The organism is Bacillus sp. NSP9.1, assembly GCF_000465465.2.
GTDB lineage: Bacteria > Bacillota > Bacilli > Bacillales > Bacillaceae > Bacillus > Bacillus sonorensis_A.
Window position 1 is genome coordinate 346,030 of record NZ_CP048273.1, and the last position, 57,671, is coordinate 403,700.

Annotated in this window: 55 protein-coding genes (1 of these 55 running past the window's edge); 35 read left to right on the plus strand and 20 right to left on the minus strand. The window is 47.2% G+C overall.

Annotated features, from left to right (window positions below; translation table 11 throughout):
- The first annotated feature begins 44 nt into the window (after positions 1-44).
- From M654_RS01720 to M654_RS01740, 5 genes are all read left to right on the plus strand, one after another.
- Positions 45-1,901 carry a ribonuclease YeeF family protein gene (locus M654_RS01720; protein WP_026589278.1) on the plus strand — a complete coding sequence of 619 codons (1,857 nt, stop codon included), beginning with the start codon at positions 45-47 and terminating at the stop codon, positions 1,899-1,901.
- 20 nt (positions 1,902-1,921) lie between these two features.
- On the plus strand, positions 1,922-2,713 hold the full coding sequence (locus M654_RS01725) for a hypothetical protein (protein WP_026589277.1): 792 nt from the start codon (positions 1,922-1,924) through the stop codon (positions 2,711-2,713).
- A gap of 101 nt (positions 2,714-2,814) precedes the next feature.
- A complete protein-coding gene (locus M654_RS01730) occupies positions 2,815-3,462 on the plus strand; it encodes a hypothetical protein (RefSeq protein ID WP_236251237.1) in 648 nt (215 codons plus the stop codon).
- A gap of 111 nt (positions 3,463-3,573) precedes the next feature.
- Positions 3,574-3,843 (plus strand): excalibur calcium-binding domain-containing protein, encoded by a 270-nt coding sequence (locus M654_RS01735; RefSeq protein WP_026589275.1) that lies wholly within the window; start codon positions 3,574-3,576, stop codon positions 3,841-3,843.
- Between the two features lie 127 nt (positions 3,844-3,970).
- Positions 3,971-4,834 carry a glycerophosphodiester phosphodiesterase gene (locus tag M654_RS01740; RefSeq protein WP_026589274.1) on the plus strand — a complete coding sequence of 288 codons (864 nt, stop codon included), beginning with the start codon at positions 3,971-3,973 and terminating at the stop codon, positions 4,832-4,834.
- Between the two features lie 38 nt (positions 4,835-4,872).
- On the opposite strand, the gene M654_RS01745 is transcribed toward M654_RS01740, so the two are convergent.
- Positions 4,873-6,225: a citrate/malate transporter CimH gene (locus M654_RS01745; protein ID WP_442858857.1), complete on the minus strand. Its 1,353-nt coding sequence runs from the start codon at positions 6,223-6,225 to the stop codon at positions 4,873-4,875.
- Between the two features lie 650 nt (positions 6,226-6,875).
- Here M654_RS01745 and M654_RS01750 point away from each other — a divergent pair.
- A complete protein-coding gene (locus tag M654_RS01750) occupies positions 6,876-9,101 on the plus strand; it encodes a glycosyltransferase (RefSeq protein ID WP_026589272.1) in 2,226 nt (741 codons plus the stop codon).
- Between the two features lie 71 nt (positions 9,102-9,172).
- Here M654_RS01750 and M654_RS01755 read toward each other — a convergent pair whose 3' ends face one another.
- Positions 9,173-9,721 (minus strand): pyridoxamine 5'-phosphate oxidase family protein, encoded by a 549-nt coding sequence (locus M654_RS01755; protein WP_026589271.1) that lies wholly within the window; start codon positions 9,719-9,721, stop codon positions 9,173-9,175.
- A gap of 97 nt (positions 9,722-9,818) precedes the next feature.
- Between M654_RS01755 and pdxR the strand changes: the two genes are divergently transcribed.
- Together pdxR and M654_RS01765 are read left to right on the plus strand one after the other, a co-directional pair.
- Positions 9,819-11,216: a MocR-like pyridoxine biosynthesis transcription factor PdxR gene (gene pdxR, locus M654_RS01760; RefSeq protein WP_077735976.1), complete on the plus strand. Its 1,398-nt coding sequence runs from the start codon at positions 9,819-9,821 to the stop codon at positions 11,214-11,216.
- Positions 11,217-11,313: 97 nt separating this feature from the next.
- On the plus strand, positions 11,314-12,141 hold the full coding sequence (locus M654_RS01765) for a polysaccharide deacetylase family protein (protein WP_051290463.1): 828 nt from the start codon (positions 11,314-11,316) through the stop codon (positions 12,139-12,141).
- Between the two features lie 28 nt (positions 12,142-12,169).
- Here M654_RS01765 and M654_RS01770 read toward each other — a convergent pair whose 3' ends face one another.
- Positions 12,170-12,421 carry a hypothetical protein gene (locus M654_RS01770; protein ID WP_026589268.1) on the minus strand — a complete coding sequence of 84 codons (252 nt, stop codon included), beginning with the start codon at positions 12,419-12,421 and terminating at the stop codon, positions 12,170-12,172.
- A 298-nt stretch (positions 12,422-12,719) separates the two neighbouring features.
- Positions 12,720-12,893 carry a hypothetical protein gene (locus M654_RS23450; RefSeq protein ID WP_179115679.1) on the minus strand — a complete coding sequence of 58 codons (174 nt, stop codon included), beginning with the start codon at positions 12,891-12,893 and terminating at the stop codon, positions 12,720-12,722.
- Positions 12,894-13,290: 397 nt separating this feature from the next.
- On the opposite strand from M654_RS23450, the gene M654_RS01775 reads away from it, so the two are divergent.
- Positions 13,291-14,337: a lactonase family protein gene (locus M654_RS01775; protein ID WP_026589266.1), complete on the plus strand. Its 1,047-nt coding sequence runs from the start codon at positions 13,291-13,293 to the stop codon at positions 14,335-14,337.
- 53 nt (positions 14,338-14,390) lie between these two features.
- Here the strand turns inward: M654_RS01775 and M654_RS01780 are convergent, their stop codons facing one another.
- Entirely contained in the window at positions 14,391-14,747 is a 357-nt protein-coding gene (locus M654_RS01780; RefSeq protein WP_026589265.1) for a helix-turn-helix domain-containing protein, read from the minus strand.
- Positions 14,748-14,960: 213 nt separating this feature from the next.
- Here M654_RS01780 and M654_RS01785 point away from each other — a divergent pair, with 213 nt between their 5' ends.
- The 4 genes from M654_RS01785 to M654_RS01800 all read left to right on the plus strand — a co-directional run bounded on the left by M654_RS01785 (position 14,961) and on the right by M654_RS01800 (position 20,389).
- Positions 14,961-15,950 carry an asparaginase gene (locus tag M654_RS01785; protein WP_026589264.1) on the plus strand — a complete coding sequence of 330 codons (990 nt, stop codon included), beginning with the start codon at positions 14,961-14,963 and terminating at the stop codon, positions 15,948-15,950.
- A 21-nt stretch (positions 15,951-15,971) separates the two neighbouring features.
- Entirely contained in the window at positions 15,972-17,399 is a 1,428-nt protein-coding gene (aspA, locus tag M654_RS01790) for an aspartate ammonia-lyase (protein ID WP_026589263.1), read from the plus strand.
- A gap of 225 nt (positions 17,400-17,624) precedes the next feature.
- Positions 17,625-19,022, plus strand: a complete 1,398-nt coding sequence (gene nhaC / locus M654_RS01795; protein ID WP_026589262.1) for a Na+/H+ antiporter NhaC — start codon at positions 17,625-17,627, stop codon at positions 19,020-19,022.
- Between the two features lie 35 nt (positions 19,023-19,057).
- Complete coding sequence (locus M654_RS01800; protein ID WP_026589261.1) at positions 19,058-20,389, plus strand: NAD-dependent malic enzyme; 1,332 nt, start codon at positions 19,058-19,060, stop codon at positions 20,387-20,389.
- A 21-nt stretch (positions 20,390-20,410) separates the two neighbouring features.
- Here the strand turns inward: M654_RS01800 and M654_RS01805 are convergent, their stop codons facing one another.
- Positions 20,411-20,800: a DUF1259 domain-containing protein gene (locus tag M654_RS01805; RefSeq protein ID WP_026589260.1), complete on the minus strand. Its 390-nt coding sequence runs from the start codon at positions 20,798-20,800 to the stop codon at positions 20,411-20,413.
- Positions 20,801-20,867: 67 nt separating this feature from the next.
- Positions 20,868-21,671: a formate/nitrite transporter family protein gene (locus tag M654_RS01810; RefSeq protein WP_026589259.1), complete on the minus strand. Its 804-nt coding sequence runs from the start codon at positions 21,669-21,671 to the stop codon at positions 20,868-20,870.
- 203 nt (positions 21,672-21,874) lie between these two features.
- Between M654_RS01810 and M654_RS01815 the strand changes: the two genes are divergently transcribed.
- The 7 genes from M654_RS01815 to M654_RS01845 all read left to right on the plus strand — a co-directional run bounded on the left by M654_RS01815 (position 21,875) and on the right by M654_RS01845 (position 31,241).
- Positions 21,875-22,744, plus strand: a complete 870-nt coding sequence (locus M654_RS01815; protein ID WP_026589258.1) for a fructosamine kinase family protein — start codon at positions 21,875-21,877, stop codon at positions 22,742-22,744.
- A gap of 380 nt (positions 22,745-23,124) precedes the next feature.
- The gene (locus M654_RS01820; protein WP_026589257.1) at positions 23,125-24,531 is read left to right on the plus strand and encodes a cytochrome ubiquinol oxidase subunit I; all 1,407 of its coding nucleotides are present in this window, start codon (positions 23,125-23,127) and stop codon (positions 24,529-24,531) included.
- Positions 24,518-25,534 (plus strand): cytochrome d ubiquinol oxidase subunit II, encoded by a 1,017-nt coding sequence (cydB, locus tag M654_RS01825; protein WP_026589256.1) that lies wholly within the window; start codon positions 24,518-24,520, stop codon positions 25,532-25,534. The genes M654_RS01820 and cydB overlap by 14 nt, the downstream gene beginning before the upstream one ends.
- A complete protein-coding gene (cydD, locus tag M654_RS01830) occupies positions 25,534-27,258 on the plus strand; it encodes a thiol reductant ABC exporter subunit CydD (protein WP_026589255.1) in 1,725 nt (574 codons plus the stop codon). The genes cydB and cydD overlap by 1 nt, the downstream gene beginning before the upstream one ends.
- Positions 27,255-29,021, plus strand: a complete 1,767-nt coding sequence (gene cydC / locus M654_RS01835; protein WP_026589254.1) for a thiol reductant ABC exporter subunit CydC — start codon at positions 27,255-27,257, stop codon at positions 29,019-29,021. Before cydD ends, cydC begins: the two co-directional genes overlap by 4 nt.
- A 109-nt stretch (positions 29,022-29,130) precedes the next feature.
- The gene (locus tag M654_RS01840) at positions 29,131-30,345 is read left to right on the plus strand and encodes a DUF418 domain-containing protein (RefSeq protein ID WP_051290442.1); all 1,215 of its coding nucleotides are present in this window, start codon (positions 29,131-29,133) and stop codon (positions 30,343-30,345) included.
- A 53-nt stretch (positions 30,346-30,398) separates the two neighbouring features.
- Entirely contained in the window at positions 30,399-31,241 is an 843-nt protein-coding gene (locus tag M654_RS01845; protein WP_026589253.1) for an NAD(P)H-hydrate dehydratase, read from the plus strand.
- Between the two features lie 44 nt (positions 31,242-31,285).
- On the opposite strand, the gene M654_RS01850 is transcribed toward M654_RS01845, so the two are convergent.
- From M654_RS01850 to katA, 4 genes are all read right to left on the minus strand, one after another.
- The gene (locus M654_RS01850; protein WP_026589252.1) at positions 31,286-32,302 is read right to left on the minus strand and encodes a pectate lyase family protein; all 1,017 of its coding nucleotides are present in this window, start codon (positions 32,300-32,302) and stop codon (positions 31,286-31,288) included.
- A 334-nt stretch (positions 32,303-32,636) separates the two neighbouring features.
- The gene (gene hemH, locus M654_RS01855) at positions 32,637-33,587 is read right to left on the minus strand and encodes a ferrochelatase (protein ID WP_026589251.1); all 951 of its coding nucleotides are present in this window, start codon (positions 33,585-33,587) and stop codon (positions 32,637-32,639) included.
- A gap of 7 nt (positions 33,588-33,594) precedes the next feature.
- Complete coding sequence (locus tag M654_RS01860; RefSeq protein WP_026589250.1) at positions 33,595-34,008, minus strand: Fur family transcriptional regulator; 414 nt, start codon at positions 34,006-34,008, stop codon at positions 33,595-33,597.
- An 85-nt stretch (positions 34,009-34,093) separates the two neighbouring features.
- A complete protein-coding gene (gene katA / locus M654_RS01865; RefSeq protein ID WP_026589249.1) occupies positions 34,094-35,557 on the minus strand; it encodes a catalase KatA in 1,464 nt (487 codons plus the stop codon).
- A 187-nt stretch (positions 35,558-35,744) separates the two neighbouring features.
- Here katA and M654_RS01870 point away from each other — a divergent pair, with 187 nt between their 5' ends.
- On the plus strand, positions 35,745-37,343 hold the full coding sequence (locus M654_RS01870; RefSeq protein ID WP_026589248.1) for a catalase: 1,599 nt from the start codon (positions 35,745-35,747) through the stop codon (positions 37,341-37,343).
- A gap of 41 nt (positions 37,344-37,384) precedes the next feature.
- On the opposite strand, the gene M654_RS01875 is transcribed toward M654_RS01870, so the two are convergent.
- The gene (locus M654_RS01875) at positions 37,385-38,593 is read right to left on the minus strand and encodes an MFS transporter (RefSeq protein ID WP_026589247.1); all 1,209 of its coding nucleotides are present in this window, start codon (positions 38,591-38,593) and stop codon (positions 37,385-37,387) included.
- A 151-nt stretch (positions 38,594-38,744) separates the two neighbouring features.
- Between M654_RS01875 and sigY the strand changes: the two genes are divergently transcribed.
- The 7 genes from sigY (at position 38,745) to M654_RS01910 (ending at position 43,005) form a co-directional block, all read left to right on the plus strand.
- Positions 38,745-39,278, plus strand: a complete 534-nt coding sequence (gene sigY, locus M654_RS01880; protein WP_026589246.1) for an RNA polymerase sigma factor SigY — start codon at positions 38,745-38,747, stop codon at positions 39,276-39,278.
- Entirely contained in the window at positions 39,275-39,598 is a 324-nt protein-coding gene (locus M654_RS01885) for a YxlC family protein (RefSeq protein ID WP_026589245.1), read from the plus strand. The genes sigY and M654_RS01885 overlap by 4 nt, the downstream gene beginning before the upstream one ends.
- On the plus strand, positions 39,599-39,814 hold the full coding sequence (locus tag M654_RS01890) for a hypothetical protein (RefSeq protein ID WP_026589244.1): 216 nt from the start codon (positions 39,599-39,601) through the stop codon (positions 39,812-39,814).
- Positions 39,814-40,023 (plus strand): PLDc N-terminal domain-containing protein, encoded by a 210-nt coding sequence (locus M654_RS01895; RefSeq protein WP_026589243.1) that lies wholly within the window; start codon positions 39,814-39,816, stop codon positions 40,021-40,023. The genes M654_RS01890 and M654_RS01895 overlap by 1 nt, the downstream gene beginning before the upstream one ends.
- On the plus strand, positions 40,023-40,910 hold the full coding sequence (locus tag M654_RS01900; protein WP_026589242.1) for an ABC transporter ATP-binding protein: 888 nt from the start codon (positions 40,023-40,025) through the stop codon (positions 40,908-40,910). Before M654_RS01895 ends, M654_RS01900 begins: the two co-directional genes overlap by 1 nt.
- On the plus strand, positions 40,907-41,683 hold the full coding sequence (locus tag M654_RS01905; protein WP_026589241.1) for an ABC transporter permease: 777 nt from the start codon (positions 40,907-40,909) through the stop codon (positions 41,681-41,683). Before M654_RS01900 ends, M654_RS01905 begins: the two co-directional genes overlap by 4 nt.
- Before the next feature lie 104 nt (positions 41,684-41,787).
- Entirely contained in the window at positions 41,788-43,005 is a 1,218-nt protein-coding gene (locus M654_RS01910; protein ID WP_026589240.1) for a multidrug effflux MFS transporter, read from the plus strand.
- Between the two features lie 44 nt (positions 43,006-43,049).
- Here M654_RS01910 and bslB (M654_RS01915) read toward each other — a convergent pair whose 3' ends face one another.
- Both bslB (M654_RS01915) and bslB (M654_RS01920) read right to left on the minus strand, forming a co-directional pair.
- The gene (bslB, locus tag M654_RS01915) at positions 43,050-43,523 is read right to left on the minus strand and encodes a biofilm surface layer hydrophobin BslB (protein ID WP_026589239.1); all 474 of its coding nucleotides are present in this window, start codon (positions 43,521-43,523) and stop codon (positions 43,050-43,052) included.
- Positions 43,524-43,758: 235 nt separating this feature from the next.
- Positions 43,759-44,364 carry a biofilm surface layer hydrophobin BslB gene (gene bslB / locus M654_RS01920; RefSeq protein ID WP_026589238.1) on the minus strand — a complete coding sequence of 202 codons (606 nt, stop codon included), beginning with the start codon at positions 44,362-44,364 and terminating at the stop codon, positions 43,759-43,761.
- A 286-nt stretch (positions 44,365-44,650) separates the two neighbouring features.
- Here bslB (M654_RS01920) and M654_RS01925 point away from each other — a divergent pair, with 286 nt between their 5' ends.
- From M654_RS01925 to M654_RS01940, 4 genes are all read left to right on the plus strand, one after another.
- The gene (locus M654_RS01925; protein ID WP_026589237.1) at positions 44,651-45,310 is read left to right on the plus strand and encodes a rhamnogalacturonan acetylesterase; all 660 of its coding nucleotides are present in this window, start codon (positions 44,651-44,653) and stop codon (positions 45,308-45,310) included.
- Between the two features lie 114 nt (positions 45,311-45,424).
- A complete protein-coding gene (locus M654_RS01930) occupies positions 45,425-47,140 on the plus strand; it encodes an ABC transporter ATP-binding protein (RefSeq protein WP_026589236.1) in 1,716 nt (571 codons plus the stop codon).
- A 141-nt stretch (positions 47,141-47,281) separates the two neighbouring features.
- Complete coding sequence (locus M654_RS01935) at positions 47,282-47,590, plus strand: PadR family transcriptional regulator (RefSeq protein WP_026589235.1); 309 nt, start codon at positions 47,282-47,284, stop codon at positions 47,588-47,590.
- A 19-nt stretch (positions 47,591-47,609) separates the two neighbouring features.
- On the plus strand, positions 47,610-48,803 hold the full coding sequence (locus M654_RS01940) for a chromate transporter (RefSeq protein ID WP_026589234.1): 1,194 nt from the start codon (positions 47,610-47,612) through the stop codon (positions 48,801-48,803).
- Between the two features lie 38 nt (positions 48,804-48,841).
- On the opposite strand, the gene prpB is transcribed toward M654_RS01940, so the two are convergent.
- The 6 genes from prpB to M654_RS01970 form a co-directional block, all read right to left on the minus strand.
- Positions 48,842-49,759, minus strand: coding sequence for a methylisocitrate lyase (prpB, locus tag M654_RS01945; RefSeq protein ID WP_026589233.1), 918 nt, complete (start codon positions 49,757-49,759; stop codon positions 48,842-48,844).
- Positions 49,760-49,770: 11 nt separating this feature from the next.
- A complete protein-coding gene (locus M654_RS01950) occupies positions 49,771-51,210 on the minus strand; it encodes a bifunctional 2-methylcitrate dehydratase/aconitate hydratase (protein ID WP_026589232.1) in 1,440 nt (479 codons plus the stop codon).
- A gap of 34 nt (positions 51,211-51,244) precedes the next feature.
- The gene (gene mmgD / locus M654_RS01955; RefSeq protein WP_026589231.1) at positions 51,245-52,360 is read right to left on the minus strand and encodes a citrate synthase; all 1,116 of its coding nucleotides are present in this window, start codon (positions 52,358-52,360) and stop codon (positions 51,245-51,247) included.
- A 68-nt stretch (positions 52,361-52,428) separates the two neighbouring features.
- The gene (locus M654_RS01960) at positions 52,429-53,100 is read right to left on the minus strand and encodes a GntR family transcriptional regulator (RefSeq protein ID WP_026589230.1); all 672 of its coding nucleotides are present in this window, start codon (positions 53,098-53,100) and stop codon (positions 52,429-52,431) included.
- Between the two features lie 133 nt (positions 53,101-53,233).
- Positions 53,234-54,079, minus strand: a complete 846-nt coding sequence (locus M654_RS01965; protein ID WP_026589229.1) for an SDR family oxidoreductase — start codon at positions 54,077-54,079, stop codon at positions 53,234-53,236.
- Positions 54,076-55,065 (minus strand): polysaccharide biosynthesis protein, encoded by a 990-nt coding sequence (locus M654_RS01970; RefSeq protein WP_026589228.1) that lies wholly within the window; start codon positions 55,063-55,065, stop codon positions 54,076-54,078. Before M654_RS01970 ends, M654_RS01965 begins: the two co-directional genes overlap by 4 nt.
- A gap of 280 nt (positions 55,066-55,345) precedes the next feature.
- On the opposite strand from M654_RS01970, the gene wecB reads away from it, so the two are divergent.
- The 3 genes from wecB to M654_RS01985 all read left to right on the plus strand — a co-directional run.
- Complete coding sequence (gene wecB, locus M654_RS01975) at positions 55,346-56,437, plus strand: non-hydrolyzing UDP-N-acetylglucosamine 2-epimerase (RefSeq protein ID WP_026589227.1); 1,092 nt, start codon at positions 55,346-55,348, stop codon at positions 56,435-56,437.
- Positions 56,438-56,529: 92 nt separating this feature from the next.
- Complete coding sequence (locus M654_RS01980) at positions 56,530-57,126, plus strand: DNA-3-methyladenine glycosylase (protein ID WP_026589226.1); 597 nt, start codon at positions 56,530-56,532, stop codon at positions 57,124-57,126.
- A gap of 339 nt (positions 57,127-57,465) precedes the next feature.
- Positions 57,466-57,671, plus strand: partial view of a BglG family transcription antiterminator gene (locus M654_RS01985; RefSeq protein WP_026589225.1) — the beginning only. The gene runs 1,741 nt beyond the window's last position; only the first 206 of its 1,947 coding nucleotides appear in the window; its start codon is at positions 57,466-57,468; the stop codon falls past the right edge of the window.

Here is a 57,671-nt window from a genome sequence, read left to right on the forward strand (position 1 = left end):
AGAGGTTTCAAATCGAAAATAATTAAAGAAAGGGCTTAAGGCCGATGAAAATCTACGAAGCAAAAACCTTAATCTCTGCGATGAAAGAACGCTCGCAGCAATACCGGGATTTAAGAGAGCAAATCGCTTCTTTGAAAAAGCAGTTTCATAATGTCGTAAACCTTGGGGATGATTTTCAGGGAGAAGGTGCTGAAGCCATCAAAGATTTTTATCAGGCACAGGCAGATGTTGCAGATGCATGGCTCGGCCTGATCGATAAACAGGTTGCCTTTTTCGACGGCATCGCCGGCGCTGCCGAAGACCTCGACCTTTCTGGGGATACGGTCGTCAAGCTTGACTTTTTAGAAAATGAGCTGGCAAATGCTCACGCCACATCAAAGTCCATCGTTTCCGAACAAAAAAAAGAGCTGAAAAAAATCTTTGCTGAAATCGATGATGTGCTCACACTGGAAACGTTTTCGAGCGAAACCTTTGAATCCCATCTGAACAAAGCGAAAAAAGAACGTGAGGAAACGGTAACAAAAGTAAACGAATTTGATGCAGACTTAAAGTCAGAGTATGCCTTATCAGAAACAGAAGAAAGTTTTGTCCTGGGCTTGTACGGTGCGCTTGTTCATGCGACACAAAAGGGCAAGGAAGCCTCGCCCTTATACTTTAACGCCAATGCCTACCACAATAGCGAAGTCTACGGGCTGAAGGACGAAGTCGAAAAGGGAACATCCGAATACCTTTCAATCAAAAAAGAGCAGGAAGAAGCAAGACGGATCGCGAAAGAGCAAGAGGAGCTGGCAAACAGGCCATGGTATGAAAAAGCCTGGGATACAGTTTGCACCTTTACCGGGGAAGTGACAGGCTATTATGATTATAAAAGAGCGACGGAAGGAATCGATCCCGTTACAGGCGAAAAGCTCAGCGCTGCTCAACGGGTCACAGCCGGAGCTATGGCCGCTGCAGGCTTTATCCCGGTGGTCGGTTGGGCCGGTCGCGCCTTTAAAGGCGGCAAAGCGATCTATAAAACAGCCAAAGGTGTCAATGCTGCTGAACATGCCCTTGACGCTTACAAGTCGGCAAAATCGCTGGACTACTTGAAAAAAGCAGAATACGGGATTTACGGTTTAACAGCGGCGAACGGTTTCGGAGAAGCGGCGACCGGACGGGATATGTTCGGCAACAAATTATCAGACGAACAGCGGAAGCAAAGCCTGTTCAATGCGCTGGCCATTACAGGCGTGGGAGCGGCGGCGCGTTATGCCGACAAACTTCCGGTGAAAAAGCTTCCATACAAGGCCCACAGCAGCAAGTGGATCAATGATAAGCTGAACCGGGCCAAGCAAGCTGTCGACACAGTCAAAAAGAATGTAGGAAAGATCGAAGTCCCGGTCGGCATTCGCGTCGAACAGCTGGCGACACACGCCGGACCAGCGGTGGCCCGCATCGGTGTTGAGAAAAAATCGCTGCAGGATTTGCTGGCATTTTCTGCGAAGGACGGCCCAAGGCGAGCAAAACCGATATGGGATCCGAAACCGGAAGGCATGTCACAGAAAGACTATGTCGCTCATAACGGCAATCACTACAGCAAGGAAAAAAGAAGGGAATTATACGAGAAGCTTAATAAGAACAACAGGGCTTATGTCAAGGAAAAAAGAGTGCCGCAGGACCACGAAACGTTCCTCAGCGGCGAGGAATTTAAACGAACGAAAATCCGTGTAAAGGGCGCTCAAGTATATGAAAAAGACGGTCTGTATTACTACCGTGATACGCTTCATGTAGGAGAAGCCTCCCATATCGAGGTGTTTGACCGCACAGGGAGAAAACATCTGGGGGAAGCGGATCCGATCAGCGGTGTATTGGACCCGAGCAAAGCGGATCCAAACAAATCGATTTCAAAATTCATCAAATAGCGTGCTGAAAGGAAAATACCATGAAATTACTTGAACTTCATCAAACAGAATCTGAAAAAGACATTTATTTTATGGAAGTGCTGTCTGATAAAGTAGTCGTCAATGACGACTACGAAGGCATCACCGTGTTCAACGGCCATTTAAATGTGCTCAAGGAGTTCAATGTAGAGGACATCGTCATTGATGCTTCTTTTAAAAACGCCTCAGGGGAAGAATTGGTTGTTTTCTTCCAGGGTGAACGGCGGCTGTTTTATTTCAATCTGAAAAACATGAATCAGCAAATATGCGATGTGAAAGACGATCTTCCCGTTTTGTCCAAATATTATGTATGGGGCAAGGATGAGATTGTATTTGTCACATATGATGACGAGTTTTACCAATACAGCATCAAGGAAAATACCTTCGCCAAGATTGACGGTGCTGAGGTAAAAGACGCATATGAGACGTTCTATTCTTTTTGGTCGGAAACAAAGGGTTCGCCTGTGGTAGGCTATGACATGGATGAGCCGCACATTATAGCGAATACGAGAAATAACAGATACTATGTTTATCCTTCCAACAGGGACAAAATATTTTTGACATCCAGTTATAAGCCTCATGAAGTCCATTATTCCGGTGAAACGGCAATGTTTGTGCAGGAGAACATCATCGAATTATCGACTCAGACTGAGCGCGTCACATTGCAGCCTGAGAACAATATGACATTTTTAAGAGGAAGGTTTTTGGGACAGGATAAAATCGCTGTTTTAAGCAGCCACAACTCAGACCTCCTCAGCCAAATCAAGATATACCATATAGCAGACCTGACTTGAAGATTTGATCTTCAAGTTTTTTTGTGCTTCGGTTCTAAAACAAAAGCCCCTGCATAGGCTGGTATTTAAGAGGACGGACTAGTCTATTTATGATATGGGAAGTGAGACGATTGACGAGATTCCATTACTTTTTTAAATTGCATCCATTGAAAATCCAAGAGGGCTGGAAGGTTATCGAAAATCATTTATATCAAAAGCCCGTTCGCGACCGCCGTCAAAAATTGCTGCTCCTTGAACAGGAAGAAAGCCGTGAAATCGTACAAGTCGATCATGACGGAGGGAAGCGATATGCCATCAGGCTGATCGACGCCTGCGGAAAGCGGACAGGCGAGATTTCAGATATTCCGTACGACGAGCTGGTCGAACGATTGGAGAAGGTCATTTTGAAAGAGGATGGCGATCAAGGGAATCCAGGCGATTTGCTGAGGCTGCGCATCCCGACCGGCTGGGCGGTTTTGCGCCATGGCTTAACAGATATCAATCCGGATGAATTAGCTTCTGGCAGCAAGCTGTGGCAGTCCCATTTCAAGCAGGATCTGCTCCAGCTAAAATGTCGTGAAAAAAATCTGTTATTAGATGTAGAATGGTTTCCGGAAACCGATCCGGCAGGCCATTATGCGCTTAAACTGATTAAAGATGACGATTGGAAGCATCCAATTGAAGACAAATGGTGCATCCATCCGAAAGAGCTTGCTTATGAAATCGGCTCTGTTTTAAAAAAAACCTGTGAGCTCGAATATAAAACTTGAACCGGCGGGCGCCGGTTTTTTGATTTGAACAAGATGTCATATTTTTCTTGCCGAAAGGAATGAAATGGCATATGATGAAAAAGGTTTCATAAACATGAGGGGGTATATAAAATGAAAAAATGGTTTGCTGTTTTCCTTTCCATCGGTCTCGCCATCGGTTTTTCCTGCAGTACCGGCGACACCGCGGAAGCGAAAACAAAAGTGAAAACATATAAAAATTGCAAGGCGCTGAATAAGGCGTATAAAGGCGGTGTTGCCCGCGCTAAATCGGTAAAAAACAAAGGCGGTAAAACGAAGTACAAGCCTTATGTATCCAAAGCGCTGTATGACGCGAATAAAAGGCTTGACCGCGACAAGGATAAAATCGCCTGTGAACGCTGATTCCCTCAAATGAGGGAGTCTTTTTTGATTTTATGAAAATTCAAGACTGTTGAAACATAATGTTTACAGTCAGAAGCTATACTTTTATAGCGAACGGCAAGTCAACAGAAAAAGGGGAGTGGGTCATATGTCAGCAGGTCTAAAAAAATCGGTGTTGTCTTCATTGATTGGAGCGTCCTTCGGTTTACTGCTGTTTGCGCCAAATGCGGCCGCGGCAGAGCAGGAGGGGAAACCTCACAAAGTGGATGTCATTGCGCACAGGGGGGCTTCCGGATATGCACCTGAAAACACGGTGGCCGCTTTTGATTTAGCGTACAAAATGAAGTCCGATTATATCGAATTGGATGTGCAGATGTCAAAGGACGGGGAGCTTGTCGTCATCCATGATACGACGGTAAACCGCACGACAGACATTGATTCAGAGGAGCCGGTCGCTGTAAAGGATCTGACGCTTGCCGAGCTGCGCAAGCTTGATGCGGGGAGCTATTTCGGACCGCAGTTCACCGGTGAACGCATTCCGACGTTTGAAGAAGTCCTTGACCGGTATAAAGGAAAAATCGGCATGCTCATTGAATTAAAGGAGCCTGCCCTCTATCCGAGCATAGAGGAAAAAATCGCCGCAGCTCTAAAAGAACGGCGCATGGATAAGCCGAAACACGATCAAGTGATCGTTCAATCATTTAACTTCAATTCCGTACGGAAAATGCATGAACTGCTTCCGGCCGTCCCGACAGGTGTTTTGACTTCAAAGGTCACAGACCTGACAAATGAAAAGCTGAAGGACTTTTCCGGGTATGCCGACTATGTCAATGCCAATTTAATCAATGTGGCCGTTGATCCGACCCTTGTTTCACGGATTCATGCGCTCGGCATGAACATTACGCCTTGGACCATCCGTTCCCGCCACGAAGTTCCCCCGCTTATCAAGGCTGGAGTGGATGGAATCGTAACAGATTACCCGGACTATGTTCCGAAAAAAATACGCAGGTAAGAAAAAACAGCCTGCAGTATATCTGCAGGCTTGGTTATTCAATAAAACTGGGCCAATAACAGCAATGTAAGCGTGACGGTGATCGCTCCGCCGATCCTTGTGGATACTTGGGCAAACGGCATCAGCTCAAGGCGCTCAGCAGCACTGAGAATGGCGATGTCGCCGGTGCCTCCCTGGCCGGAATGGCAGGCGTTGATGATGGCGGTTTCGATCGGGTACATGTTGAGCCATTTTCCGGTCAAAAAGCCGACGGCCATCATTGTGACGACAACAGAGACGATCGTGATGATGTTGGCAATGTTGAACGCGGCGATCAGCTTGTCCCAAGGTGTCATGGAGACACCGATGGCAAACAGCAGCGGATAGGTGACAGCAGTTGAAAAAAAGCGTGACACACTGTAGGCTCCGTTTTCTAAATGTGCCGGTGCCAGACGGAACAGTTTAACGGCTACGGCCAATAAAAGCATCATCACAGGAGCAGGGAATCCGAATAAATCATGGGAAAGCATGCCGACCAAATACAGTGAAACAACCAATATCCCGCCGGAAGCAAAATGAGACAGGTTAAACACGCTTTCTTTTTCCTTATCCCGGCTCTCAAGCGGGAGCGTATCATCGGTTTCCGAGCGGTCCACCTTACCATTGCCCGTCCATTCCGGTCTTTTCTTTCCGACAACATTTAAAACGCCTGATAAAATAACAGCACTTAAGCTCCCAAACATAATGGAAGGGATGACCAATGCAAAGGCTTCTCCCTGGGACATCGGCATAATCTCAGAATAGCCGATGGACAGCGGGATCGCCCCTTCGCCGACACCTCCGGCCATGATTGGAATCACAATATAAAGCAATGTGTGCTGAAACCCCAGGCCGAGCAATGTGCCGACCAATAAACCGACTGCCCCCGCAGCGATCGACCCGGCAATCAGCGGGATGAATATTTTAAGAAATGCTTTGATCAAGGTTTCTCTTTTCATTCCTAAAATACTGCCGACAACAATCGCTGCAATGAATAGATAAAGGAAGTTTGAGTTTTCTGTAAATTCAGTTGTTGATTTAATGATATCCTCTGGAATCAAGTGATAATAGACGATCGCCGAAGGTATAAATGTGGCGAGAATCGCGGCCCCGCCAACAGAACGGATGAACGGAATCGACTTGCCGATTTGTGCGAATGTAAAGCCGAAAAACCCCGTAACAGCAATCGCAGTCAAAATGTCGCTTTTAAGGTCATGCATATAAACGAAGGTGACGATCAGAGCGAGTAGCAGTAGATAGACAGGCAGCGGAATGATGCCGATTTTCAGATGCATCGCTTTGGCAAAAAAGTTTTCATCTTTTTCTTTTGGCTGTTGAATCGGAATATGTTGAACTTCTGATTTTGCTTCCATCATTATTTCCCCCATTCTTAAAAAATCCCTTTGCTGTGTTATTTAACTAAATTAAGTATACTAAAAAAGTCAAAATTCAGACAACCATGCAAGAAGACCTACCGGTTCCCTGTTGATTTTAAAGTGTCCGCCTTTGCTTGTCTTGATCATACAAAAGGCAGCTTTTCGGTAGCCGAGAGCTGATTTAAATAGGCTCGGATCCTCAAAACCCTGATTTTGGAAGGTGAATGGACACAAAACGGCTGTTATTCCGTCAAAAATAAATCAAACATTTAGGCGGGAAGACCTTTTCACCTTGAAGAAGACCGTTTCAACAGACGGCTGGCCATCCCCGATTAGCAGAGGCTTCTGCGACCAATGGTTCAGATGCGGCTGAAAACGTAGCAAGGGATGCTGTTGTTTTAATTGAAATGGAATATACATCAAATAAATGAAAAAACAATACGATAGAATCGTTTGTAAAAGGGTCTATAGTTTCATAAAATATTGTGTTATCATCACAAAGAATTAAAAAAATAGTATTTTATAAGGAAATTGAGATTGAAAAGTGGTAATATATTCGAGTGTGAAAAAATTATGGATATGTTGGTAAAAGACCCTGCCTCAACGGGGTTTTTTCTCTGCCATAAAAATTGTCATAGGAGAAAAACATGGAATACATATTACACTACTACCCTCTGGTAATGGTTGTCTTGCTCTTGGTCGGCTTTTTAGGCTGCCTGGCAAGTCCGCGTTTTAAAAAGCCGCTGATTATCATGTGTCTGATCACAAACGCCGTTTATATTGTTTGGCGGTTCGGTTTTACCCTTCCAAGTTCCGGCCCGCTCGATGTGGCCATGGGTGTGATCCTCGTTGCAACCGAATGCATCGGCTTTGTGCAGCTATTGATCTTTTATACGCTCATGTGGAAGGAAAAAAAGCGGGCGCCAGAACCGCTTGATGATCAGGAGCAATGGCCGACCGTTGATATTTTAATTGCGACGTATAACGAAGAGCGGCATGTTTTGAAAAAATCGGTGGCAGGATGTCTGAATCTCGATTATCCTCAAGAGCTTGTCAATATTTATCTTTGCGACGACGGCAAGCGAGCGGATATTCGCAAGCTCGCTGAAGAGTTCGGCGTTCATTATTTGACGAGAAAAAACAATGAGCATGCCAAGGCGGGAAATCTGAATCACGCCATGAGCTGTTCAAATGGCGAACTGATTGTGACAATGGATGCCGATATGGTGCCGCTGCCTGCGTTTTTGCAAAAGACCGTCGGCTATTTTAAAAAGAAAAAGGTCGCTTTTGTACAAACACCCCAAGCCTTCTATAATGAAGATCCATATCAATACAACCTGTTTTCAGGCGCGAATATTCCAAATGAGCAGGACTTTTTCATGAGAAGGCTCCAGGCCGGAAAGGACCGTTTTAATGCTGTTATGTATGTCGGCAGCAACACCGTGTTTCGAAGAACTGCTTTAGAGGAGATCGGCGGTTTTGCAACCGGAGTGATTACGGAAGATATGGCGACGGGAATGCTGTTGCAAACGAAATACAAATCTGTGTTTGTCAAAGAAGTGCTGGCGGTCGGTCTTGCACCCGAAACCTGGACCGATCTTCTGAAACAGCGCGACCGCTGGTGCAGAGGAAATATTCAGTGCGGAAAGAAGTGGAATCCTTTATTTTTAAAAGGCCTCACACCGATGCAGCGGATTCTGTATTTTGACGGCATCCTCTTTTGGTTTTTCGGTGTCTTTAAAATGGTGTATATTTTAGCGCCTTTATTGTTTTTGCTGTTTGGGATTCATAGCTTAAAGACAGATCTCTGGGCGATCACTACGTTTTGGCTGCCGGCGTTTTTGGGGTCTTATCTTTCATTTAAGGTCATTTCCGATAGGCAGCGCAGCATGAGCTGGAGCCATATTTATGATACATCGATGGCGCCGCATATGGCGATGTCGGCTTTGTCCGAATTTATCTTCAAAAAACGGTTTGATTTTAAAGTGACGCCTAAGGGAGTCAATACCGACCGGCGCAAATTTAAATATATGACAGCCTATCCGTGCGCCGTGCTGCTTGGCATGACGTTGGCGGCTCTCGGCAAAACGCTTTACGATTATGTCGTCCTTCATACATTTGACATCAATGTGACATCATACAATTTATTTTGGGTTCTTTATAATATGGCGGGGCTCGTTCTCGCTTTGCTCGTCGCTTTTGACAGGCCGAGGTTCCGCAGCTCTGAGCGTTTCAGCATCAACCAAACGGAATCCTTTTCAACAACCGCTTCAGAGCAAATCCATCAATGTGAATTGAAGGATATCAGCGACACGGGTGCCCGTATCAGCCTGCCTTATTCAGCAGATGCGGATATGTATTATCAAGTGGACGGCCTTATGATTGACGGTGTCGGGAAATTGCCGGTACAGGTGATCTGGACGACGAAGATAGGAAACGAAATCGAAATTGGACTGAGGTTCAAAGAGATGGAGCGCGACCTGTATGTCAAGCTGATCGGCTATATGTTTCAGGCGGAAAATGCGAAAAAAGCCGACCGGGAAAAACGGGCTGACACATTGTCAACGGCTGTGCGCTTTTTGATGAAAACGGAAAAGAGCCCGGAATCATTCAAAAGAAAGTATGTCCGCGAAGCTTTTCAAGGAATGGGGACGCTCCTTTATCCCGCGGCCTCAGAGCAAAATCCGCATCAAATTGTGATCAAGGATATCAGTGTGTCAGGCTGTCAAATCGAAGCCGACGTCCCGCTTGAAATCGACGGGAATGTTTTGATTTCAATTGATGAGAAGCATCCGGAGGAAAGACTGGCGCTCGTTTGCTGGACAAAAAAGAAGCGAAAGCGATATACGGCGGGATTGAAATTTCTCGGGTGAAAAATCAGGCGGGGTTTCTGCCTGACAATTTTAAAAAGACCCTTCAGCATAAGCCTTTAGGGTCTTTTTTGTCATCGATCTTCTTTTACGGTCCGCCCCTGTTCAAATGTCATGTTTTGCTTCAGCGCGTTTTCTTTTGCGGTGATCGTATCCGGCGCGATTTTGAAAACAACGGTTTTGCTGCCTAGAGACGACCGGTACTTTTCTACATGGACTTTTTGCAGCGAAGAACTGTAGTATCCTGGTACATATTTGTCAAGAAGAGTCTGCATGGCAGATGTTGCTTCATCTAAATCAGTGATGATTGACGCTGTGCCAAAAAGTATGACGCTCATATATGCGGTATCTGTTTTTGCGGGAACCGGGTGAACCATTGTTCCATATTGTTCACTGACCGTGAAGCATACGTTTGGATTTTCGTGCAGCATCTCAATCTTTCGCCCTTCTGATGCTCCGTGAAAGTAAATCTGTCCGTTTTTCCAAACGAAGTTCAAAGGGATGACATAGGGTGTCCCTTGAGCGGCCAAGCCGAGGTATCCGGTTTGGGCTTCGCTTAAAAACCGGCCGATTTTTTCTGAATCTGTGCAGGCCCGCTGCTGCTGGCGGATGGAATGGTGCATAGCGGTCACGCTCCTTTTTAGGTGTTATGATATGATTGTAGGTTGTTATTGTCCCTTTAAAAAGAGACAATAGAAGAAAACTTGATGAGGTCAGATGATGATAGAATTAACGCCTTTACTAGACAAAACAGTGAGGACACCGCTTTATATTCAGCTCTATCAATATATTAAAAAGGAGATTGAAGAGGGCGGGATCCCTCCCGGCACGGTTCTGCCGTCTATCCGCTATTTATCCCGGCATTTACATATCAGCAAAAATACCGTTGAGAGCGCCTATCAGCAGCTGACTGCAGAAGGGTATACAGAGAGCAGGCCAAGAAGCGGCATCAAAGTGCTCCCGCTGGAAAAACCGCTTTTTCCGACTCGCCGCTTTACATATCCTGTACGGCAAAAACGCGAGGAAGAACCTTCTGTGCAATATGATTTTCAGTATGGCGATATCGATTTGGACCATTTTCCGCTCAAAACATGGAAGAAGTGTCTGCAAGATGCGATGAACAGTGAGAGTCCGGATTTGTTTCTGTACGGTGATCGTCAAGGCGACAAAGGTCTCCGGGCAGAATTGGCCAAGCATTTATTTCAAGCAAGAGGCGTCCGCTGTTCCTCTGAGCAAATCGTGGTCTGTTCAGGGACGCAGTCCGCGGTCAGCCTGCTTTGTCAGCTGCTCTCCTCCAACGGGCGGATGGTTGCGGTTGAAAATCCCGGGTATGACGGTGTCCGCTCCGTTTTTCTGAACCATGGATACGCCACCCATCCAATCGGGCTTGAAGCGGATGGAATCGATTTGTCGCAGCTCAAGAAGAGCAGGGCGAAGCTCGCCTACATTACGCCATCCCATCAGTTTCCATATGGGATGGTGCTGCCGATTCAAAAACGATTGAGATTGCTGAAGTGGGCTGACCAAAATGATGCCTACATTATTGAAGATGACTATGACAGTGAATTTCGCTATCGGGGTCAGCCTATTCCATCTTTAAAAGCGCTTGATACAAAAGATCATGTCATTTATCTAGGGACATTTTCCAAATGCTTTTTACCGGCGGCCAGATTAAGTTATATCGTTCTGCCGCAGAAGCTGACAGAGCGATTCCGCGAAAGATTAGGCCGCTACAGTCAATCTTCCTCACCGATGATTCAAAAAGCGATGTATTTGTTTATGAAAGAAGGGTTTTTTGAAAGGCACATTCGCAAAATGAAAAAAGTGTACCAGGAGAAGCATCAAACATTGATTTCAGCGATCGAAAAGCATTTCGGCAATGAGGTCAACATCATCGGAGAAAAAGCGGGACTCCATATTTTAATGGAAATCAGACGGGATATAAAGGACCTCATTGGTAAAGCGGAAAAGCATGATGTAAAAGTTTATCCCGTCTCAGACTTTTGGATCGATCCACGTGAGAGCCCCTCTTCCATCGTGATGGCGGGATTTGGAGGACTTTCTGAACAAGACATCGAGGAAGGGATCGAGAGACTCTATCAGGCATGGTTTGCGTGAATGCTCAAAACACCCTGGCGTCCGGCCGATATTAAGAAAGCAAAAAAAGTTAAACCGAAAGCAGGAAAGAAGAGTGAAAAAAACGAAGCTGATCCTCATGTTGTTTATGTTGACGGGAGCGCTTTACGGGTGTTCCAGCCATGAAGCAAAAGGGGAAGAAAAGGCAATATCAAAAGCGGCGCAGCAGGCGCCGGAGCGATCTGAAAAGGATTCTCAGCAAAACCCAGCGTCCATTGATACAGCCGATTGGATCAAAGTAGACGGACCGGCCCGCATTCCGATTCTCATGTATCACAGCATCTCATCGGGAAACAGCCTGCGGGTGCCGGAGACGGAATTTCGCGGACATATGAAATGGCTCAAGGATAACGGCTATTACACGCTGACGCCCGAAGAAGCCTATATTGTCTTAACACAGGATAAAATGCCGAGTGAAAAATGCGTGCTGATTACGTTCGACGACGGCTATACAGATAACTTTGAAAAAGCATACCCGATTCTAAAAGAATATGAGATGAAGGCGACGGTTTTTATGATCGGCAAATCGATCGGCAGAAAGAATCATTTGACCGAAGCCCAAATGAAAGAAATGGCCGGGCACGGTATTGCCATCGAAAGCCACACGATCAATCATGTCGAACTGAACGGACTGGCGCCGGAGCAGCAGCTGAGCGAAATGACGCGTTCCAAAACATTGTTTGACGGTATGCTCAAGCAAAACACAATTATGCTGAGTTATCCGGTCGGCCGCTATAACGCCGAGACGCTCAAACAGGCTGAAAAAGCGGGCTATCAAATGGCGGTGACGACAGAGCCGGGTGCGGCTCGAAGGGATCAGGGGATGTATGCGCTGCACAGGGTCCGCATCGCGCCGGGCATGTCGCCGGAAGCGTTTGGAAGAATGATAGAACACAGCAGACAATAGGAAAGGGCATTCACCAATGCCGCTTTCCTTATTTTTTATCGCTTTGGTGCGTCGGGTTGATGATAAGCCGCAGATTCGGGCGCATACCTTCAGAGGTTCGGCGGTTTTCCGTCTGCCCTGGTGCGGTTTCGATTACCCTCAAACATCCGGTCGGCGCTGCTGGCTGGCGGACCAATGTTTCGCTTTTCACGGCCGCTTTGTTATACGGTCTTTTGTTGCTCTTGTCAAAAAAGAATGAATACAAAATAAACAGAGCGAATAAAACCAGTAAAAAAATCATCTGGAAAAACCCCTCCTTGTCATGAATGTCTTCTTTTAATATCGAACAAGCGGGTGCAAAGTTTTATATATTTTGTATCGGAATCGAATTTTTATGACTTTTGTATCGGTTGAAGAGTGGGGAGCTGTTGTCCTAACATCATTCCCAATCGGAAGTCGGGTTAAACAACTGAATTGACTAGAATGTTTTTGGAGTAGATGGTGAACAAATTATGAAGGGAATTGGCCGCTGATTGCAGCAAGAGCTGCATCCAGCCTAAGAATCCGAGCAGGAGCAGGAGAAAGGCGGCCGGCAGGTTTTAACAGCCGCCGCCACCATCGCCGCCGCCACCGCAATCACCGCCGCCGTCTCCGGATGAATCAGGACCCCCGACAAAGAAAGTTGAAGAGCCGCTGTTGTTTCCGTCGGACGGCGCCATGGCGGCGTAGAGGAAGAATATCACCAAGATAAAACCAATTATTCCAACTAGCATATAAAAACCCCCTTCATAATATATAACTTTTGTTTTTATACGATTAGCAGGCTGGAAAGTTTCGCAATTTTGTAAAAAATAGTCTTACATAGATAATATGACTTTATCCATTTTACCCCGCAAGTCTTTTAGAGAGGGAATTTTCATGGAGATACATTTCAAGTACAGTGGCAAAATGAGTCGTTACAACGTTTTCAAATCGGTATTTTTCACTTCTCCGCTGCCGGACGAGAGCGATTCCATGATATAAGCGGATGTCAAAGCCTTTTATGTTAAGAATATCATAAAAAGGTTTTTTCATATGAGCGTCTAAGGTTTTTATATACCAGATCATGATTATTCAGCTTCAGTAAGTTAAAATAGGAATGGACGACTGTATAAAAAGGAGAGGATCAAGATGCCGAAGTACAGAGGTTATATCGGAACGTATACAAAAGCAGACAGCGAAGGGATTTATACATTCGAGCTTGATACGGAGAACAAAGCGTTAACGACGCCGAAGCTCGCTGCAAAGTTAGGCAGTCCGACATATTTGAATATCGCCAAAGACAATGAAATGCTGTATGCGGTTGCGAAAGACGGAGACAAGGGCGGAGTTGCCGCGTATCGGATTGATGGCTCCACCGGTGAGCTGACCTTCATCAACGGGCAAACGGAAGAAGGGCCGTCACCTTGTCATGTCAGTGTCGATCAGGACAATCGCTATGTTCTTTCCGCCAATTACCACAGCGGGACGATCATCTCTTATCCTTTAAATGAGAACCGCGGTCTGCTTGCACCTTCATCAGAGGTGCATCATGAGGGATCAGGACCGCATGAGAGACAGGAAAAAGCACACACCCATTATTCCGGATTTACGCCTGATCAGAAATATGCAGTGGCGGTCGATCTCGGAACGGACCTTATCATCACGTATCAATTGAAAGAGGGCCGGCTTGAAGAAGTGAAAAAACACGCTGCTGCACCGGGCTCAGGGCCGAGACATATCGAGTTCCACCCGCAGGAAAAGTATGCATATGTATTAACGGAGCTGAGCAATGAAGTCATCGTGTTGGAATACAATCCTGATTTGGGTGAATTCAGGGAGATTCAAGTGATTTCGGCATTGCCGGAAGGCTTTGACGGTGCGAGCCAGGGCGGCGCCATCCACGTCACAAAGGACGGCAAATTTGTATACGCTTCAAATCGCGGACACGACAGTGTTGCCGTCTTCAGCGTCAACGAACATTCGGGCGAGCTTACCCTTGTTGAACACGTGTCAACTGAAGGGGAATGGCCGCGGGACTTTGCGCTTGATCCATCCGAACAGTTTTTGATCGCTGCCAATCAGGAAACAGGAACACTGACATTGTTTGCAAGAGATGAAAAAACGGGGAGACTGACGCTTTTGCAATCTAATGTCCCGGCTCCGGAAGCGGTTTGTGTAAAATTTTTATATGTCTAGTCATAAAAAAACTTGATTGGCCTCCCTGCCAGTCAAGTTTTTTCGTTCTATGTTTAACTTTTAGAATTGCTGTCAAATTGTTTTTTAACCTTGATAAACGCCGCCATCTGTTTGATGTCTTCTTCAGAAAGAAGCGTCCCGTCGATCGCAAGCTTGTGCTTGCCCCATTCGGTCAACTCAATGGCATCACTTTTATCCTTCCCATTCCGCGGATCGTCAACTCTGCCAAGCAAATAATCGGTTGAGGTGTTGAATAAATCAGCGATTTCGATCAGCGCCTCTAAAGAAGGGCGGCGATAGCCTGATTCATAGCCCGCATAAGTGCTTTTTGCAATCCCGAGAAGGTCGGCAGTATATTGCAATGACCATTTTTTACTTTTTCTCAGTGTTGTTAATCGATCTAAATTCATATTTTACGCTCCTTTTGATTCAAAGTGATTATAGCATAATATCAGGAAAAGTGTACGCGTAATGAATAAACTTTCTTGATTATTTCACATTTGAAGACTATAATTGCATTAAAGGTACGCAAAAAGCGTATACAGCGCTTACATGCAGACCGCCATTGATTTTCTGATCGTGCTTTAGACTGAATAAATTGACTTCTTAAAGAGGTGTTGCACATGAAAAAGTTACTGCTCTTGACCACCGGCGGGACCATTGCTTCAGTAGAAGGAGAAAATGGACTGGCACCGGGGGTTAAAGCGGAAGAGCTTCTCAGCTATTTATCTGATGACTACTCAAATTATACGATAGATTGCCAATCTTTAATGGATATAGACAGTACAAATATGCAGCCTGAACACTGGGTGCAAATGGCGGAAGCGGTTTATGAAAATTACAGCCGCTATGACGGGTTTGTGATCACCCATGGCACAGATACGATGGCCTATACATCGGCAGCGCTTTCATACATGCTGCAGAATGTTGACAAGCCTGTTGTGATTACGGGTTCCCAGGTTCCGATTACATTTAAGAAGACGGACGCAAAGAAAAATATTAAAGACGCGGTCCGCTTTGCCTGCGACGGGATCGGCGGAGTGTACGTCGTCTTTGATGGACGTGTCATTTTGGGAACGAGAGCGATCAAATTGAGAACGAAAAGCTATGATGCTTTTGAAAGTATCAACTATCCTTATATCGCTTTCATCCATGACAAGGAAATCGAGTACAACAAGCGGGCGCCTGAGGCAAAGCCTGGCACATTGAAGATTGATACTTCCTTAAATACTGATGTGTGTCTTTTAAAATTGCACCCCGGCTTAAAGCCCGAGTTTTTGGATTGTCTGAAAGATTCATATAAAGGTATTGTGATTGAAAGCTACGGCAGCGGCGGTATTCCATTTGAAAAAAGAAACATTCTGGAAAAAGTGAACGAGCTGATCGATTCCGGAATCGTCGTCGCCATTACGACGCAATGCCTTGAAGAAGGAGAAGATATGAGCATTTACGAGGTTGGCCGAAAGGTAAACCAGGATGCCATTATCCGTTCAAGAAACATGAACACCGAAGCAATCGTGCCGAAACTCATGTGGGCCTTAGGGCAAACCGGGGATCCCGGTGAAGTGAAGAAAATCATGGAGACACCGATTTCAGACGATATCATCATTTAAAAAAGAAAGCAGGGTTAGCAAATGAAAGCTGAAATGACATACCGGACGGAAAAAGATTTTCTCGGAGAAAAAAGCATTCCGGCCGATGTCTACTACGGTATTCAAACATTGCGGGCAGCGGAGAATTTCCCGATCACAGGCTACAAAATTCACGAAGAAATGATCAAAGCATTGGCTGTTGTGAAAAAAGCGGCCGCGCTCGCGAACATGGAAACAAAGCGCCTTTATAAAGGCCTCGGTGAAGCGATTGTTCAAGCGGCAGACGAGATTATCGACGGCAAGCTGCATGATCAATTTATCGTCGACCCAATCCAGGGCGGCGCCGGAACTTCAATGAACATGAATGCGAATGAAGTCATCGGCAACCGCGCGCTTGAACTGCTCGGCCACGGGAAAGGGGAATATATTCACTTAAGTCCGAATACGCACGTCAACATGTCGCAATCGACAAACGACGTATTCCCGACGGCCATTCACATTTCGACGCTCAAGCTTCTGGAAAAGCTGCTCGATACGATGGATTACATGCTTGACGCCTTTAAGAAAAAAGCGCGCGACTTTGACCATGTCATCAAAATGGGGCGCACCCATCTCCAAGATGCGGTTCCGATTCGCCTCGGCCAGGAATTCGAAGCGTACTGCCGCGTGATCGAACGCGACATCAAGCGGATTAAACAGTCGCGCCAGCATCTGTACGAGGTTAATATGGGCGCTACCGCAGTGGGAACCGGGCTGAATGCAGATCCCCGCTATATTGAACATGTCGTCAAATATTTGGCGGACATCAGCGGACTTCCGCTTGTCGGCGCTGACCACCTTGTCGATGCGACGCAAAATACGGACGCATATACGGAAGTATCAGCGGCATTGAAAGTCTGCATGATGAATATGTCCAAAATCGCCAATGACCTGAGATTAATGGCATCTGGTCCGCGCGCAGGACTGGCTGAGATTTCCCTTCCGGCAAGACAGCCGGGCTCGTCGATTATGCCGGGAAAAGTCAATCCTGTCATGGCTGAGCTGATTAACCAAATCGCCTTCCAAGTCATTGGGAACGACCATACGATCTGCCTCGCTTCTGAAGCAGGCCAGCTCGAACTGAATGTGATGGAGCCTGTGCTCGTGTTTAACCTTCTTCAATCGATCAGCATCATGAACAACGGATTCCGTTCCTTTACGGATCATTGTGTGACAGGCATTGAAGCGAATGAAAAACGGTTGAAAGCCTATGTTGAAAAAAGCGCCGGCGTTATTACGGCCGTCAACCCGCACCTCGGATATGAAGCGGCCGCCAGAATTGCGAGAGAAGCGATTCTGACAGGTCAATCGGTCCGCGATTTATGCCTGCAAAATGATGTATTGACAGAGGAAGAGCTCGATTTGATTTTAAATCCTTTTGAAATGACAAAGCCGGGTATTGCCGGTGCGGAACTTTTGAATCGTGATTAACTAACGACAGACGAAAACACTCTAAAGCTTATACCGGGATAGAAATACAGAGTGTTTTCGCTTTTCTTGTAAAACGAATGAGAGCAGTGTAAAGGGTTACGGTCCTGGCCTTTTTCATGATATACTGGGCTGTGTTAGTTAAAATTTTATGAAAAACTTGAACTAAATCGCTATTTTTATGTATTTTTCTTTGAAAGCGTTTCAATTGATAAGGGGGATCTCAGGATGAAAAATACACGGTTGCCGTCTATGCTGGAAATTATTTGTGTATTAGGCGCGTTTTTAGCCATAGTATGTTCGTTTACAGTTAAGTTTGATTTGCCTATTCAGCTGGCATTATTCATTTCATGGTTTTTAGTGATTTTGCTCGGATTTCGCCTCGGGCACCGTTATGAGGATTTGCAAAAATCGATTACAACCGGGATATCCAATGGACTTGAAGCGATACTCATCCTGATAGCCGTCGGCGCTCTGATCGGCACATGGATAGCCGGAGGGGTTGTGCCGACGTTGATTTATTACGGACTTGAATTTATCCACCCGAGCATTTTCCTGCTCGCCACGCTCATCATTTGTTCGATTACGTCTGTTGCAACAGGGACATCCTGGGGAACCGTCGGTACGGCCGGAATCGCCATGATGGCGATCGGGGAAGGACTGGGACTGCCGCTTCCGCTTGTTGCCGGCGCTGTTTTGTCCGGCGCTTATTTTGGAGATAAATTATCGCCTCTTTCCGACAGCACAGTGCTTGCTTCGTCTTTATCAAAGGTCGAGGTCATCAGACATGTCAGAGCGATGCTGTTTTTATCCATTCCCGCCTATATCATCACGGCGGTGCTGTTTACGATTACCGGATTTATTTACGGAACGAAAAATGTCGACTTGGCTAAAGTAGAATATTTGAAAGCATCACTGCAGAACACATTTGATATTCACATTTGGATGCTCATTCCGGCCATCGTTGTCATTGTTCTATTGGCGATGAAAAAGCCGTCGGTGCCGACGATTGCGATCGGTGCTCTATTAGGCGCCATCTGGGCCGCGGTATTCCAAGACATGAATTTTTCCGCTGCGATCGGCACAGCTTACAGCGGGTTTTCAATCGATACCGGCATCGACTTTTTGGACAAGCTTTTAAACCGCGGCGGAATCGAAGGGATGCTCGGCTCTGTCGTTGTCATTATTCTTGGACTCGGTTTTGGCGGTTTGCTTGAACATTTAGGCGTTTTACAAGTGATTGTGTCGAAGTTCCAGAAAAAGCTGACATCAGCCGGAAATGTGACATTTTCAACGATCATTGTCGCTTTCCTGGCAAATGTATTTGGCTGTGCGATGTACGTTTCCCTCATCTTGACACCGAAAATCATGGAAAAAAGTTATGACAAGCTGCATATCGACCGCAGGGTGCTGTCAAGAAACGCGGAGGTCGGGGGGACCATGACATCGGGAATGGTGCCGTGGTCAGATAACGGAATTTATATGGCCGGGATTCTCGGCGTATCGACGTTCTCCTATCTGCCGTTTATGTGGCTGAGCTTCGTTTCCATCGGACTTGCGATTCTGTACGGCTATACAGGGAAATTCATTTGGTATACGGACAAAAAAGATTCACCTGCGGGGTAGCTGATCTTTAATCAATCATTGGAGGTATTTCAGTTATGAATGGCAATAACATTATTCGGAATTTGATGCTGGAGATCCCTTCGGCACCCGGAAACCTTGGAAAGGTGACAACGGCCATCGGCCTTGCCGGCGGCGATATTGGAGAAGTTGAAACGATCAAGGTCGGGCCGAATTATACGATGCGCAACATTACCGTTCAGGTTGAGCATGAAGAGCAGCTGACGGAGATTCTTGACGTAATTCGCAATTTAAAAGAAGGCATCCATCTTCATACCGTTTCAGATGATGTCCTTGCCGCACACGAAGGCGGGAAAATCGGCATGAAGAGCAAGATGCCGATTCACTCATTGGCGGACTTGAGAAGGGTCTACACTCCAGGGGTGGCAAACGTCTGCGAGCTTATAAAGGAAGAGCCGCAAAAAGCAAACATCTATACAGGAATCGGCAATTCGGTGGCGATCGTGACGGACGGAACGGCCATCCTCGGCCTCGGCGATATCGGCCCGGTTGCCGGAATGCCTGTTATGGAAGGGAAAGCCGCTCTATTTGACCAGCTGGCGGGCATCAGCGGTGTACCGATTTTGCTCGATACGAAAGATCCTGACGACATTGTGCGGACAGTTCAAAACATTTCGCCCGGATTTAGCGGGATTCTCCTTGAAGACATCGGTTCTCCGCATTGTTTTGAAATCGAAGAGCGCTTGAAAAACAATTTGAACATCCCGGTGATGCATGACGACCAGCACGGCACCGCTGTGGTCACGCTGGCGGCGGCGATTTCAGCCGCTAAAAGCGCCGGCGTCGACTTAAAGCAGGCGCATGTCGGCCAAATCGGGCTCGGAGCAGCTGGGGTTGCCATCTGCCGGATGTTCATGGCTTACGGTGTCAAACGGGTTGTCGGAACGGATAAATCATTGGAAGCGATGGCCCGTTTGGAAAATTACGGGGGACACGCGGCTGAAAGCATTGAAGAGCTGATGGAAAGCTGTGACATCGTCATCGCCACTACCGGTGTTCCAGGTTTGATCAAGAAACAATGGGTTCGTGAAGGCCAGGTGATTTTGGCTCTTTCCAATCCGAAACCGGAGATTGAGCCTGAAGATGCGCTTGAGGCGGGTGCAGCCTACGCCGCTGACGGCCGGTCCGTCAACAATGTCCTTGGATTCCCGGGCATTTTCAGAGGCGTGTTGAACGCAGGGGCGGAATCGATCAGCCATCCGATGCTGGTCGCAGCAGCAGAGGCGATTGCATCCTGTACAAAACAAGGCGACCTTGTGCCAGATCCGCTGAATCCCGACGTTCATGAAATCGTCGCTGAAGCGGTGGAGAGAGTCGCGCTTTCTGCGATGGGAAAAATGAATGAATAAAGAAAACAAACAGCTGCCGTTTTATTGTAAAACAGATAAAGCGGCAGCTGTTTTTCTTGCAAATGTTAACGGCGATTCCACTGACTGAAAATGGATGTATAACAGATTCGGTTCAGTGAACAGCCAATGGTTATGCAACGCGCTGATGATCAGGCCCTGATCGGTCAGCTTTTTTGTGAAAACCGGGATTTCTTTCGGCAAAATCGCGATTTCCGCCATGTTGAGGGCGATGCCGTTTTGATCAAGCGCTTCGAACATGACTTCCTCCATCCCGACTCCCCTGCTCGGCCTCCCCTGAACTCTGATATTTAAGTGCCGGTTGATACTGACGGAGCAAACGCCGTTTTCGACGTGCGGTTCTCCATTTAAAATTTGTCCGAACTGCCGGCAAATCGTTTGAAAATGCTGCATGTCCGCGAACCTCCCATTTTAATGTCACCTGATTTTATGAATGAAGGCTCGGTTTCATGATCATTTATCAGTGCGGTTTTTTGATGATTTCTTCGCCGTTTGCTTCCGGTTTGTTCGCATAGTTATACATGAACCCCATCATAAATGCTCCGCCGACCAAATTTCCCAATGTAACCGGAATGATATTGTGGACGGCACCGGCCAGGGAAATCGTTTCAGGATGGTCTGTCACCAAGGCGACGGCAAAAGTGGCCATGTTGGCAATGCTGTGTTCGTATCCGGAAATAAAGAAAGTAAAAACAAACAGCATCATGGAGAACATTTTCGCCCCGTCGCCCTTTTGTGACATCGGCACAAAGAACGCCAGACAGACGAGCCAGTTGCAAAGAATCGCTTTAAAAAACAATTCGATGGCTGGCGTATTCATTTTATGCTCGGCAACGCTCAGCAAGAAGCCGGTGGAAGACGAATCTTTCAATAGGCCGCTTGCAAAGATGATGGTTGCGAATAGGACGGCGCCCATTAAGTTTCCCGCATAGCTGAAGATCCACATCTTGATGACATCAGTCCAGCGCATTTTTTTGCGAAGCGCTGCAAATGTATAATAAAACGTGTTTCCCGTGAATAAATCTCCCCCGCCATAGACAATCAATATAATGGCTCCCCCGAATGTGACCGCTGCAATTGGATATGTGAACGGAGACCCCTCAAGATAAAAAAGGTTCCCTGTTTTAAATGCTACGATCACGCCGAATCCGATGAACATGCTTGCCAGTATAGAACGAAGAAGATAATGAAGACGGCTTTGTTCGAATATTCCGTATTTTTTCAAAGCAAGCTCTTCTACGCGAATCAGCGATTTAGTTTCCATGTTTACCACCACCAAGTATTTACTAAGAAGTCTTTTGAGTACGACTTAAGTATAGCAGGATATTGTGAAATATTTCACAAATATAAATGACTTTTATGTGAACAACAATCTATAAAACATGTAAACATCTCAGAAACCCTTCACCTGCCGAACTCTTTTCATTTCCGCATAAGGTTTGTTATAAAGTGAGTGGGGGTGACAGTATGGATGTCAAAACAACCATTGAAAAAGCAGTCACATCAGCCGGAGTGGGCCGCTTCATCAAACAGGTGAAGGAAGCGGGAGGAGGCGACATCAACCGGGCGTTTCTCGTAGAAACAGACGAAGCTCATCTGTTTATCAAGTTAAACGAAGGAGTGCCTGCCGACTTTTTCGAAAAAGAAGCCATGGGGCTGCATGAACTTGGCAAAACAGAGGCGGTGTTGGTGCCGGAGGTTCTGGCTTATAACAGCCAGAAGGATTTGGAGCGTTTTCTCGTACTATCATATATCAAAAGCGTTCGGTCGGACAAAACGGAAGAAGAGTTGGGAAGACGGCTCGCGGCCATGCATCATGCGGAAAAACCTTATTACGGGCTGTCGTATGACAATTATATCGGCACATTCAAGCAGGAAAACGGCAAGTATGCGAGCTGGCATGATTACTATCGGGACAAAAGGCTGCTGCCGCAGATTGCGGTTGCGCAGGACAAAGGGTTTTTAAGCGGCCGGCAGGCCAAACGTCATATCCGTCTCGCTGAATCGATCGGCCGCTGGCTCCCGGATCGCCCCCGCGCATCTGTTCTGCACGGTGATCTGTGGGGAGGCAACTGGATAGCGGGGGAAGGCGGCTCTCCATATCTCATCGATCCGGCTGTTCTGTATGGCGACTGCCGGATGGATCTGGCGATGACCGCTTTATTCGGCGGTTTTACGGATCGGTTTTACCGCGCTTATGAAGAAGCTTCAGGCGAGCCGCTGGACCGGGAAATATGGCCGCTTTATCAGCTTTTTTACGTCTATTTGCATTTGAATTCGTTTGGCTGCAGCTATCTGCCCCATGCTGAGAACATAGTAGAGCGGTATATTGGGTGAAAAATGGATATAGGCAAAAGATACCGATTTTGTGACAGGTATTGGACACCCTTCAAAGGGTGTTTTTTTATTGATCGGCGTGCTTTCTCCATGGGTCATGGTAAATAAATCCTATTAGCTGTCAAAAAAAGTTTAAAGTTTAGTCAATGTTTGGACACAAAATAAACCATTTTTTAGGTAATTAGATCTTTTTTTCTATGAATAAACGGTGTAAATTACTTATATAAGAAGTCGATAGATTGATTTATAAGTCTATTGGATTAATTTTCGGCCAATCACTTCAAAGGGCGTTTAACAGCGTCACCTTTCATCAATCTATTGTGAAATGTTGAACAAACTTCATGATCTGTGATCAACTTTGGAAATGGAGGAAGCAGGGGATGAACGAATTAATCTTAGCCAGATTTCAATTTGCTTCAACAACGATTTTTCACTTTATTTTTGTGCCGATGTCGATCGGGCTTGTCTTTATGGTTGCATTGATGGAAACCCTTTATGTGACCAAGAAAAAAGACATTTACAGGACGATGGCTAAATTTTGGGGGCATTTATTTTTAATTAACTTTGCCGTCGGTGTAGTGACAGGTATTCTGCAGGAATTTCAGTTCGGAATGAACTGGTCGGAGTACTCCCGCTTTGTCGGGGATGTGTTTGGCGCTCCGCTTGCTGTGGAGGCGCTCTTGGCATTCTTTATGGAATCCACTTTTATCGGCCTGTGGATATTCGGCTGGGATCGCCTGCCGAAAAAGGTTCATTTGCTGTCGATTTGGCTTGTTTCGCTGGGCACTATGCTGTCGGCGTTTTGGATTTTGGCGGCCAATTCATTTATGCAGGAGCCTGTTGGTTTCGCGATCAAAAACGGCCGTGCGGAAATGACCGATTTCTTCGCCATCATCAAGAATCCGCAGCTTTGGGTGGAATTTCCCCATGTCATTTTCGGCGCGCTTGCAACCGGTTCATTTTTTATTGCCGGTGTGAGTGCATATAAAATGCTGAAAAAACAGGAAATGCTGTTTTTCAGAAAGTCTTTTCAAATCGCGCTGGTTGTGGCGCTGGTTTCCGGCCTCGGCGTGGCTTTCAGCGGGCATGAACAGGCACAGCATCTGATGAAAAGCCAGCCGATGAAAATGGCGGCAAGTGAAGCGCTTTGGGATGACAGCGGCGATCCGGCGGCATGGACGGTTTTGGCCAATATTGATTCGGACAAGCAGGAAAACAAATCAGAAATCAGCATTCCGTATGCGCTCAGCTACCTGGCGTACAAACAATTCAGCGGTGATGTGCCGGGAATGAAAACATTGCAAAAACAATATGAAGAGAAGTATGGCGAAGGAAACTACATTCCGCCGGTGAAAACGACGTTCTGGAGCTTCAGAATCATGGCCGGCGCCGGGATATTGATGATTTTTGCCGCTTTAACCGGTCTTTTCCTCAGCTTCCGCAAAAAACTTGAGTCAAGCAAGTGGTATTTGCGGGCGATGGTCGCACTGATCGCGTTTCCGTTCATCGCGAACACGGCGGGCTGGATCATGACTGAGATCGGACGCCAGCCGTGGACGGTCTTCGGCATTTTGACGACGGCGCAATCCGTTTCACCGAACGTATCGGCGGGAATGCTTCTGTTCTCGGTTATCGCGTTTACCGCGATTTATCTCGTGCTGGCGATCGTTCTTGTTTACTTGTTTATCCGCGAGATTAAAAAAGGGGCTGAACATCATGAGCATCATCATGATGGCTCTGTATCGACAGACCCGTTTGATCAGGAGGTTTACCATGGTATCTCTTAATGAGCTTTGGTTCATATTGGTCGCTGTGTTGTTCGTGGGATTTTTCTTTCTGGAAGGTTTTGATTTTGGCGTCGGCATGGCCACCCGGTTTCTGGGACGGAATGAGCTTGAACGGAGGGTGATGATCAATACGATCGGACCTTTCTGGGATGCGAACGAGGTCTGGCTGCTGACCGGGGGAGGCGCGATTTTCGCGGCTTTTCCGAATTGGTATGCGACCATGTTCAGCGGATACTATATACCGTTCGTCTTTGTCCTGTTGGCATTGATCGGCCGGGGCGTCGCTTTTGAATTCAGAGGAAAAGTGGAGGCGGCTAAGTGGAAGAAAACATGGGATTGGGTCGTATTTTTCGGCAGCATTCTGCCTCCGTTTTTGTTCGGCGTTTTATTCACAAGCATTCTGCGGGGCATGCCGATCGATGCTGATATGAATCTTCACGCCGGTTTTACGGATTACGTGAATCTTTATTCTGTGACAGGAGGCGTCACCGTCACCCTGCTCTGTCTGTTGCACGGACTGATCTTTATTACGCTTAGAACCGATGCCGATCTCAGAGATCGTGCAAGACGTCTCGCTCAAAAAGTCGTGTTTGCGGCGCTGGCAGCGCTTGTGGTCTTTGTTGGGATGTCGATTTTTCAAACGGATTTATTTACAGGGCGCGGACAAGCCACGATACCGCTTGCCGCCTTAATCGTCGTTTGCTATGTGCTGTCCATTGTGTTTATGAAACAAAAACGCGACGGCTGGACGTTTGCCATGACTGGAGCTGGAATCGCGCTGACGGTGGCGACGATCTTTACGGCGCTGTTCCCGCGCGTGATGATCAGCTCTATCAAAAGCGCCTACGATTTGACGGTGTATAATGCTTCATCAGGCGACTATTCATTGAAAGTCATGACGATCGTCGCGCTCGCACTGCTGCCGTTTGTGCTCGGCTATCAAGTATGGAGCTATTATGTATTCCGGAAACGGGTCAGCAGCAAGGAGCCAATGATTTATTAATGGGAAAAGAGCTTTTTCAATATAAAGGGATCAAACGGATTCTCGCACTGCTTGCCGTTTTGACATGCATTCAGGCTGCTGCTGTGATCATGCAGGCGGAATGGCTCGCACAAGCGGTGACACGCCTGTTCAATGGCGGGCGAGTGGATTCGGTTTATTCATTGGCGGCCTTCTTTTTGGCGGCGTTTCTTCTCCGCCATGCCATCACAGTCGTGAAGCAGCGGGCTGTGTATGACTACGCCGCAAAGACCGGAGCCGACATGCGGAAAAGCTTTCTTGAAAAGCTTTTTCAATCAGGGCCGCGTCTCGCGAGAACCGAAGGAACCGGCCATGTGGTGACGCTTGCGATGGAAGGGATTGCCCAGTTCCGCCGCTATTTGGAGCTGTTTCTTCCGAAAATGATCAGCATGGCTGTTATTCCGGCGGCTGTCGTCTGCTATGTCTTTTTCAAAGACAGAACATCCGCCGTAGTGCTGATTGTGGCGATGCCGATTTTAATAGCATTTATGATTCTGCTTGGCTATGCCGCGAAAAGAAAGGCAGACCGGCAATGGAAAACATATGAAACGCTGTCCAATCATTTCACAGACTCGCTGCGCGGCTTGGAAACTTTGAAGTTTTTAGGGTTAAGCCGATCACATACAAAAAATATCTTTAAGGTGAGCGAAAGGTACCGGAAGGCGACGATGAACACGCTTAGAATCGCCTTTCTCTCATCATTTGCCCTCGACTTTTTTACGATGCTGTCTGTCGCGACGGTAGCCGTTTTTCTCGGCCTCGGCCTTGTCGAAGGACATATCGCGCTCGGTACGGCCCTCGCGATCTTGATGCTTGCTCCCGAATTTTTTCTCCCGGTCCGGGAAGTCGGCAATGACTACCACGCCACATTAAACGGCCAGGAAGCCGGAAAAGCGATAAAAGTGATTCTTAACGCTCCTTCATTTAAAGAAGAGAAACCGCTTCAGCTTGATGAATGGTCAGCTGAGAGTCAAATCAGGCTTAGAGGTGTCTCTGTACAGCACGGTGAAGAGGGAGAGAGTTCATTAACCGATATTTCCCTTTCTTTTAAAGGAAAGAAAAAAATCGGAATCATTGGTGCAAGCGGTGCGGGGAAGTCTACACTCATCGATGTGCTGGGCGGCTTTTTGGAAACAAAAAACGGCGCTATCGAAATCGGAGATGCAAAACGGTCGCATCTTCAGGCGGAAAGCTGGCAGCGGCAGCTGCTTTATATTCCGCAGCATCCGTTTATTTTTCCGGATACACTTGGCGCTAACATCAGCTTTTATCATCCAGGCGCTTCAGACGAAGAAGTCGAACAGGCGGCAAAGGCTGCGGGACTTTCACAGCTGATTGCGCAGCTTCCTTCAGGACTCGGGGAACAAATCGGCGAAGGTGGAAGGGCATTGAGCGGTGGGCAAGCCCAGCGGATCGCCATCGCCCGGGCCTTTCTCGGAAATCGTCCGGTTCTCTTGCTGGATGAACCGACCGCACACTTGGATGTCGAAACAGAATATGACATGAAGCAAACGATGCTGAAGCTGTTTGAGGATAAGCTCGTCTTGCTGGCGACCCACCGGCTGCACTGGATGCTTGATATGGATGAAATCATCGTGCTGCAGGATGGGAAAGTGGCTGAAACCGGAACACATCAAGAACTGATCGAAAAGCGCGGGGTTTACTACGATCTCGTGCAGGCGCAGTCTTTTGGGGGTGCATCATGAAAAAGGAAGACCGGTGGGTGCTGCCGTATGTGAAAAAGAATATGAAGCTTTTAATCATTGTGGTCTTGCTGGGCGGACTAACGGTGTCCTCTGCCGCATCCCTTATGTTTACGTCCGGTTATTTGATTTCCAAAGCGGCGACTCGTCCGGAAAATGTGTTGATGATTTACGTGCCGATCGTAGCCGTCCGCACCTTTGGGATTTTACGCTCTGTTTCCCGGTATGTAGAGCGGCTGACGGGCCACCATATCATATTGAAAATTCTATCGGACATGCGTGTTCGCCTGTACCGGATGCTTGAACCTCAGGCGCTGAAATTGCGTTCGCGTTTTCGTACAGGCGATATGCTCGGAATTTTGGCTGATGATATCGAGCATTTGCAGGATATGTATTTGAAGACGGTTTTTCCGGGCATTTCCGCCTTGCTTTTGTATACCATCTTCATCGTCGCTCTCGGAAGTTTTTCATGGCCGTTTGCCGGACTCATCGCGATCTATGCGGCAGTATTCGTTTTTCTTGTTCCGCTCGTTTCCCTGCTTGTCACAAGGGCGAAAAACATCGAGCTGAAAAAAGGCCGCAGCCGGCTTTACCGCCGCTTGACCGATGGCGTCATGGGTGTGAGCGACTGGGTTTTCAGCGGTCGGCAAAGCGACTTTATCGATGCATATGAAGAAGAGGAGCACAGGTGGTTGGAGATCGAGAGAAAACGCCAGCGTTTTTCGCGCTGGAGGGACTTTGCCGTCCAGTGTCTTGCAGCCGGACTCGTGCTGCTGATGCTGATGTGGGCAGGCGGTCTAAGTGCGGAAGGCGGATTGCCCCATACGTTCATTGCCGCGTTTGTCCTTGTGGTGTTTCCTCTGACAGAAGCATTCTTTCCGCTTTCTGATGCGGCGGGGGCGATCCCGGCGTACGAGGATTCGCTGCGGCGCATGGAGCAGCTCAGGCCCGCACAAGCGGAAGCGGATACCGTTTCGCCTGAAACTGCCGAGGCAGTCGGTTTAGACGATGTCACCCTCCGCTTTGACAATGTTTCATTTTCATATGAATCCGGCCATCCGGTGTTGCGCGGTGTTTCTTTTACCGTAAAGCAAGGGGAGAAAATCGCGCTCCTCGGACCGAGCGGTGCGGGTAAATCAACGATTTTGACCATGATCGAGGGGGCGCTTTCTCCAGACGCAGGACGAGTCGCTTTTAACGGAATTGAAGCCGTTGCCCTGCAAGATGACATTTCCCGGATTGTCGGCGTTTTAAATCAAAAGCCGTATCTGTTTGATACGACGATTTTAAATAATATCCGTCTCGGCAATCCTGAAGCGAGCGATGAAGAAGTGTACTGGGCGGCGCGGCAGGTCAAGCTTCATGATCTGATTGAATCGCTTCCTGACGGTTATCATACATCAGTGCAGGAGGCGGGGAGCCGCTTTTCCGGAGGAGAGCGGCAGCGGATCGCACTGGCGCGCATTCTATTGCAGGGTGCACCTGTTATCGTTTTGGATGAACCGACCGTCGGGCTTGATCCAATAACGGAAAAAGAGCTGCTTTTGACGATGTTTGAAGCGCTTGACGGAAAGACCGTTCTTTGGATCACCCACCATTTGGCGGGAGCTGAAGCGGCCGATCGGATTCTTTTTCTCGAAAACGGAAGAATTGAAATGGAAGGAAGACATCAAGATTTACTGCAAGAAAACAAGCGCTATCAGCGGCTATATCAGCTGGATGCGCCGGCGTTGCGGCATGAGGATCGAAAGGGCAGCTTCATTTGAAGCTGCTTTTTCTTTAGCAGTTTTTAGCCATTTTTAAGGAGCGGATTAACTGGGGTTAAGCGGCCATTGATATAATCAATTCATATGACAGGTGAGGGAGAGGAAACGATTGAATATTCAACTGCGGGAAGAGCGGGTGATTTGGTTGGATCAAGCGAGGGGGATTGCGCTTTTCGGGATTCTGCTGGCAAACATGCTGTTGTTTCAATACGGGATGTGGGAGGATTTATCCTTTAAACCGTTGCCATCCTATGACCACTGGGCATATGAATGGACAAGGATTTTTGCTGTCGGCAGCTTTATGCCGCTGTTCGCTTTTTTATTCGGCTACGGTATGGTGTTAATGAAAGACAGATTGGAACAAAAGGGAATCGTGACATATCGTCGCATTTTTATACGGCGCTTTCTGATACTGGCTGCCTTTGGCGGTTTGCACGGCTATTTTCTTTGGGATGGAGACATTTTGCTCAGTTACAGCATCATCGGAATCGGCCTGTTGTTTCTGTTTATCAACCGGAAACCGAAGACCATTTTGATTTGGGCGGTCAGTCTATTCGCGTTCTATGTTCTCATCTGCTATGGAAGCGGAGGGGCGGAGCCTGATCAGGAATTAGCGGCATTTAATGAGCGCACGGCCCTGGTGATGCAAAACGGAGACTATTGGGAGATCGTGTCCTACCGGGCGAATGAGGTCGTTCCTTTATTCGGTGTTGAGGATGAGCTTCCGGAATGGATGGTCATGGTGATGATCCTATTGATCGCTCCTATTTTTACGCTGTCTCCTTTTCTGTTCGGTTTATATGCGGCGAAGAAAAAATGGCTCCATCAGCCCCGGCTTTATTTGAAGGGAATCCGCAAAGTTTTCATTGTGACACTCGCTCTCGGTATTCCTTTGAAAACACTGCCGATTGTTTGGGATAATCCGGCCGTTTATATGCTGAGTGAAGGCGTCGGACCGCTGTCGCTGACATTTTGTTACTTGACGGGAATTGTTTTGATCTCGCAGTCTAAAGGGGGACAGCGCGTTTTAAAACCTTTTGGAGCCGTTGGAAGATTATCGCTGACAAACTACCTCACACAAAGCATCGTTATGACCTTTATTTTTTACGGGTATGGTCTGGGGTTGTTCGGAAAGCTCGGCGTATTGGCCGGCATCGGTATTGCCGCTTTGTTTTTTCTTTGTCAGACGGCAGCCAGCGTTTGGTGGACCAGCCGGTTTCGCATAGGGCCGTTTGAATGGCTGTGGAGATTGGGAACATATTTGAAGCCGCCAGCTTTCATGAAGAGGAACATGACGGGCAAAGGGCATTCTGTGGCAAAATAAGAATAGGGTTCACAGTTTAAACAAACGTTTGATTTAAAAGGATGTGAAGAAGAATGGCTGAAGAAAAACCGCCGATTTGGACAAAAGAACGGGTGAAAGCAACCCTTCCGAAAAGGGGAAAGGACAGCCATAAAGGAACATTCGGAACAGGGCTGCTGCTGGCCGGAAGCGATGATATGCCGGGGGCGGCTCTGCTCGCGGGCTATGGCGCGATGAGAAGCGGCATCGGAAAGCTTGTCATCGGCACATCAGCGGGTGCGGTGCCTTTAATCGTTCCTGTTCTGCCTGAAGCCACCTATTGGCGGGACGGCTTGAAAAGGGTGGGAAATGGGGAATTGGAGATGTGCTTTCGGGCGATTGCCCTCGGCCCCGGGCTCCTTCCGTCTGAAGCAACAGAACGGGCAGTACGTATGGTATTGAAGGAAGAATGCCCGGTTGTACTTGATGCCGGCGCTGTGTCAAAACGAATGTACCCGTCTCGCGAAGCACCGACGATTTTGACGCCGCATCCAGGAGAATTTTCGAGAATCACCGGTCTGTCCATTCAAGAGGTGCAAGCAGAGCGCGTTTTTCTTACGAAAGAATGGGCGGCCAAACTCGGTGTAACGATCATTTTGAAAGGAAATGAAACGGTCATCGCTTTTCCCGATGGAGAGTGCTGGAGAAACCAGACCGGTAACAACGCATTGGCAAAAGGAGGTACGGGTGATACATTAACCGGAATGATTCTCGGCATGCTGTGCTGCCACGAAAACCCGAAAGAAGCGGTGCTGAATGCTGTCCATCTGCACGGCGCCTGTGCCGACGCTTGGACAACATCCCGCTCGCCCCATACATTGCTTGCACATGAACTGTCCCAATGGCTGCCTGAGGTATGGAAAAAGTATGAGGAATAAAAGCGGAAACGTCCGAAGAACCCGGACGTTTCCATCTGGAGGTATTAAGGATTGATTTTACCGATGCCGGCATTTTGCCTGACGATTGATTTCACATTGTCCACGCTGTCGAGTGAATAGCTGTAAGGCGGTTTATAGGATGTTGTCGATGTAGTCGGCATGCTGCCTGTCGAGTTGACAAATTTATTGTTGGACACATCCCAATAGCCAGGTTTATCACTGTACCAGGAGACAATTGGATCTTTGGCATTTTCAAAGAGGTTGTTTTCGATTTTGAGACGGGCGCCCATTCTTGAGTTGATGCCGCTGTCGATAATGTTGCTGTAGTAGTTGTTGTAAAGATGGCCTTCACCGAATCGGAATGCTGGAACGCGGGAATTCAAGTTTGCAAACCAGTTATGGTGAAATGTGATCGTCCGGTTGTAATTATCGCTGTCTGAGCTGCCCATCAGCATGGATTTCCACGCATCATGCACATAGTTCCAAGAGAACGTAATGTATTTTGCATCTTTTTTGACATCAAACAATCCGTCATAATAATCTTTGTCAACATTCAAGCTGTGATACAGTTCATTATGATCGACCCAAATATTGTTGGAAGGACCTTCAATGCTGATCGCGTCTTTATCGCCTGATGCGACTTCATGGATTTTTAAGTTGCGGATGATGATGTTTTCGGCGCGCCACACTTTAATGCCGATCCCTTTTAATTCACCTTTTGTTCCGGAGCCGACAATCGATACGTCTGATACATCTTTGATGTCAATTTTTGATGCCGATGTATTGGAGGTTGTGATTGTGCCGTTGACATAAATTTTTAAGGGCGTGTTTGAACTTTTATTCTTTAGTGCCGCGAGCAACTGATCTCCCGTCGTGACGGTCACTGTCTGGCCGCCTTCTCCGCCGGTTGTTCCGCCGTTTAAAGAAGCGAAGCCCGTCAAGCTGAAATCGGCAAGCGGGCCTGCCTTGAATGAAGATGACGCTTCTGCGGAAACCGCTGTTGATAACGATCCGATAATCCCCAAAACAAAAATGAACATGATACTGATGATTTTCTTCATCGTATTCCTCCTTTTTTCTTTTTTAAAACCCTTTTAGGAAGCGCTTGCATTTATGGCGGATAGACTAGGTTGGACACGATCAACCCTCCCTTTTATTGGAATTACGGAGATCATAGCACATAAAACTGAATTATCTGAATAATCATGAAGTGAGTTGGAGTCGGCTATAAGCTGGTGATTATGACAAAAGGCATGAATCTGAGGCGAAGCGTATCAAGGTGGGGGAGCATTTGTCATATTTGATTGAAAAAAGGGGACGTTTTGCAGATGGGTGTTATGGTTACTTGTGCCGATGGTGAAGAGGCACACATTTTTATGAAGTACAACAGAGCTGCTAAACCAGCTCTGTTGTAAAATGACCGGCAGTTTTTTTTAATACGACGCGGGCAAGCACATCGATAAAACGGGGGTCGGTATTCGGCATCGGCGGACGGTAATAAGGGGCGCCGAGCTCGTCTGTAATGACTTTGCATTCATAGTCATTATCATAAAGAACCTCCAGATGGTCGGCTACAAAGCCGACTGGAGCGTAGATGAAGGATCTGTAGCCTTCCCGGTAAAGCTTTCGGGTCAGATCCTGTACATCGGGACCGAGCCAAGGGTCAGGTGTATTGCCTTCGCTTTGCCAGCCGGCAGTGACCTGGTCAAAAGGCAGCCGTTCTGCGATCTGTTTTGCGGTTTCTTTAAGCTGATCTGGATATGGATCGCCATGCTCCTTGATCTTTTCCGGCAAGCTGTGGGCTGAGCAAATCACAATGGTTTTTTGCAATTCGTCTTGAGACATCTGTTTAAGAATCCGGTTGATTTCTTCTGTCCAGTAACGGATGAAGCCCTCTTCCTGATGCCACTCATCAATGGACGCGATCCGGGGGCCGCCGATGTTTTCCGCGGCTTTTTGGGCGCGCCGGTTGTAGACTTCGGTACTAAAGGTGGAATAGTGAGGGGCTAAGACGATGGAAACGGCTTCTTCAATGTGGTCCCGCTTCATTTGCTCAACCGCATCCTCGATAAACGGAGAGATGTGTTTTAAGCCGAGATATGAGACATATTCCACTTCATTTTGCCGGGAGTTTAACACATCTTCGAGTTTTTTTGCCTGAGCCTCCGTTATTTTTGCCAAAGGAGAGATCCCGCCGATATGCTTGTAGCGGTTTTTCAGGTCGTCGATCATCTCATCGGTCGGTCTTTTTCCATGGCGGATGTGCGTATAGTAGGGAATGATATCGTCTTCTTGATAAGGAGTTCCATAAGCCATGACGAGCAGGCCGATTTTTTTTCGTTTCATATGTTTTTCACCTCTGTTGCTCCTGGCATGCCGTACAGACGCCATAAATACCTAAATAATGCGTATTCACTTTGAAATGCGTCAACTGTGCGGCTGCATGTTCAACCTCTTTGAGCTGTGGATATTCTAAATCTACGATTTTGCCGCATGATTTACAGATGACATGATAATGCTGTGATTCAAACAGTTCATATTTGCTTTTTCCATCTCCATAAGGCAGTTCATTTAAAATGCCGAGCTTCACAAATAATTTCAAATTGCCGTATATCGTCGGCAGGCTCATGTAAGGCAATTCGCGGTGTATATCTTCCGCTGACGGGTGGTCATTTAAAGTAATGATCGTTTTTAAAATCAGCACCCGCTGAGCTGTCACCCGCAAGCCGCGTTTCTTTAATAAAAAAACGAGCTGTTCTTCTTCCACATGTAACATCCCCTGCCATTCTGAATTAAGGACAGGCATCCGCTTGGCTGTGACGGATGCCTGCAAGTTTTAGAAAATGAAAAACTTATGCTTTAGCCTCCTGCGGAACAGATAGGTTCAGCCCTTCTGCGACGCGTGTGCCATATTCCGGATCAGCTTTATAGAAATGCTGAATCTGGCGAAGCTTAATTTCATCTTTTGTTACTTGTTTCATTGAACCTACGATATTGTTGACAAGACGGGTGCGTTCTTCTTCGCTTAAGAGGCGGTATAAATCACCCGCTTGCGTGTAGTGGTCATGATGGTCGTAAGCTACACTGTCAGCCGAACCTGATACCGGATAAGCGGTTGTTTTTTGTTCAGGCGCTTCCGCAGGTCCGCCGAAGCTGTTCGGTTCATAATAGACGGAACCGCCGCCGTTTGAGTCAAAGCGCATTTGGCCGTCGCGCTGATAGTTGCGGACTTCCGCTTTCGGGCGATTGATCGGCAGGCTGTTGTGGTTAGCGCCTACGCGGTAGCGGTGGGCATCCGCATATGCGAACAGGCGTCCCTGCAGCATTTTATCCGGAGACGGTTCAATGCCGGGCACCAATGTTCCAGGAGAGAATGTCGCCTGCTCCACTTCTGCAAAATAGTTTTCCGGATTTCGATTTAGAACCATGCGGCCGACTTCAATCAAAGGATAATCTTTTTGCGACCATACTTTGGTGACATCAAATGGATCAAAACGATACGTATCAGCGTCTTCCAAAGGCATGATCTGAACGTAAAGCCTCCAGGCCGGGAAGTCTCCTTTTTCAATCGCTTCATATAAATCCTGCGTATGATAATCGGGATTTTCGCCCGCAATCTTTGTGCCCACTTCTTCGGTCAAGTTTTTAATGCCCTGCTCTGTCTTGAAGTGGTATTTGACCCAAACCCCTTCGCCTTCGGCGTTGACCCATTTGAATGTATGGCTGCCAAAGCCGTGCATATGCCGGTAAGTGGCGGGAATGCCGCGGTCGGACATCAGGATTGTGACCTGGTGCAGGGATTCAGGGGATAATGACCAGAAATCCCAAACGGCGTCCGGGTTTTTCAAGTGTGTGACCGGATGGCGTTTTTGTGTATGAATGAAGTCAGGGAATTTGATCGCATCGCGGATAAAGAACACCGGTGTGTTGTTTCCGACAAGATCGTAGTTCCCCTCCTCTGTATAAAATTTAACAGCGAATCCGCGCGGATCGCGGACGGAATCCGCTGAACCATTTTCACCTGCGACAGTTGAAAAACGAACGAATAATGGTGTGCGCTTTCCTACGTCTGATAAAAATTTGGCTTTTGTATATGCTGAAACATCATTTGTCACTTCAAAATAACCGTGTGCACCGGCGCCTTTTGCATGAACAACCCGTTCAGGCACGCGCTCTCTGTTGAAGTGTGCGAGTTTTTCAAGCAGGTGGACGTCCTGTATTAGAGTCGGTCCCCGGGAACCAGCCGTCATTGAGTTTTGGTTGTCGCCAACCGGAGCTCCCCAGCTGGTTGTCAGGTTGTTTTGGTTTGTCGTCATTAAAGGATCACCTCGCGTTAAATTTCATTACAAAATAATGATAACACTTCTCAAGAAAAAAACAATATTTATTTATAATAATTATAAACAAAAATTTATTATCGATGATTACATAGTGTCATGATTCCGAATAACTTTCCCGAATTGGGATAAATTAAGGACGATTCCAAATAAAGGAGTGTATAAGATGGAGCACAGCTCAAATCAGCAAAAGTCCGATATGGAAACAGACGACACATTGACAAACCGCCAGGGGCATCCTGTAACAAACAATCAACATATCAGGACCGTCGGCAATAGAGGCCCTTCGACATTGGAGAACTATGATTTCTTAGAAAAGATCAGCCATTTTGACAGAGAAAGGGTTCCGGAGCGGGTCGTCCATGCGCGGGGAGCCGGTGCGCACGGATATTTTGAGGCTTACGGGACGGCAGGCGACGAACCGGTTTCAAAGTATACGAGAGCGAAGCTGTTTCAGGAAAAAGGCAAAAGAACTCCTGTATTTGTCCGTTTTTCCACGGTTACGCACGGGATGTCTTCACCGGAAACGCTGCGTGACCCGCGCGGATTTGCGGTCAAGTTTTACACTGAGGATGGCAACTGGGATCTTGTCGGCAACAACCTAAAGATCTTTTTTATCCGCGACGCCATCAAATTCCCTGACTTGATCCATGCGTTTAAGCCTGATCCTGTTACAAACCTTCAGGATGGCGAAAGAATCTTCGATTTTATCTCAAATACTCCGGAAGCGATGCATATGATCACCTTCTTGTTTTCACCATGGGGTATTCCTGCAAACTACCGGCAAATGCAGGGGTCCGGCGTGAACACATACAAGTGGGTGAACAAAGAAGGGGAAGCCGTCCTTGTGAAATACCACTGGGAGCCGAAACAAGGCATTAAAAATTTGACGCAAAATGAAGCGGAAGAGATTCAGGCGAAGAATTTCAATCATGCCACACAAGATTTGTATGAAGCGATTGAGCGCGGAGATTATCCGGAGTGGGAGCTGTTCGTGCAAATCATGAGCGATGATGATCATCCGGAGCTCGATTTTGATCCGCTGGATGACACCAAACTCTGGCCAGAGGATCAATTTCCATGGCTTCCTGTCGGCAAAATGGTACTCAATCGAAACCCTGAAGATTATTTTACAGAAGTGGAGCAGGCTGCATTCGGGACGGGCGTGCTTGTGGACGGGCTCGATTTTTCCGATGATAAAATGCTGCAAGGGAGAACCTTTTCCTACTCAGACACGCAGCGCTACAGAGTCGGGCCCAACTATCTCCAGCTGCCGATCAATGCTCCGAAAAAAAGGGTGGCGACCAATCAGCGGGGAGGGCAGATGCAATACAAGGTCGATTTAGGCAAAAATCAAAGTCCGCACATCAACTATGAACCTTCAACCATCAACGGGCTGAAAGAAGCGAAACAGGACGGCAAGGAATACACCCCGCATGTTGAAGGAAATCTGGTCCGCGAATCGATCGACAGGCAGAATAATTTTAAACAGGCGGGAGAGACCTACAGGCAATTCGATGATCGGGAAAAAGACGAATTGATCACAAACCTGGTCAATACACTCGCTCCATGTGACAACAGAATTCAAACGAAAATGATCGATCTGTTCAAGCAATGTGATTCGGAATATGGAAGCAGGATCGAGGAAGGCTTGAAAAACGCCTCAAGTCAAAATACATCCAGCAGGGAACCGATCGGAGCGGAAGGTGCGGAAGACGCGCCGAAGCAGGCGGAGGAAAAAGGGCATAGTGAAGATCCTTATTAAAAAAGTGACCGTATGCACCCGCATACAAAGAGCAGGCATCATCACCGCCTGCTTTTTGTACGGGTAATAAACTGCCTGGAAACCAGCATCACTCCTGCCCCCCCTAATGACAAAGCGCCTGCAAACCAAAAGACCTCGCGCAGGCCGAACTGTTCGGCCACTTTGCCGGCCGCAATCGGGCCGAGAAAAAAACCGAGCGCATAAAAGGATTGATAAAAGCCCATGACAGACATCTTCAGCTTCGGGGTGCCGATCTGCACGACCTGGCTAACCAGAAGCGGAAAAATAAATCCTAATGTCAGTCCGGTCACAGCGTGTATCAGGCATACGGTGAAAAGCGTTTTCGCAAACGGCAGAAGGCCAAAAAAAACAGCCGTTATCACATAAGACACGAAGATAAGGCCATCCGCGCGCTTCGTATTGTAGAAGATGCACCATATAGATGCTCCCGCCTGAGGAATAAAAAACGCGCACATGATCCAGATCAGCTGTTCTTCATTGATTCCGATCGTCTCTGCATAGATGGGCGTGAATCCGAACACCGTCATAAACAAAACGGCGTGGGCTAAAAACGACAGAATTGCAATCGCTTTCAATCGCGGCAGTCTCCAAGTCTGTTTCACATAGTCTGACAGCCTCATCCCCTTAACCGGCTCCCGCGCCCCTTGATCTTTAATAAAAAACGAGAGAACCAGACCGATAAATGAAACGATGACCCCGATCCAAAACGGAAACATCCAGCCGAATAAATGGACGAGATATCCGCTGACAGCCATGCTGACAAACTGCGGCAAAACCGTCAAAAACTGCAGAATCCCCATCGCTTTCGCAGAACGGTCTTTTGTAAAATACTGCGCGTATAAAACGGTTGCCATCACCCACATGGCTGCGGTAATCCCTGCCATAAGCCGGGCGGTGATCACCATCAAAAACGAATCGAAAAACAAAAAGATCAAACTGCTCAATAGGGACATGGCAAAGCCTGTGATAAACAGCTGTTTTCTCAGCGGGGCAAGGACATCCGACAGAATCCCGAACGGGAACCTTAACAAAATCTGTGTGATGCCGTAGCTTCCCAAAATAATCCCGATCGCTGAATAGGAGAAACCGATGTTCCCTAAATACAATCCAAAAACAGGGACATAAATATATGTAGCAAACCAGAAGCAAAAGACGGCTCCCCCAAAAATCACATGGTCTTTCTTTAAAATTTGACTTTCTTCATAAACAACTTTTTCCCGTAGTTCCATTCCCTTTATCTCACACCCCTTTAATCTCAAGTACACCATAAATAACGGGCCGAGAACAAGATCATTTTTTATCTTTTTACGATAGAATTGAACGGTTTGCTGGCGGAGATCGTCTTAGATACAGATACAGAAAAGGGGGTTTGGCATTTTAGTGGATCAAGCAGATGAAAAAGAACTGATTAAACAAGCAAAAAATGGGGAGGATGCCGCTTTTACAAAACTGTTTCAGCTCAATTACCCCTTTTTATATCAATATGTGCTGAAATTAACGCTTCATCCTGAGCTGACAGAGGATTTGGTTCAAGAAACAATGTTGAAAGCGTATCTCGGCCTTCAGCAATTTCAGGGAAACGCAAAATTTTCAACATGGCTGATTTCAATTGCTTCCCGGCTGTTTATCGACCATCAGCGCCGAAGAAAGAGCGAGAAGCGGAAAACGCGGGCTGCGGAAGAGGCAGCTTTGCGAAAAATGAAATGGGAATCTTCTTTGCGCGGCCACGAATGGAGCGAATACTTGGAGCTGTTCGCTGCACTTGAGCCTGAGTTCAGAATGCCAATCCTATTAAGACATTACTACGGGTTTTCATACCCTGAAGTGGCAAAAATGCTGAAAATAAAAGAGGGTACTGTCAAATCCCGCGTGCATCATGGGTTAAAGAAAATTCGAAAGGAGTGGGAACGGTGAATGAGCAAGAGGAAAAAGAAATGGTAACACATTTGAAGAGGGAATTGAAAATGATTGACGATACCTTTGATCCTTCGGTTCCTCATCAATTTGAGCTGGATCAGCGTTTGGCCCAATTTAAAAAAGAGCGCAAACGGGCGCTCCAAAAGGAATTGCTTTGTTTTATCGGCGCAGCGTTGGTGATTTTATCGGTTTATTTGACGATCTTCATTCAAGTTCCAGCTGTTTTTATGATGTCGCAGGTAGTGGCGCTTGTATTGCTTCCGGCGCTCGCCGTGTTAGAAAAAAGGCGGCGGACGGCTGATGGGGAGGCTGAGTAGATGAACCTTGAAATGAATCAAGAAAAACTGCTGGTGCTCCTTTTGATCTCACCGCTGTTATTCGCACAGAGCATTTTTCTTTTTCTTGATGCGAAGAAAAAAGGCAGCAACGCGTGGTTTTGGGGAATATGGGGCCTGATTCAAACTCCGATGCCTTTATTATTCTATTATTTATTTGTTGTACGGCCGTTTCATAAGAAAAGGAGGACCCCTTAATGGCTGGAGCAGATATACCTTGGGCGTTGATCGCCCCTTTCATTGTGCTGTATTTGATTTTAATATTGTCCGCATTGGTCAGTTGCTTAAAGGAGGAAACAAATGGTCCGAAGTGGCTGTGGGTTTTGATCATCGCAGGGATCAGTTTTATCGGTCCTGTCTCTTACTTTGTCATCGGTAAAAAAACACACGGCAGGAGGCGTATTTGATGTTGTCCGTCAATCATTTAACGAAAATATATAAACAGCACAAAGCCGTCCAAAATATCAGCTTTGACCTCCGGCATCAGCAATGCACCGCACTGCTCGGACCTAACGGGGCGGGTAAAACAACGACATTGCAAATGCTGTCTGGTCTGTTGACGCCAACATCCGGGCGTATACAGTTTTTAGGCCGGGAATCGATAAACCGGTCGGAAATCGGATACCTGCCTCAGCATCCCGCTTTTTTCTCCTGGATGACGGCTCTGGAATATATGCTGTTTGCTGCAAGGCTTTCAGGGCTGAAACGACGTGAGGCATTGAAAAAGAGTCGAAACGCTTTGCGCTATGCCGGTCTGGAAAGGGATGAAGGCCGGAAAATCGGCGGTTTTTCGGGAGGAATGAAGCAAAGGCTCGGACTGGCACAAGCTCTAGTACACGAGCCAAAGCTATTGATCCTGGATGAACCTGTTGCAGCACTGGATCCGGCAGGACGGCGCGAAGTGCTCGACATGATGAAAGAGTTAAAAAAGAAGATGACGATTCTATTCTCAACTCATGTACTCCATGATGCAGAAGAGGTTTGCGATCAAATTATCATGCTGAAAGAAGGGGCTGTCAAATGGTCAGGCCCGCTTCACCAATTAAAGTATCAGCATCACACACCGTCCTGCATTTTGGCCGCTGAAGAAAGCCTTGAAGGATGGCTGGAACATTTGCCTTACGTCAGCAAGGTTGCATATGAAAAGCCTTCAAAGGCTGAAATTTTTTTAACCGAGCAATCCGATCACCGTCGCTTACTGGCAGAATGCTTGAATCGACATGTATCCATTCTTCGTTTTGAACAAAAAACACAGTCTTTGGAAGATATTTATATGAAGGTGATGGGGCTATGAATTCATTTTATATTTTATTCCAAAAAGAATGGAAGGAAAGTTGGAAGGGCGGAAAGATGCTTTGGATGCCTGCCGTTCTGATCCTTCTTGGCTTGATTCAGCCGATCAGCCTGTATTATATGCCCGAGATCATCGACATGGCCGGGAATCTTCCGAAGGGGGCTGTCATCGACATACCAAGGCCGAGTGGGGGGGAGGTTATGGCAAGCACCTTGTCCCAGTTTGGAACGGTTGGTACTGCGATTTTCGTTTTCAGTGTGATGGGCAGCATTGTCAATGAACGGAACGAGGGCTCCCTTTCATTAGTGATGACGAGGCCTGTCAGTCCGTTGTATTATATTGGCAGCAAATGGCTTCAACAGGGGTTGCTCGCATTGGCTTCATTTGCTGTGAGCTACGGTCTAGCCTTTTATTATACAAATCTTCTATTCAGTAAAGTTGAGATTGAACGTTTTCTATTCAGTTTATTCGTATACAGTATATGGATTCTATTTGTGATGACGATGACAATGTTTTTCAGCGCTTTGTTCCGTCGTGTCGGAGGGATTGCCGGTGCGAGCATCAGTGTGACGGCGGCACTTTCATTGGCGGGTTCGCTGTTTCCCCGCTTTACTAAATGGACGCCGGATAAAGCGCAAAACCAAGCCAGTTATTTTATCCTCCACGGTTCATGGGATGATGCTTTTTACTGGATGGTCTTTTCATCGTCAGCTATTGTGCTTCTTTTGTTTATGTCAACCGTATTTGTTTTTAAAAGATATGAAGCTTACTAATCTGCCGAGCTAGCCCGGTTTTTTTTATTGTCAGGATCATGAAAGTAGGTATACAATACACTGAAAGATCAGTTTTCCGCCTTCAATATGAAAGGAGTGATCCAATGAGTATACCAAACAGCCAGGCAGATATTGCACCTCGGGTGAAAGCGCAGCCGAACAGAGTGTGGATTGCTGTCATATTGGGCATTTTATCCGGAATCGGACCGGTTGTGATCGACTTGTATTTGCCGGGGCTTCCGCAGATGGCGGCTGATTTACATACGAATGCTTCCGTCGTTCAGCTGAGTTTAACATCGTGTTTATTGGGATTGGCGCTCGGGCAAATTGTCATCGGCCCTTTTAGTGATGTATTGGGCAGAAGAATACCGCTTATTGTTTCATTAGCCGTTTTTGCCGCGGCGTCATTTTTATGCGCCTTGACATCATCTGTGTGGGTGTTGATCGCCATGCGGTTTATTCAAGGTGCGGCGGGAGCGGGCGGCATCGTGATATCCCGAGCGATAGCCCGGGACTTATATTCGGGCACAGAATTGACGAAGTTTTTCTCGTTACTGATGTTGGTTAACGGGATTGCGCCTATCATTTCTCCGGTTGCGGGTGGACAGCTGATGAAATTTGCAACTTGGAACGGCGTCTTTTTGATCATCGGTCTCTTTGGCATGATCATGATTCTGTCCGTTATATTTGGAATTCGAGAGTCTCTTTCCCCGGAAAATCGGACGAAGGGCGGTTTCAAGGAGACGTTCGCATCATTTGGAAAACTGTTTGGTCAGCGTTCCTTTATGGGGTATGCTTTGGCGCAGGGGTTGATCGTTGCCGGGATGTTCGGCTATATATCTGCTTCTCCGTTTGTTTTGCAAGACATTTACGGGCTATCGGCACAAGCTTTTAGCTTTTGTTTTGCACTAAACGGTTTAGGCATTATCATCGCTGCCCAAATCACGGGCCGGCTTGCGGAGCGGTTTGGAGAAGCTGCCATGTTGAGATGCGGGCTGGGCATATCTTTGACCGCCAGCCTTGTCCTGTTCATAACCGTCTTCTTTCAAGCAGCGCTGTTTTTCGTTTTAATTCCGCTGTTTGTGGTCGTTTCCTGTATCGGAATCGTGACGACGTCAAGCGGATCATTGGCCATGCAAAGCCAAGGAAAGTCAGCAGGGAGCGCATCAGCGCTTTTGGGACTTTTACCGTTTATTTTGGGAGCGGCGGCTGCGCCGCTTGTGGGCATCGCCGGAAGTCATACGGCTTTGCCGATGGCCGCCGTTATTTTAGTTTGCAATATCGGTGCATTGACCTGTTATAAAGTGCTGGTCGGAAAATAAAACAGCCTGCCGGCGAAACTGCCGGCAGGCTTAAATAGTGATGTTTAACGAGGGAAGATCTCCACTGTGGTTTCAGCGTGATGATAGTTTCTGCCGAATTTTTGCATCTCAGCGGTGATTGTGTGTGTACCTGCGTTAGGCAGCGTTTTCCGGACCATCACCAGCTTAAACTGTGAAGAGCTGAAAGCATAAACGGGCACTCTGACCGTCTGTCCGTCATTTAAAATTTGTGTATAGCTCAATGTTCTCCCGTTCAGAGAATCCCTTGTATTGGCATGAAAGCGGTAAGGGAAGTTAAATTCAACATAGCTGGCGCCGACGAACGAGTTTGGCCTGTAAGTGACTTCGATGTCAGAGGTTGTCCACTCTTGATTGCTGTCAACCGTTTCAACATGAAGTGTCGGAGCGCTTCTGAAAAAGGAAGCGTTTGCTTTTTGTGCCGGAAGAATAAATGAAAACAGTGCTGCTGAGGATAATAGACCGACACACAATTTACCGATGAATTTTCGTTTAAACATAAACATTCTCCTCCCTAAAAACGAATAGAAAACAGTCGTTAAAAAGGAAATAATAAGATTTAAAACTACTATATTCCTTTTCCTGCTTATGTTAATCTATCATTCATTACCAATGAAGTAAATATTTTTTATAAAATATTCAAAAAAATATGAAAAGAGTGTGAAAGGGGGAGACCTGTTTATGTGCGGCCTTAAGGCAAAGGCTCATTCCCTCTGCCTTAAGGATGTCCGCTATTTAACGAGGAACAATCTCCAATGTTGTTTCGGCATGATTAATGTTTTTCCCGTTTTGCTTTAGTTCAGCGGTAATTCTGTGCGTGCCTGCGTTCGGAAGCGTTTTCCGCACCATCACAAGCTTAAATTCAGATGAGCTTAACGCATAGACTGGCACTCTGACCGTCTGCCCATCATCTAAAATTTGTGTGTAATCAAGTGTTTTACCATTTAGTGTATCCCTTGTGCTGGCGTGAAAGCGGTAAGGGAAATGAAACTCGACATAGCTTGAACCGACAAATGTATTCGGTTTATATGTGATTTCAATATCGGAAGTTGTCCATTCTTTATTGCTGTTAATGGTCTTGGCCTCAAGCACAGGCTGCTGAGTCGGATTATCCGGCTGCTGCGGGTTGTCCGGATTGCCTGGGTTGCCAGGTTTCTGCGGTTGATCCGGACAAGGCTTCCAAGGATGCGGCTTGTGCGGATGGCAAAAAATCGGGCATCTGTAGTGGCTGGTTTTCACTTCTTTTGCGCTTGCCTCAGAAGTAGGAAGAATAAATGAAATTAATGCCGCTGACGTTAATAGACCAACACTGATTTTACTAATGAATTTCCGTTTTCGCATCTGAATGTTCCTCCTAAATGGCAATGTAAGTGTTAGAGGACGTCCTAAAATATTCAAGAAAAGGTACAATTACGATCGCGATCTACTAAATTCCTTTTCTTGTTTACTTAATCTATCATCATTTACCATACAAGTAAATATTTTTAGTTAATTTTCTAAAAAAAATTTAAAATAATTGATAGTTTTCTGTCAATTGAGGGTGTTTTTCTATAAAAAAGAGTCGTATAAAGAACAAAATGGATTAAAATGTATATTTATTGTAGTGTGGAAAAAAGGGGGATGGAACATGCAAGACATTCAATTATTCTTGGCTGGGGACTCAACGGTATCAGACTATGATGCTTCTGTTACCCCGCGTGCCGGATGGGGTCAAAAAATTGGAGAGTATGTGAAGCCGGGCTTGTTGGTCCGGAACGAAGCGGCATCGGGGAGAAGTTCAAAAAGCTTTATTGAAGAAGGCAGGCTGGAGAAGATATTGAAGCAAATCAGAGGCGGCGACTATTTATTTGTCCAGTTTGGACACAACGATCAAAAACCGGATGAACGCCATACAGATCCCTTTGGAACATTCAAGGTCTATCTCGGCCGCTATGTCGATTCGGCAAGGCGGAAAAATGCCAATCCGGTGCTGATCACACCGGTAGCAAGGAGAGCGTTTGACAATCAAGGCTGTCTAACCGATACGCACGGCGACTATCCCGATGCGGTGAGAGAGCTTGCTTCAGAGCTTCAGACACCGCTTATTGACCTCGCCTTAAAAAGCGGCCGATTGCTGCAATCATTGGGGCCTGAAGCTTCGAAAAAACTGTTTTTGTGGCTTGAACCTGGGGAGCATCCCAATTATCCAGACGGTGTCAGTGACAACACACACTTCTCTGAATACGGCGCGGGAGAAATCGCGAAGCTTGTCGTTCAGGGCGCTCGGGAGGCTGGGCTTCCTTTATGAGGCCGTGTACCGCTTGAGAATAATTTTCAATTATTTTTCAAAATTTTTGCACTTCGCACCGAAAACTATGATACGATCTATTTCGTAAAGAGTTTAGATAAGGAGTGCACATCTATGATACGCCGCTTTTTTTCATACTATAAACCTCATAAACGGCTGTTTTTTATTGATTTCAGCAGTGCGATTATCGTCGCTCTTTTAGAGCTGGCGTTTCCTTTGGTTGTCCAATGGTTCATCGATACGCTGATCCCCGGGGGAGAATGGTTTGACATCGTCTGGGTCAGCATCGGACTGCTTGTGATCTATTTGCTTAGCACGGGTCTTCAGTATATTGTCAATTATCTCGGGCATAAACTGGGGATCAATATTGAAACGGACATGCGCCAGGATCTGTTTCAGCATGTGCAGCGCCAATCGTTCCGCTATTTTGATAACACGAAGACCGGGCATATTATCAGCCGCATTACAAACGATCTGTTTGACATCGGCGAGCTTGCCCATCACGGACCGGAAGATCTGTTTATCGCGGTCATGACCTTTGTGGGAGCGTTTTGGATCATGCTGACGATCAATGTAAAGCTCGCGCTCGTCGCGATTTTGTTTGTCCCGCTTTTGATCATATTGATCACTTATTCAAATATTAGAATGAACCGGGCCTGGAGAGAGATGTACAGTGAGATTGCCGATGTCAATGCAAGGGTTGAGGACAGCGTGTCAGGTGTTCGCGTCGTTCAATCGTTTACGAATGAACGTTTTGAGATTTCCCGTTTTTTAAAAAACAACCAAAAATTCCGCAAGGCCAAGCTGAAAGGCTATAAAACAATGGCGCTGACGACGGCGGGAACATTTTTGATGACCCGTCTGATGATTCTCGCGGTCCTTGTGTTCGGAGCATGGCTCAGCTTTTCCGGGAACATGTCATACGGCGAATTTGTCGGTTTTGTTTTGTATGTCAATGTTCTGTTTAAACCGATTGATAAAATCAGCGCGATTCTTGAGCTTTATCCGAAAGGGATGGCCGGTTTCAAGCGCTTTACGGAGCTGATCGATACCGAGCCGCAGATCGTTGACCGCGCGGATGCTGTTGATGTTCCCGCATTGGAAGGAAATATTGTATTCTGCAATGTGACGTTTGGCTATGAAGAGCACAAGCCTGTTCTGAATGGAATCGATCTTTCGATTACAGCGGGTGAGACGGTTGCTTTCGTCGGGCCGTCTGGAGCGGGCAAAACGACGATCAGCTCACTGATTCCCCGCTTTTACGATGTGGACGGCGGTGCGATTACGATTGACGGAATCGATGTCCGCGACATGACAAAGCGGTCGCTTCGTTCACAAATTGGGATTGTCCAGCAGGATGTCTTTTTATTTACAGGCACTCTCCGCGAAAACATCGCCTACGGAAAATTGGATGCAACTGATGAAGAAATCAAACGAGCCGCCAAAATGGCGCATTTGGAACAGCTGATAGCGTCGCTTCCGGACGGCTATGAAACACAGGTCGGTGAAAGAGGGCTGAAGCTGTCCGGCGGTCAAAAACAGAGGATCGCGATCGCGCGCATGTTTCTTAAAAACCCGCCGATTCTCATTTTGGATGAAGCCACATCCGCTCTTGATACAGAGACGGAGCAAATCATCCAAAACGCTTTGACAGAGCTTGCAAAAGACAGAACAACGCTCGTCATCGCCCACAGGCTCGCCACCATCCGCAATGCCGACCGGATTGTGGTCGTCACCGAAGACGGAATCGCGGAAGAAGGATCACACGATGAATTGGTTGAAAAAGGCGGGGTTTTCGCCAGCCTGCACCGCGTGCAATATCAATCTTAAAAGGAATGGGCAAGCCTAAAGCAAGGCTTGCTTTTTTCCGTTCAAATGAGCTTGAAATTGGAGAAAGCAGATGTTACACTCCAATTATGTAAATCCGATATCGGATTTCGATATTGGATATCGATAAAAGGAGGTGCTGTATTGGAAGATAAAGTGCTGCGAAAACTATTCCTTGGATTTATTCAAATACACATTTTGCATCATGCCGGTGAACAACCGATTTTCGGATTATGGATGTTGGAGGAATTAAAAGAACACGGATACAACATCAGTGCGGGCACATTATATCCGATTCTCCATTCGATGGAGTCCGATGGACTTCTCGTCAAAGAAGAACGAAATGTAGACGGGAAAATCAGAAAGTATTATTCCGCCACGGAAAAAGGCATGGGCGTGCTGAAAGAAGCCAGATTGAAAGCATATGAACTGTTTAAGGAAATTAAAGAATAGCCGAAAGGAGTTTAATTCAATGACAAAGCATCAAGCGGATCGAAGATTAAAGACGCTGATTGAAATTCTTTTCGTTTCAACAAGGCTTGGACTGACGTCTTTCGGCGGGCCGATTGCCCACTTGGGATATTTCCACGCAGAGTATGTCCGCAAAAGAAGATGGCTGGACGAAAAAAACTACGCCGATCTGGTCGCATTATGCCAGTTTTTGCCCGGTCCGGCCAGCAGTCAGGTCGGGATCGGCATCGGCGTCATGCGCGCCGGTGTGCTCGGGGGAATCTTGGCGTTTATCGGATTTACGCTCCCGTCTGTCATCGCATTGGTGATCTTTGCCTTGCTCCTTCAGGGACTTGACATCGGGACAGCCGGCTGGATTCACGGCTTGAAAATCGTTGCCGTTGCCGTGGTCGCACAAGCGATCCTCGGCATGGCGCAAAAACTGACGCCTGATTTAAAGCGAAAGGCGATTGCGTTATTCGCGCTTGTCGCCACACTGCTTTGGCAGACGGCTTTTACCCAGGTTGGCGTCATCATACTGGCCGCTTTTGCAGGCTATCTTTTCTACAAAGAGCAAAGCGAAACGGCCGCTTCCGTCATGGAATTTCCGGTGTCCCGCCGGTTTGCCGCCGTTTGTCTAAGCTTATTTTTCGGACTTCTCGTCCTTCTCCCGGTTTTAAGGGACATGACATCCATAGGCTGGGTCGCGATGTTTGACAGTTTTTACAGATCGGGTTCTCTCGTATTCGGCGGCGGGCATGTCGTCCTGCCATTGTTGGAGCGTGAATTTGTTCCAACAGGATGGTTAAGCGAAGAAGCCTTTTTAGCCGGGTACGGTGCGGCTCAAGCGGTTCCGGGTCCATTGTTTACGTTTGCGTCATATCTCGGCGCTGTGATGAATGGCTGGCAGGGGGGACTGCTGGCAACGGCCGCGATCTTTTTACCGGCCTTCCTGCTCATTTTGGGAACGCTGCCTTTCTGGGATGCGCTGCGGCGAAATCCAAAAGTAAAAGGGGGATTAATGGGTGTGAACGCAGCTGTCGTAGGCATCTTGATCTCGGCGTTCTATCAGCCGATCTGGACGAGTTCGATCCTCACGCCGCTCGACTTTGCGTTAGCAGCCGTATTGTTCAGCCTGCTTGTTTATTGGAAGCTTCCGCCTTGGATCATTGTGGCGGCGGGGGCAGCCGGTGGGGCTTTCATGACATTGGTGTAAATGAAAAAGGCTGCCGATTGGCAGCCCTTTCGTTTGGATTAGCGGTTTTCTTTTCCGATCTCGGGCAGTATGGTCTTGGCGATGTTTTCGTCCATTTTTTCATAATCATAGTAATGTATGGCATCATACAGCTCTTCGCGCGTCTGCATATCCTTTAGTGCGCCTTTTTGCGTGCCTTTTTCGTAAATTTCCGTGAAGACCCGCTCATACGCCTTCGCGGCGGCCCTTAGTGAAGTGACCGGATAAATCACCATGCTGCATCCGAGCAGTTGAAATTCCTCCGCCGTGAAATAAGGGGTTTTTCCGAATTCCGTCATGTTGGCGAGCACAGGCGCCTTGATGGCAGAAGCCATTTCTTGAAACTCGGCCGCGCTTGTCAATGCTTCCGGAAAAATTGCGTCAGCTCCCGCCTCAGCATACAGATTGGCGCGTTTGACGGCGGCTTCGGTTCCTTCCACAGCCTTTGCATCCGTGCGCGCTACGACAACAAGTGATGGAGCGGTTTGTTTGATCGCTTTGATTTTTGCGATCATGTCCCTGGCCGGGAGCAGTGTTTTTCCGTTTAAGTGTCCGCATTTTTTCGGAAGCTGCTGATCCTCGATTTGAACGGCCGCGACTCTGTTCTCCGCCATTTCCGCGGCCGTTCGCGCCGCATTCAAAACACCGCCGTAGCCTGTGTCAATATCGACCAAAAGCGGGAGGTTCGCGGCTCTGACAAGTTCACGGGCTTTTTCCGCCATCTCCTCTGAGTGAATCATCCCGAGATCCGGCATTCCCCGGCTTGCCGTATAAGCGGCGCCCGAAAGATAGAGCGCTTGAAAGCCGATTTTTTTAGCGGTTATCGCCGCCATTCCGTCGTGGACACCGGGGATTTTCAAAATATCCGGCGCTTCCATGAGCCGTCTGAAGCTCTCGGCGAGTTCTTTCTGGCTCGCTTGTTTTGAAACAATCCACATGTTAAAACCTCCTAGATAACAAACAGTTCCATAAAGTCTGGGACAGATGTCTTTTTTAATGTTTGCGGATCATTGAGCAAAGCATTGATTCGTTCCGCTTGTCCGGCGGGAAAACGGGTTTTTAAATTGTTCGTAAATTTTTCTTTTAACAGCGGGATGCCTTCACTGCGGCGGCGCCGATGGCCGATCGGGTACTCGATCGCCACTTTTTCCGATTGTGAGCCGTCTTGATAAAAAATTTGCACGGCATTTGCGATAGATCGTTTTTCCGGGTCGAGATAATCGAGAGAGTATTGTTTGTTTTCAACCGTCTTCATTTTTTCGCGGAGCCGGTCGATCTCTGGATTTTGCGCTGTTTCGTCCTCATAATGATCAGCTGTAATGTCGCCGTAGATCAGCCCGATGGCTGTTATATACTGAAGGCAATGGTCACGGTCTGCGGGATTGTGCAACTCTCCCGTTTTGTCGATGATTCTGATGGCCGATTCGTGAGTCGTGATGACCACTTCATCAATTTCATCAAGTCGATCCTTTGCCTCGCTGTGAAGCCTAATCGCCGCTTCTGCCGCCGTTTGCGCGTGGAATTCGGCAGGATAGGCAATTTTAAAGAGAACATTTTCAATGACGTAGGAATCGAGCGGCCTGGCAAGCGTCAATTCTTTTCCGCCGAATAAGACGTCCTGAAATCCCCACATTGGCGCGGACAACGCGGTTTTGTAGCCCATTTCGCCCTTGAGGGTCATGAGTGCGAGCCTCACGCCCCGGCTGGTCGCATCCCCGGCGGCCCATGATTTCCGCGAGCCGGTGTTCGGTGCATGCCGATATGTCCGCAGACTTGAGTTATCAACCCAGGCTTGTGAAACGGCGTTGATGACATCCTGTTTTGTGCCGCCCAAAAGCGAGCATGCCACAGCTGCCGAAGCGACTTTGACAAATAAGACATGGTCAAGTCCATTTCTGTTCAGGCTGTTGTTCAGAGCGAGAACGCCTTGAATCTCATGGGCCTTCACAATCGCTGTCAGCACGTCGGCGATGGTGAGCGGTTCTTTGCCGGCAGCGAGCCGCTGTCTGCTGACGAAATCGGCGCAGGCCAAAATGGCGCCTAAATTATCTGAAGGATGGCCCCATTCGGCAGCAAGCCATGTGTCATTATAATCGAGCCAGCGGATCATGCAGCCGATGTTGAATGCACCCTGCACGGGGTCGAGTTCGAATTGCGTACCCGGCACGCGTGTTCCGTTTGGGACGACGGTGCCCGGTACGATCGGACCGAGTTGTTTTGTACATTCGGGAAACTTCAGCGCCAGCAAACCGCAGCCGAGTGTATCCATTAAGACATAACGCGCCGTCTCAAGCGCCTCTTCACTGGAAATGGCGGTATTGACCGTGTAATCTGCAATTTCTTCAAGCAGCTGATCATATCCTTGAGTCGCTGTCATTTGCGTTTTCATGTAACAATCCCTTCTTTCTTGGCGAATTCTAAGATTATGGATGAAGATCGCGCGGTCCCTTATAGTGAACACGCGGACGGAACAAGCGGTTTTCCGCATGCTGTTCAATGACATGGGCGCTTAAGCCGACTGAGCGGGCCGCAAAGAAAATCGGTGTGTAGAGATCGATCGGAATGCCGAGCAGATAATAGACGGGAGCCGCGTAGTAATCAAGATTCGGATAGAGCCCCTTTTCTTCGCGCATCAGCTTTTCGCCCTCATCACACATTTCAAATAAGTCCTGTCTTCCGGTCTTGTGAGACAGCGTAAAGAGCGCTTTTTTCAAAAGGGCGGCGCGCGGGTCCATTTTTCTCATGTATACGCGGTGTCCAAAGCCCATGATTTTTTCTTTGTTGGCTAATTTGTGCTGTATCAGCTTCACAAAGCCCGATTTTGTTTCTCCTTCGAGCAGCATATGCATGACCGCTTCATTGGCCCCGCCGTGCAAATGACCTTTGAGTGAGGCGGCGGCACCTGTGAATGCTCCGTATATGTCTGAGTTTGTCGAGGCGATGACTCTGGCGGTGAAAGTGGAGTTCGGCATTTCATGCTCGCTGTAGAGCATCAATGTTTGATCAAAGACAGCCGTCTCCTGTTCGTTCGGCGTTTTTCCCGTCAACATGTATAAAAAGTTCTGGCTGTAGGACAAGTCTTTGTCAGGTAGAATGGTTTCTTGTTGATGAAGGATATGGTAGCTGTTTGCGACGATATTCGGCACCTGTGCGATCAGGCGCAGCGCTTTCGCCGTATTGGCTGATTTTGACCGGTCATTTAATTCCGGATCGTATCCCGATAAAGCCGAAATCCCGGTTCTGAGTGCATCCATCGGGTGAGTAGACTGCGGCAGCGATGACAGAATGCTATAGATTCCTTTCGGAAGTTCATAAACATTCTTTAAAGCGCTTTCAATTCCTTTCAGTTCCATCGGATCAGGCAGCTTATGCTGCAGGAGGAGATAGACGAGGTCGAGGTATGTTTTTTGTTCTGCAAGTTCGATGAGATCATAGCCTTTAATGACGATTTCTTCAGCTTCGGTATCCAGAAAGGATATGTTGGTCTCCCCGGCAATGACGCCTTCTAATCCAGGTTTAAATACACCTTGTTTGCCCATTTTTCCACCCCATATTCGTTTTTTTGTTCAAAAACGCGATGTGAAATTGGCGTCGGCTTTTCGGAGGGCTAGTCTAAACGTTCGAGCGTTTCTTCAATGGAACGTAAGCTTCGTCTGATATGAGATCGCATGGCTGCTTCTGCCAAACAGCCGTTTTTTTCTTTCACGGCTTTGAAAATCTCCAAGTGTTCATTGAAGGATATGGACGGTTTGTAGTCGGGGTTTTTGTACCCGCTGATTCTCCGGTACCGTTCAATCCTGCTTTCAAGCTGTTCAAGAAAACGTTTTGCGGTTGCATTTTTGCTGATGGCCTGCAAAATGGAATGAAATTCAGATCCGTATTTGACCGTATCGGCTTTGCGATCTTTCGCGGCGGCCATCTTCATCAATTCGATTCTGTCTTCAAGCTGGTGAAGGCGCTCGGTTTTCACAAGCTGTGCGGCTTCGGCGGTGAGGAGCCCTTCAAGTGCTTCGCGGACCTTAAATACTTCCTTCGCTTCTTCAAGTGAGATTGGACAAACACGAAGCCTGCCGTTTGGCTGTTTGGTGACCAATCCTTCAAGCTCCAGCCGGTAAAGAGCCTGGCGCAGCGGAGTGCGGCTGATTTCTAAATCTTTTGCAAGACTGTCCTCGGCGAGCTGTTCTGAGGGCGGATAGTCGAGTTCGATGATTTTGCTTCTTAATTCATTATAAGCGTAATCACTTGCAGACTGCCTTTTGACTGGATTTGAAGAGTGCATGAAAAACGTTTTCGCCTCCTTTTTCAGAATATAAATATAATTGTATACAATAATACAGATATGTCAATGTCAACCATGTTATGAGCGCTAAAACCAAAAACAAACATCAAATGGTGATGTTTGTTTTTTCATTTCAATATTCATATAAATGAGGCCGATCATCGATCCACTGTTTGAGTTCGGCGAGCATTTGTTCATAGCCGACAGGCTGATAAGGTACATCCTCCCGTGTCATGACAAGGCTTTTATCAGACCGGGTGCGGTATTCGGGTGTAACCGTGATTCCTTTGGAAAAGGTTTGATTGATGAGGACGAGCAGCTCGTATTTGGAGATGAACCGGTTCCCCGTCAAGTGGATCAAGCCGTTTACATTTGAAGTGAGAAGCTGTTCGATCGCCTTTGCCAATTCGAGGGTCGTCAGCCCGTTCCAGAACACGTTTTTATACCCGTGGACGCTGTTCTTTTGCTTCATAAACCAATGGAACAAACCGATGCCGTCGTTAAGCTCGGGCCCGATAATGGAAGTTCTGACCGTCAGGTTTTGACCGTCTGTCACTTCGCCCAAACTTTTCGTCTGCGCATAGATAGAGCTTCCATCCTTCGCATCCGTTTCCGTGTATTTTCCTTTTGCACCTGAAAAGACACAGTCGGTGCTGATGTGAATCAAACGATAGTCATAGATGCTGCTCATCTCGGATAATAGATGCGGCAGAACGCTATTGATATGAATCGCTTCAACAAGCCGCTGGCGAGCGGCATCATTTAAGATGCCCACTGCATTGATCACGGCATCAGGTTTTACCTTTTGCAGCAGCTTTTTTAATTCATCCGTGTTTGCCGCATCGAGAAAAAAGCAATTTAAATCATTGGGCAGTGTTTGCCGCTGTGTCCAAAACACTTCATAGTGTTCTTTGGCAGAGAAATATTCTTTCAATACATGGCCTGCCATTCCATTTCCCCCTAAAATCAGCAGCCTCACTGTAGAAACCCTCCTTTTCTCAACATGTCAGCGATTTCCGGTTTGGTCATGAGCAGGTCATTGGATTGGAATTTCTGAAAATCGGCTTTCGTGAACTTCCGGTAGCGGCGAATCAGCTTTTCTGAAGGGTGTGAAGGCAATATCACATAATATTGAGCATCATATAGATAAGTAAACGGTGCTTCATGATTTGAGACGAGCACTTCATGGAGCTTCTCTCCCGGGCGGATTCCGATTTCTTTGATTCCGATAGGGCTTGAAGCCAATTCTTCGATCAGAACTTCGGCAAGGTCCAAAATATTGCAGGCTTTCATTTTCATGACGAAGATTTCTCCTCCAATCGCTTCTTTGGAAGCTTTGAGCAGCAAATCAATCGCTTCGCCGACGGTGAGGAAAAATCTCGTCATTTCTTTTGATGTCAATGTCAGGTCCTGCCCTTTCATAATCAGGCTTTTAAAAAGCGGAACGACGCTTCCGTTTGTTCCCAGCACGTTTCCGCCTCTGATGCATACAAAATCTGTATCCTCACTATAATCATTGGCCCGGATCATCAATCTTTCGCCAAGCGACTTCGTCATTCCGTAAAAGTTGACCGGATCCGCCGCTTTATCTGTCGAAACATCAATGACTTTTTTGACTTTGTTGGCGATGGCGGCGCGAATGACATTCTGGGTCCCGATGACGTTCGTTTTCAGTGCTTCTTCAGGCTGATCCTCGCAGATTGGAACGTGTTTTAGTGCGGCGAGATGGAAGATATAATCAACATCTTTAGAGGCCTCTTCCAAAGCGGGATAGTCCCTGACATCACCGATCAAAAATTTTATTGAAGGGTGGTGGTCAAATTCCCGCTGCATGCTGATCTGCGTGAATTCATTTCTTGAGAAAATCCTGATCTCTTTCGGCTGATACGGCAGCAATTTTTTCGTGAGCTCCGTTCCCCAGGAACCGGTGCCTCCGGTAAGCAATATTCGGGTGTTTTTAAACATACGTATCCTCCTAAAAACCGATCTATTGATAGACTGTTAAAACTAGCATATAAATGTATATGATTTTTAGAAAAATTTGTGTGATAGAACCGCCTGATTGAAGACAATTCAGCATATTTTTAGAGAAATCATCCCGCTTTTTGAGAAGGGAGCTTCAACCTTTGAAACAGCACAATTTTTCATGAAATGAATATACATATATAGATTTTCGGGGCATGGGCGCAGCCCGGCGCCGGTATGGCTGTTCCATCTATCTTTAGTTCTAAAAAGGAGTAAGATAATGAAGATCATGACGATTATCGGAACCAGACCGGAGATCATCCGCTTAAGTTTGATCATTCGCAAGCTTGATCAGCTTGCAGACCAGCATATATTGGTGCACACCGGTCAAAACTATGATGAAAAACTGAGCGAAATCTTTTTTGAACAGTTGAATGTGCGGCTGCCGGATCATCACATTAAGCTGTCACATCATTCGATCGGCGCACAAATTGGCGAGATTTTTGCAGAGGTCGAGAAGCTGATCGTCAAGCTTAAGCCCGATAAATTGCTTGTGCTCGGCGATACGAACAGTGCGCTGTGCGCGTTCCTCGGCGAACGGTACGGAATTCCCGTGTATCATATGGAGGCCGGCAACCGCTGTTATGACAACTCGGTTCCGGAGGAGATCAATCGGAGGGTGATCGATTCGATCGCATCTTTTAATTTGCCCTATACAAACATCGCCAAAGAAAATTTGGAAAGGGAAGGCATGCATCCTCAAAGAATCTGGGTTTCCGGAAATCCGATTTATGAAGTGATGAACCATTTCGCAGAAGAAATTGCGCAGCGGAATGTGCTCGACGACTTGAAGGTGGAGAGCGGTGCCTTTCTATTGGTCACTGCGCACAGGGCGGAAAATGTGGATGTGAAAGAAAGGCTGCAACATATCGTCACTGCCCTTGAGACGCTGGCGAAATCCCATAAGATGCCGGTTATATGCAGTGTTCACCCAAGGACACGCGACCGTTTGCAGAAGTTTGGCATACAAAGTGACGATGCTTTGCTGACATTTTGTGAGCCGTTTGGCTTTTTTGATTTCATCCGCCTTCAGCAGCATGCAAAATGTGTGATCACAGACAGCGGGACGGTGCAGGAGGAAAGCTGCATTCTCGGAGTTCCTTCCGTAACGATCAGAAACAGCACAGAAAGGCCCGAGACGGTCATGTGCGGGAGCAATGTTGTCTCAGGACTTGAAGCAGAGCGCATCGTCAGCGCCGCAGAATTGATGATGAAAGCCGATACCGATTGGAAGCTGCCTGAGGGGTACGCAGATCCAAAAGTTTCGGACAAAGTTGTTCACTTTATCTTAGGCGGTCTGAGGCATGTTTGACATATAGAGCCCCCATATGAAAGCCTTCCGTTTCTAGTAAAAGACCTGCAAAAGGTGTTAAAATGGATCACAATCAAAGGAGGCTTTTTCAAATGAATCAAGCACAGGAGCATGAGCCGCTGCCGCTCGATTTCTACAAAAAACCTACGATTGAACTGGCGCAGTCTCTATTAGGATGTCTTCTCGTGAAAGAGACTGAGGAGGGGCTGGCCTCAGGATATATTGTCGAAACCGAAGCATATAGAGGTCCTGAAGACAGGGCGGCCCACAGCTATGGAAACCGCCGGACAAAACGGACAGAAGTCATGTTCGGAAAAGCCGGTGTGGTATATACGTACACCATGCATACCCACACCTTGATCAACGTTGTGAGCGCAAGCGTTGATGAGCCGGAAGCCGTCCTCATCAGGGCGATTGAACCGCATGAAGGGCTTTTGCTGATGGAGAAAAGAAGGAGCGGAAAAAAACCACGCGATTGGACGAATGGTCCCGGGAAGCTGACAAAGGCGCTTTCGATAACGATGGATGATTACGGCAAGCTGCTGACGGAGCCGCCGCTTTATATTGCGAAAGGGTATACCCCAAAAGAGATTTCATGCGGCCCGCGCATTGGAATCGAGAACTCGGGGGAAGCGCGGGAATACCCTTGGCGCTTTTGGGTGAAAGGGAACCGCTATGTTTCCAGGTAGGCCATGTTTTGACTCCCGTGTTCCCAGGGTAATGGTGAAGGAAAACGGGAGGGAGCAAAGCGATGAAAAAAATGATGAAATATCTCGTCAAATGGGCGCCTGTCGTCTATCCGATCGCAAGAAAAATCATCAAAAACCGAAGCGGGAAAAAACGTCCGACAGCCGGTTGAACCGGCTGTTTTTCTATGGAATGGGTAAATTGACTTGAAAACGCAATCATAATAGAATTTACTTAAACTATGAGAGAATTTTCACATATTGATTGAATAGATGTAGACCGGCGGAACACAGCCTGCCTGTCAGGTTCTAGATTCAAGCGACTTAAAAGGGGGCCATTTTATGCTCAATGCTCGGCTAAAGCTCATTCTCGGCGAATTGATGACAGCGGAAACACCTTTAACAAGCGCTTATTTGGCAAATCAGTTAAACGTTACCTCCAGAACGGTCAGATCAGATATGAAAGAATTAGACCACCTTCTCCTCAAAAACGGAGCCGCCGTTCAATCGATCAGAGGAGCCGGCTATCGGCTCTCCGTTCAAAACGA

Bases quoted from the DNA above. Each gene is read 5' to 3' on its own strand.
- M654_RS01720 (WP_026589278.1), top strand. From the start codon at position 45: ATGAAAATCTACGAAGCAAAAACCTTAATCTCTGCGATGAAAGAACGC.
- M654_RS01725 (WP_026589277.1), top strand. From the start codon at position 1,922: ATGAAATTACTTGAACTTCATCAAACAGAATCTGAAAAAGACATTTAT.
- M654_RS01735 (WP_026589275.1), top strand. From the start codon at position 3,574: ATGAAAAAATGGTTTGCTGTTTTCCTTTCCATCGGTCTCGCCATCGGT.
- M654_RS01740 (WP_026589274.1), top strand. From the start codon at position 3,971: ATGTCAGCAGGTCTAAAAAAATCGGTGTTGTCTTCATTGATTGGAGCG.
- M654_RS01745 (WP_442858857.1), bottom strand. From the start codon at position 6,225: ATGGAAGCAAAATCAGAAGTTCAACATATTCCGATTCAACAGCCAAAA.
- M654_RS01750 (WP_026589272.1), top strand. From the start codon at position 6,876: ATGGAATACATATTACACTACTACCCTCTGGTAATGGTTGTCTTGCTC.
- M654_RS01755 (WP_026589271.1), bottom strand. From the start codon at position 9,721: ATGCACCATTCCATCCGCCAGCAGCAGCGGGCCTGCACAGATTCAGAA.
- pdxR (WP_077735976.1), top strand. From the start codon at position 9,819: ATGATAGAATTAACGCCTTTACTAGACAAAACAGTGAGGACACCGCTT.
- M654_RS01765 (WP_051290463.1), top strand. From the start codon at position 11,314: ATGTTGTTTATGTTGACGGGAGCGCTTTACGGGTGTTCCAGCCATGAA.
- M654_RS01770 (WP_026589268.1), bottom strand. From the start codon at position 12,421: ATGATTTTTTTACTGGTTTTATTCGCTCTGTTTATTTTGTATTCATTC.
- M654_RS23450 (WP_179115679.1), bottom strand. From the start codon at position 12,893: ATGCTAGTTGGAATAATTGGTTTTATCTTGGTGATATTCTTCCTCTAC.
- M654_RS01775 (WP_026589266.1), top strand. From the start codon at position 13,291: ATGCCGAAGTACAGAGGTTATATCGGAACGTATACAAAAGCAGACAGC.
- M654_RS01780 (WP_026589265.1), bottom strand. From the start codon at position 14,747: ATGAATTTAGATCGATTAACAACACTGAGAAAAAGTAAAAAATGGTCA.
- M654_RS01785 (WP_026589264.1), top strand. From the start codon at position 14,961: ATGAAAAAGTTACTGCTCTTGACCACCGGCGGGACCATTGCTTCAGTA.
- aspA (WP_026589263.1), top strand. From the start codon at position 15,972: ATGAAAGCTGAAATGACATACCGGACGGAAAAAGATTTTCTCGGAGAA.
- nhaC (WP_026589262.1), top strand. From the start codon at position 17,625: ATGAAAAATACACGGTTGCCGTCTATGCTGGAAATTATTTGTGTATTA.
- M654_RS01800 (WP_026589261.1), top strand. From the start codon at position 19,058: ATGAATGGCAATAACATTATTCGGAATTTGATGCTGGAGATCCCTTCG.
- M654_RS01805 (WP_026589260.1), bottom strand. From the start codon at position 20,800: ATGCAGCATTTTCAAACGATTTGCCGGCAGTTCGGACAAATTTTAAAT.
- M654_RS01810 (WP_026589259.1), bottom strand. From the start codon at position 21,671: ATGGAAACTAAATCGCTGATTCGCGTAGAAGAGCTTGCTTTGAAAAAA.
- M654_RS01815 (WP_026589258.1), top strand. From the start codon at position 21,875: ATGGATGTCAAAACAACCATTGAAAAAGCAGTCACATCAGCCGGAGTG.
- M654_RS01820 (WP_026589257.1), top strand. From the start codon at position 23,125: ATGAACGAATTAATCTTAGCCAGATTTCAATTTGCTTCAACAACGATT.
- cydB (WP_026589256.1), top strand. From the start codon at position 24,518: ATGGTATCTCTTAATGAGCTTTGGTTCATATTGGTCGCTGTGTTGTTC.
- cydD (WP_026589255.1), top strand. From the start codon at position 25,534: ATGGGAAAAGAGCTTTTTCAATATAAAGGGATCAAACGGATTCTCGCA.
- cydC (WP_026589254.1), top strand. From the start codon at position 27,255: ATGAAAAAGGAAGACCGGTGGGTGCTGCCGTATGTGAAAAAGAATATG.
- M654_RS01845 (WP_026589253.1), top strand. From the start codon at position 30,399: ATGGCTGAAGAAAAACCGCCGATTTGGACAAAAGAACGGGTGAAAGCA.
- M654_RS01850 (WP_026589252.1), bottom strand. From the start codon at position 32,302: ATGAAGAAAATCATCAGTATCATGTTCATTTTTGTTTTGGGGATTATC.
- hemH (WP_026589251.1), bottom strand. From the start codon at position 33,587: ATGAAACGAAAAAAAATCGGCCTGCTCGTCATGGCTTATGGAACTCCT.
- katA (WP_026589249.1), bottom strand. From the start codon at position 35,557: ATGACGACAAACCAAAACAACCTGACAACCAGCTGGGGAGCTCCGGTT.
- M654_RS01870 (WP_026589248.1), top strand. From the start codon at position 35,745: ATGGAGCACAGCTCAAATCAGCAAAAGTCCGATATGGAAACAGACGAC.
- M654_RS01875 (WP_026589247.1), bottom strand. From the start codon at position 38,593: ATGGAACTACGGGAAAAAGTTGTTTATGAAGAAAGTCAAATTTTAAAG.
- M654_RS01890 (WP_026589244.1), top strand. From the start codon at position 39,599: ATGAACCTTGAAATGAATCAAGAAAAACTGCTGGTGCTCCTTTTGATC.
- M654_RS01895 (WP_026589243.1), top strand. From the start codon at position 39,814: ATGGCTGGAGCAGATATACCTTGGGCGTTGATCGCCCCTTTCATTGTG.
- M654_RS01900 (WP_026589242.1), top strand. From the start codon at position 40,023: ATGTTGTCCGTCAATCATTTAACGAAAATATATAAACAGCACAAAGCC.
- M654_RS01905 (WP_026589241.1), top strand. From the start codon at position 40,907: ATGAATTCATTTTATATTTTATTCCAAAAAGAATGGAAGGAAAGTTGG.
- M654_RS01910 (WP_026589240.1), top strand. From the start codon at position 41,788: ATGAGTATACCAAACAGCCAGGCAGATATTGCACCTCGGGTGAAAGCG.
- bslB (WP_026589239.1), bottom strand. From the start codon at position 43,523: ATGTTTAAACGAAAATTCATCGGTAAATTGTGTGTCGGTCTATTATCC.
- bslB (WP_026589238.1), bottom strand. From the start codon at position 44,364: ATGCGAAAACGGAAATTCATTAGTAAAATCAGTGTTGGTCTATTAACG.
- M654_RS01925 (WP_026589237.1), top strand. From the start codon at position 44,651: ATGCAAGACATTCAATTATTCTTGGCTGGGGACTCAACGGTATCAGAC.
- M654_RS01930 (WP_026589236.1), top strand. From the start codon at position 45,425: ATGATACGCCGCTTTTTTTCATACTATAAACCTCATAAACGGCTGTTT.
- M654_RS01940 (WP_026589234.1), top strand. From the start codon at position 47,610: ATGACAAAGCATCAAGCGGATCGAAGATTAAAGACGCTGATTGAAATT.
- prpB (WP_026589233.1), bottom strand. From the start codon at position 49,759: ATGTGGATTGTTTCAAAACAAGCGAGCCAGAAAGAACTCGCCGAGAGC.
- M654_RS01950 (WP_026589232.1), bottom strand. From the start codon at position 51,210: ATGAAAACGCAAATGACAGCGACTCAAGGATATGATCAGCTGCTTGAA.
- mmgD (WP_026589231.1), bottom strand. From the start codon at position 52,360: ATGGGCAAACAAGGTGTATTTAAACCTGGATTAGAAGGCGTCATTGCC.
- M654_RS01960 (WP_026589230.1), bottom strand. From the start codon at position 53,100: ATGCACTCTTCAAATCCAGTCAAAAGGCAGTCTGCAAGTGATTACGCT.
- M654_RS01970 (WP_026589228.1), bottom strand. From the start codon at position 55,065: ATGTTTAAAAACACCCGAATATTGCTTACCGGAGGCACCGGTTCCTGG.
- wecB (WP_026589227.1), top strand. From the start codon at position 55,346: ATGAAGATCATGACGATTATCGGAACCAGACCGGAGATCATCCGCTTA.
- M654_RS01980 (WP_026589226.1), top strand. From the start codon at position 56,530: ATGAATCAAGCACAGGAGCATGAGCCGCTGCCGCTCGATTTCTACAAA.